Raw genomic sequence first — 54,456 nt, forward strand, 5'->3', positions numbered from 1 at the left:
CTTGCTGGTTGTGGAACGCTGCCGGCATCGATTGATGCCAATTTTTCAAATTGTCATCAATACGAGCCTTTGTCTAATTGCTAAAGCAATAAGACAAATTTGGCGGCTGACAACCACGCCCTCCATTCTGTCCGGAGTTCATTTAGTGCACTTCAACTTTTTTAGTGCTTAAGTCAATTTTAGTGGAGTTGAGCGGCTTACTTAGAATTGTCATCACAATTATTAAACAGTAGCACCAAAATAGGTCTGCTTGACAGTCTTCTGGTTTAATTCAGAAAGCTTGTCAAACAGGCCTATTAGTTTACTTTAATCTGTTTTTCTAAGTAGTGGTACTCAATTCTGTTAGTTTCATCTGGTGGTTGCTGGGCGATTGGCGTCAGCTGTGAAATTATTCTTAGCGATTTATCGCTTAGAATAAGCCTCGAATTTGAAACAATTTGGTTTGTAATTGGTTCAAATCGACGGCCACAGCGTTCCACGCCCACAAAATCGCCCAGCAACCACCACTCTAATTAAGGAGGACTTGGCACTATTTCATCTGCTTAGACTTAAAACCAATTCAGATTGAAATTATCAGCAACTATCTTGGCAGCTAGAAAATCTTGATTGAACCACTGGTCGTTTTGGCAGTAACCGTGATTTGCGGCCGTTCGCCAACTTGGCCACTTTGTTGTCGCTGCTGCCGTGGTGTTAAGAACGTGGCACCATAAGGTAAGTTAACCCGACCAGAGTTACTCGTGGTTTGGAAATGATAGGCACGATCAGTCGGCATCTTAATGATGACTGAACCACTAGTAGTGGTGACCGCCAAATCAGCATTGATTTGACTGAAAGATAAACTCAAATTGCCACTGCGACTTTCAAAATTACCGCTACCGACTAAACCTTGACCTTGAACATTGCCAGAGTGATCAGTCAAATTTAGTTGTTTAGCGGTTAGAAATTCGCTTTCCACATTACCGCTAGTGCAATCAACATTAATTTCATCGGCTTGCAAATGCGCAAAATGAATCTGGCCACTTTTTACTTTGCCACTGATCATGCTATTGTCACGAACGCCAGTGCTTTCAGTCAACTTAAGATTGCCAGAATTACTGATCAATTGAATTTGTTCAGCCTGCAAAAAAGCGCCTTGAATCGATCCTGATGTTGTTTGTAAATGGATTTGATTAAGTTGTAAATTGTGGCTAGTAATGGTGCCACTAGTTAGACTGGTTTCAAGAATATAAGCGCCAATTAAATCGTCAATTTGTAAGTTGCCATTTTTATTCTGGAGGTAGACAAAACCGGTGAATTGGGCGGGAATTAAAATTTCAATTCGTTCACGTAAAATTGCTAAAGGAATCCGTCGCGGTTGTTCAACTTTCAATTTATCGCCCACGATTTTACCAGTGGCATAGCCGGCTGGGCGGTCAGCGTTCATGTATTCGTTGATCACCAGTTTATCGCTAACCGCAGGCGCCAAAGTAATCTTGGCATAGCGATAATCAATAAAAATTTGATTTAATTGGTCGACTGGATAAGTGAGGCTGTTGACCAGTTTAGTGGCGAAGAACCGATCATAAAGGCGGTTAAGTTGATTATTATCAAAATGATCTTCATGTGGCTGGGTCGTAATCGTGGTCAATATTTGATCAAGATCGGTTAAAGTTGCGAGTGATGCGGCCACCGCTTGCTCAGGAGTTTCACCTTGCTTGATTCGATCTTGAGTGGCTTCATTTAAGTCAGCCAATAAGTCATTATATAGTTCCGCTGTTTCTGGCGTGGCATTGAACTTTGAAAAATGTTTTTTTAAAGTTTCTTCGATTTCTGGAAACATAAGGCAACCTCTTTCAATACTTAAATTTGGATGAGACGATAAAAAATAGCAATAGAATTATTCAAGAAGTCTTTTTCTTTAAGATAAGATTTGGGTATACTAGATTTAACTGCTAGTTGAGGAATCTCAGATTGATGGAGACTCGCCAATATTTTAGCATAAATTTGAAGCGCTGTCGTGGCGATAGCGCTAGGGGAGTTTAATGTTTTGCCAACACGTCGGGAAAAAGTTTTTTTAATTTTAGCAGTCGTTATGATGCTCATTTTATTTATTAGTTCCGCCATGACTTATCAGCAACAAACCATTGTGCCGGAGTTAAAACATTTCGATTGGCCTTGGTGGCACCGAATCTTAGATCAAATGAAATTTACGTACGCTGGAAAAACAATTAGTGTAGCGGCTCAAGGCTATGCCGGCATGACTGAATTTTTGTTGCGCAAGTTGGCTCATTTTGGTAGTTATTTCTTGTTGGCTGGCTTTGGCTATTTGGGCCTACTGTCAGTGATTCCAGTTTGGGGATTCCGCTTGCCTTTAACTTGGCTGGCGGCAACAGGTTATGCAGCGCTTGATGAATTTCATCAGTTACTTACCTCGGGCAGATCACCGATGATTCAAGATGTGATGCTGGATAGTTGCGGTGCGCTTGCCGGCTTGTTGTTGGCTTTATTGATTGCTTATTTACACCAACGGCAACAAGTAAAACGTTTTGGTGCGATTAGTCAATTTTCAATGCTTAGGCCAATTGGTCGCTAGAAGTTATTGCGTCAAGGTCGATATTCTGGTATGATAGACAAGGTTTTTATCTAGTTTTACCAAGTTTGTTAATGAAAGAAGGAGAAGCGAATGTCAGGACATTCCAAATGGCACAATATCCAAGGTCGTAAGAATGCACAAGATTCAAAACGTGGAAAGATTTTCCAGAAATTATCTCGGGAACTTTACATGGCCGCAAAGGGTGGTGATCCTGATCCCGCGAACAACCCTTCATTACGCTTGGTAATGGACAAGGCGCGGGCCGCTAATATGCCGAAAGACAATATTGAGCGGGCAATCAAGAAAGCCCAAGGTGGCGAAGGCGAAAGTTACGACGAAGTCACTTATGAAGGCTATGCACCAGGTGGTGTGGCTGTCTTAGTTGAAGGTTTGACTGATAACAAAAACCGGACTGCTTCTGATGTGCGAGTTGCTTTCACACGTAATGGTGGTAGTTTAGGTGCAACTGGTTCAGTTAGCTACATGTTTGATCGTCGTGGTTATTTCGCCATTGATCGTTCAACGACTGATGCTGACGAAGATCAAATGTTAGAAGACGTGATGGATGCCGGTGCTGATGACTTACAAACATCAGATGATGTTTACGAAATCTACACTGATCCGACTGATTTTGCCACTGTTCGTGATTCATTAGAAGCAAAGGGCTACAAGTTTGCTGAAGCTGAATTAACGATGGTCCCACAAAATACTACGCCAGTTCCCGAAGATAAAGTGGAACAATTCGAGCGGATGATTGATTTACTTGAAGATAACGATGACGTGCAAAATGTTTATCACGCTGGTGTTTTGCCAGATGATGAAGACTAAATTTAAAATTACTGAACGTCTGTCCTGAAAAGGTCAGGCGTTTTTTTGTGCCTAAAAACCCCAATTTAATTAAAATATTTTGTTCGCGACCGCGTAATTAACTTTAAGGAGGTGAGGAAGTGACGATTGCAGATGAAGTGGACACACTGTTGCAACAGGCACATGGACGTGGCGATCAAGATATCTTTTTTCAAGGCATTGCCCAAGGCTGGTTAGTATTTGGTCGTCGTGGTCAGGAACGCCACTTTATGACCCAATTGGATTTGTCCCCGGGTCGAGCAATTTTAAATTATTTTAAATATCAGGCGCAAATGGATTTAAGTGAGCAACGACGACCGCAAATCGGTGCTTGGCACTACCGAACAGAACAATTGGAACTTGATTTACGCTTGGCCAGTGTTGGTGATTTTCGTCATCAGGAAACCTTGGTGATCCGTTTATTAGCCCAGATTCCTACTAAGTATCAGTTTATTAATAGCCAACGTTTTACCACGTTGACTCATTTATTGGATCAGCGGGGCTTAATTCTATTTTCGGGGCCAACTGGTTCAGGGAAGACTACTTTAATGTATTATTTAGCTCAAAAATTGGCGGTTGAGCAAACGATTTTAACAATTGAAGACCCACCAGAAATGGTGGCGCCGGATTTTATTCAATTACAAGTCAACTCGCAAGCGCTGATGTCTTATCAGTCACTGTTGCAAATCAGCTTACGTTTGCGTCCTGACGTGTTAATTATTGGTGAGATTCGCGATGAGTTGTCAGCCCAAATGGCGGCTCAGGCGGCTTTAAGTGGCCATTTAGTTTTAGCCACAGTGCATGCTCGCACTAGTGGTGGTGTGATTCAACGATTACATGAATTGCAACTAAGTCAAGCCACCCTTCGCACTTGTTTAACTGCTTGCTGTTACCAACGGTTGCTACCACTGACTAGCCAACAACAATCTGCTGACAAGCAATCACCAATTAAACTAGCAGTTCATTTGGATTTGTTATTTGGTGCCACCTTGGCAACGACCATCGCGCAGCCAGCACAATCTTTGCAAAATTGGCGCGCCGATCTGCAAACGGCACAACAAGATGGCCTTATCAGCTCAGAAACTTTCCAGAAATTCCAATACGGCTAACCAATTATTACTTAAGCCGCCAGCCTTAGTCGACTTTTTAACGCTTTGTGGCCAATTATTGGCCAGTGGTTTTACCCAAAATGAAATTGTCTTGATTGCCAATGATCTAAAAGTATTTAATACTGAGCAAATTCAAATTGTTGAACAGCAATTACAAGCTGGTGCCAGTTTTGCGACCGCCTTAAAACCTTTGATTCAATCGCCAAACTTGATGGCCCAATTACAAATTGCTGAAGGCCAAGATGCGTTAAGTCGCTGCTGCCTAGAAAATGCTAATTTATTGGCAGAACAGCAGAAACAGCGCCGCCAGCTCCACGGTCTGCTCATTTATCCAATGATTTTATTCATATTGTTACTGGGCCTAACTGGTTTTGTGCGCTTCTTTTTACAACCACAATTAACGGATTTAAATGGCGGTCAGGCAGTGACACCAATTGCTGTTCAAATTGTGCGCGTTGGCGGGCTTATTTTAGTGACGTTAATACTCCTAGTGACGCTTTATTATGCGTGTTTACCTAAATTGGCTCGACTTCGTTGTCAGATTCGTTGGCCAATTTTAGGCCAATTATCGCGGCATTATTTAACTTACGTCATTTGTACTGACCTCGGTCATTTACGAAATAGTGGTCGGCCATTGGCAGAAATGCTAACCTTACTGCGCAATTTGCCAGGGCAATCCCTGCAAGCTAGTTTGGCCCGGCAAACACAAGAAAAATTGTTAGCTGGTCAATCCTTAAAGGCTATCCTGCAAGCCGAACCATTGTTGCCAGCAGAATTAAATTTACTTTTAGGTGCTCACGCGACTGCGGAAATACAGGCCGTTGAGTTACAAACCATTGCCCGACAAAACTATCAAAAATTGATTCAGGGTCTTGAACGCTTACTAGATCAAGTTCAACCGATTTTATTTATACTGATCGCATTATTCTTAGGCGGCACTTATTTACAAATATTATTGCCGATTTATCAAATTATGAAAGGATTTTAATCATGAAGCTGACCTACTTTAAACGACAACAACAACGAAAAGCTTTTACTTTAATTGAAATGAGTTTGGTGCTTTTAATTATTGCACTGTTATTACTGATTATGATTCCCAATATTGCCCAGCAAAAAAATAAGGCTAGCGCCCAAATCGACCAAGCCTTTATTAAAAATATGGAGACACAAACGACGTTGTACCAAACTTCGGAAACAGAAAATGCGAGTTGGGCGGCTTTAGAAAAGTCTGGCTATATCAGCAGTGATCAGCGCCAAAAAGCGGAGTCACTTAACTTAGTCATCAAGGGTGACGGTAGTATTGCTACTGGTAAATAAGGCTCGGCGTTGTGCTGGCTTCACGCTATTAGAAATGAGCTTGGTGCTACTGATCATCAGCAGCGGCTTATTTGTCTTGGGCACAGCGCACACTTGGCAGCCAGCAACACAACTAAGAGAAAAATTAGCCGTGCAACAATTCAGGAGATTGTATGAAAACGGGATGAATTATAGTCTCACGCATCAAACCGGTGTGGCCATTGCTGTGCACGATAGTCAAAAAGAAGTCTTAGTATCTGATACAGCTGAAAAATGGCACCAACAAATGCATTATCCCGACAGTCTGAAATTTACGAGTCAAGGTAGCACGAAAATCCAAATTTATGCCGGAAAAGTTAAAAAGCCCAAGACACTGACTTTTACTGGTAAATCTAAAGAATATGTGCTGACGACACAATTTTATTGGGGGCGATTACGTGCGAAATAGTCGTCAAATCCCGGCGTTCCTACTGCTAGAATCTTGTCTGAATCTGAATATCATGCTGGTACTTAGCTTATTGTTATCAGGAATGGTGCTGACAAATGAACATCAAATGCAACAAAATCGACAAACATATCAAGCATTGGTGGCTGAAAATAAACAACTTAAGTTGGAATGGGCTCAAAAGCAAATGGTGCCATAAGCAAGGTGGCTTTACTCTGTTAGAAACGGCGCTTGCCTTATTTATCGTTTGCTTGTCACTACAGCTGGCCTGTTGTCACATGGCGTTGGCCCAAAAAATGCAAGCCAAAGTGACGAAATCTGACCAAGTAGAAGTGCAATTAGCTTTAATTCAATTAGAACAATTCTTGCAGGATATGGTTGTTATAAAAATTGATCAAAATGGACAAGAGGTTTGGTTAGTTGATCAGCAGAAATCGGATAAGAAGTATAAATTGAAACTTCGCAAACGGCCTTATGAAGTTGTTGTCACTAATTTGGAAGATAAGGGCTATATGCTGTTGTGGTATCGCGTCAATACGGTGAAATTTTCCTACCAGGAACCGCTTTTAAAAATGACATTGTCCATGGCTAATGGCACCAAAATACAACACTATTTTCTAATGGCCCCGCAAGAACTGGTGGAGGAGTGATGAAACGAAAACGTGGTAGTTTAACCATCTTAACTTTAGTAATGCTAACGTTCAGCCTATTGTTAATTTATTTTGTCAATGATTACTACGCCCGCCAAAATTTTGATTATCAAAATTTGATCTATTATTATCAACAGCAAAACGTTAAATTAAAGCGCTTAATCAATGATGACCATTGAATTTTACTGCTGAGTAGTTTGGGAATGACGCTTGCATATCCGTACACTTATCGGTAAAATGGCTACTAGGTTCATCATTGATTGGAGTGACTGGATGGCAACGCATTTAAATGACATAAAAGGGATTTATCAACAAATTGATGAAGCTGTCAATCTTTTACAATCAGCGTTGAATACTGATTATCTAACAGCCTTAAGTGAGACTTTGGCGAATTTAGTTCAAAAAACAGTTCATGTTGAGAACGAGGCGCCAAATCATGAAACAGTGACAAAATTGCAGCAATTATATCGGGAAATCCAGTGGACTAAGCTAACTGCTGAACAACGGTTGTCTTTAGGACAATTGTTGGTTTTTCGGCGGCAACAAGTGGATAAACCACAAGCTAACTTTCAAGCTACACCCAGTGCAGTCGGTATTCTCATTAGCTTGGTGACAACGATTATTCTCGGTCGTGAACGCACCTCTTTACAGATTACTGATCCAGTTGTTGGTACAGGAAGTTTGTTATTAACTGTTGGTCAACAATTACGCCAAACTTATCCGGAATTAACATTGACTGGTTTGGACAATAATGATGAATTGTTGTCTTTAGCTGCTTCTTGGGCAGATTTTCTCGATGATAGTTTGACTTTAGTTCATCAGGATGCAATCACACCTTGGCTAACCGAGCAGAAACCAGATTTAGTCATTGCGGATTTACCAGTTGGCTATTATCCAGTGGATTCACGGGCTGCCGAATTTGAGCTCCACGCCAAAAGTGGCCATTCTTTTGCCCATTATTTATTATTAGAGCAAAGTATTGAGGCTTTACCAAATGATGGCTGGGGTATCTTCATGGTACCTGCCAATTTATTTGAAAGTACTGGTGCCGTGGAGTTATTGCATTGGTTAACCAAACATGCTTTCTTACAAATGTCGTTAAGCTTACCGACCACAGCTTTTCAAAATGGTGCGGCTGATAAGGCGATTATTGTGTTACAAAAACATGGTGGCCGTGCAAAACAAGCTAAGGAAGTACTAATTGCTAATGTACCTGATATGAATCAAATTGATGCAATGCGCCGTTTTTCTCAGCAAATGCAGCTTTGGGCAACGGAAAACTTATAGAGGAGATTGACAGATGGTTAAGATTTTAGCAGTAAACGCAGGTAGCTCAACTTTAAAATGGAAGCTTTTTGAAATGCCAGCTGAACAAGAAATTGCTTCAGGAATGGTTGACCGTTTGGGGTTACCAGGTTCAGTTTTTTCAGTTAAATTTAATGGTCAAAAAACAAAAGATAAAATCGACATTCCTGATCAAGAAACTGCAGTGGCAATGTTGTTGAAACGTTTGTCAGATTCAGGTATTATTTCTGATTTAAGCGAAATCAAGGGCGTTGGTCATCGGGTCGTTGCTGGTGGTGAATTCTTCAAGGAATCTGCCGAAGTAACCCCAGAAAATTTGCAAAAGATTGAAGAATTGGCTGACTATGCACCATTGCACAACCCTAATGAAGCAAAAGGGATTATTGCTTTTGAACATAAATTGCCACATGCTAAACAAGTTGCTGTCTTTGATACATCTTTCCATACCACCATGCCTAAAGAAAACTATTTATATAGTATTCCTCTGGATTATTACCATAAATATGGTGCTCGTAAATATGGCGCTCATGGGACTAGTCATCGTTACGTTTCTGCCCGGGCTGCTGAAATTCTCGGTGTGCCTTTAGCACAACAACGGATGATTACGATGCACTTAGGTAGCGGCGTTTCACTGACTGCCATTAAAGATGGCAAATCTTTTGATACTTCAATGGGCTTTACACCATTAGCTGGTGTGACTATGAGTACTCGTTCTGGCGATATTGATGCTTCACTAGTTGCTTTCTTAATGGAGAAATTAAACATTAGTGATCCTAACGAAATGGTCGACATCTTGAATAAGAAATCCGGGTTATTAGGCATTTCTGGTTTGTCACCTGATATGCGTGACTTGTTAGCTAGTCGCGACGAACGTCCAGAGTCTGATTTAGCAATTAAAGTTTTTGTCAATCGGATTGTGAAATACATTGGTTCTTACGTTGCTGAAATGGGCGGCGTTGACACCTTAGTGTTCACTGCTGGTATGGGTGAAGGTTCAATTCCAGTTCGGAAGATGATCGTTGATCAATTAGGTTTCATTGGCGCTAAGCTTGATGAGAAGGCTAATGAAGTTCAAGCCGTTGAACAAATTATTTCCGCTCCTGATTCCAAAGTTAAAATCATGATTGTGCCAACTAATGAAGAATTAATGATTGTTCGTGACGTGGTACGTTTGACTGGTTTAGCTTAAAATATTTTCAGAGTAAAAAGGGCAGCTAGCTCAGCTAATTGAGTTACTGCTCTTTTTGTTTTAGACTATAAGTAATGACTTAGAAACAGGTGTCGATTTTGTGGGGAGTGTTGTTGATGTCACCAACTTATTTATGGCTGGCGTTAGTCATTGTGTTGTTTGATTTGGTTGCGCTAATTACCAACCTGGGCAAATTAACTTACCATGCTCATTGGTCAGCCACTCGGTTGATCATTGGGGCTATCCTTAGTTTGGCCTTGCTTGCTTTAATTATTTCGATCCAGCAACGGCGAGATGTAGTTCAATTAATCATTTTAGGAACTTTTCTACTCACCGTGATTACGTGGATGTTGATTCGCAAGGGGGTGGGGCAAAAGTATGTGTTGCTTTCACTGAGTACGAATGGTTTAAAAGATTGGCGAGCAATTCGTGATTTTCGCATTACAAAGTTGAGCGAACAAACAAGTCAATTGGTTTTAATTGATTTTACGCAGCGTGAATATAAATTAACGATTAATCAGAGTGAGGCTACATTGACTGATTTTGTGCAGCAACACTTACCAAAAACAGATTTGCAATAGTTTAAACGCAGCATGTTAATGGCGCCAGTCCAGAACAGGTAGTTGTATTTTTGACTGGTGGTTTTATGATTTTAAAAAGTAGTGGAGGATTTAATTTGAATACCGAATATCGTGGCGTTGTTTTTTTCGACTTAGATGGCACTTTGCTCAATGAAAATTCCGTGGTTAGTCCAGCGGTCGGTCAAGCAGTCAAGCAATTGCGTCAGAATGGCTATTTACCAGTGATCAATACGGGGCGCTCGCCATTAGAAATTGTGGCAGCTCGTGAAGCCACGGGAATTGATACTTTTGTTTCGCTGAATGGCAGTTATATTGAGCACCGGCACCAATCGCTTTATCAAGGCAAGATTGAAACCGAAATTGTTCAACGAGTTGTGACGTTGGCTGATAAATTAGGGGATCAAGTCGCTTTTTATACGACTGATCAAATTAAAGCCAGTGCCCATAGTCAGGATTTGGCGGATGCGTATAATTTGATTCATACGCCAATTCCGGCAGTCGTACCTGATTTTTATTTACATCATGATATTTTGATGTTGCTGTTGTTAACAAGAACCAATGACCATTTTTATCATGAGCAATTACCAGAGTTGACTTATTATCGGAATAGTCCGTTTTCAATTGATACGGTGCGCAAGGGTAATTCTAAAATGCATGGTATCAAAACTTTAATGGCTAATTTGAATTTAGTTGGGTTGCCAACTTATGCCTTTGGTGATGGGCCTAATGATTTGCCAATGCTCAGTTATGTGGATCATCCAGTCGTCATGGCCAATGGCATTGCTGAGGCTAAGGCCCAGGCTGAATTTATTACGAAAAGTAATCGGGAAGATGGCATTGTGACCGGATTACAACATTTTGGCTTGATTAAGTAGTGCTGATAATGGCGAAAACAAAAAATGTCCGGCCATTAAAATTGTGTTTAGCTGTGGTTGTCACGGCTGCTTCTTTAGTATTAGCACAACGACGAATCCCGCTGCGGCGAGTAAAATAGTTGTTAGGTTATTTGTGCTAGCTGGGTAACCACTGCATTTTTGGCGGCTTCATGTTATAATATTAGAGTGCCGAATTTGGGGGTGTTCTGGATTCGACATGTGTATCTGTGCGCGAATTGCATTCCGTAGGTTACGTCTACGCTAAAACGTTACAGTTTATATAACTGCAAACAAACAAAATTCTTACGCAGTAGCTGCCTAAAAACCAGCTAGCGTGATCCTGCTGAATTTGCCTAAGGTTCAGATTCTGGGTCTCAAATTAATTAGGCTACACTTAATTACGCGGTCCGAATAATTAAGAAGAGCTTATCAGACTCGTTGTTGATGGTTAGCCAGGTGGTGCGGCGCGCATCAACGATTAAATTTTAAATAGTACTACTATGAATGTAGACGTTGGCGTGGCAGTATGCATGGACAGGGGTTCAATTCCCCTCACCTCCATACAGCTTTATACAATTGATAACAGGAATGGTACAAATGCTTACAGTAGTAAGTGTTTGTGCCATTTTTGTTTGGCAGGAATATCAATAATACATACAGAAAATGTGGCAAATGTGGCACGTATGTGGCAAGCCAAAGTCAATTTTATTCAAAAACTATTCAATTGCTTGGTTAATTATGTTGGAATAAATGACCTCGGCGTTGTTAATTCCGACGTTAGTAGGGTGAACATATTGTTTAGCAGTGAAGTTACTATCGGCGTGACCAAGGATCGCGGCCAAGTCAACCATATTGGCGCCAGCTTCACTTGCTAAAGTTGCCTTAGTGTGACGTAAACCGTGAATGGTGATACGTCTTATACCTTTAGCTTCGCATAGGTCAACCATCCAATCACGAGGCGTATTTTCGCTTAGGGGCATATCAGGATGGTTACGGTTAGTAAAGATTAATGTGTCGGGTGAGATAGCAGGGCGACCATACTCGTTCAGCCATTTGGCCTGATTAATGTGCCAATTATTTAGAGCAACTTTAGCGACCTCATCAAGAGCGATTGTACGGTTACCTGCTTTACTTTTAGTGCCGCCAATATAAACACCCTCTTCACCGCGCTTCTCTGCGTGAGCGATGATTATTTGGCCATTTTTAAAGTCAATATTCTTCCACCGCATAGCAATAGCCTCACCACGACGCATGCCAGTTGTTAAAACAAGAAATAGATACGCTCTAGCCATTGACCAATCATGATTGATACTCGTATCCTCGTTTGTAATTGAGTTTAACGCCTTGATAAAATCAATTAACTCAGTACGTTCATAATAATTTTTAGTAACGACTGGGATAAATTCTTTCTTCTTACGTGGGGGCTCAACACTATCAAACGGATTGCTAGGCATAAATTTCATCCGTACTGCAAATCTAAACATCATTTCGGCATAAGCTGTTACTTTGCGATAGCTGGACATTTTCTTAGCTAAGCTACTCATCCATTGTTGGCACGTTAATATTTCAATTTCTTTGATATACATTTTGCCAAATTTGGGCAAGATATGATTTCTAAATATTCGCTTAGTTTTTAAGGCGGTACTATCTTCCAAGTCACTAACATATATTGGCCACCAAAGATCATACACTTGTTGGACTGTGTAACCGCGTTTACGTTGGACTTGCTTTTCAACTGACTCTTTCTTTTTGTGAGTACCATGTTTTAACTCGTACTTAGCATCATCAAACGCGGTTTTGGCAGCCGTCTTTGTTTTAAAGCCATTGAGGGATGTGTCAATACGTTTACCTGTGTGTGGATCTAGACCAAGATAGCCCTTAACTTTCCAAAGAGATTTTCCATCTTGTGTTTTATAACTTTCTATTTTCATTTTATATTTCTCCTTTATTCTTGCTTGCACGCGCTGAATTTAGAGAAAATCAGGCATCACCTCCTTAAATTGTGTTAAAATTATGTATACAAATAGCGTAGCGTATTGCTATGCTGATTTGTCAGTTGACGTATCCCAAACTTTGGTCGGTGAGGGGATACGTCTTTTTTATTTGTAAAGATTTAGAATTGCTTTAGAAAATTTATGTGAGAGATACGGTGGCACAGCGTTACCAATTTGTTTAAAAGCACTGGTACGTGAAGTTTCAAAGTAGAAATTATCAGGAAAAGTTTGAATTCTGGCCGCCTCACGGACAGTAATGGAACGATTCTGCTTTACATCAGGATGAATATAATAGTGACCGTCTTTGCAAATATGAGCGACTAGTGTATGTGATACAGCATTACTGTCTAGTGCCTTATATCTGTCTAAGAATGAGTGCTTATTCTTATGAGTCTGGTACTTTTTATCCAATTCATTATAGTGTAAATTAATACCCTTATTTTTTGCGTCGGCAATTAACTTATAAATTTCCAAATCATTTGGTTGATTAGGACGAGCAATGTTTTGAGTTAGGGGAACTTCAGCAGTCTTTCGAATATTAGCTTGGACAAATTTACTTGGCTTTCTATTACTATATGAATTGACCTCTTGTCCACTATGCAATTCTGGAAGATCCTGGAATAGTTCTCCAACTGTATTAGGTGTTTCATGCAGTGTGTTGAGCTCTTTAAAGAACTCAGAAGGTTCAATAGACCCGTCTGTCCCAAAAATAATTAAACGTTCACGCTTTTGCGGTACACCGTATTTTGAAGAATCAATGATTTGCTTTTCAAGATGATAACCAGCTTCATTGAATTCACTAATCATTTTTGGAAGTAATGGTTCATCAAACTGATCTTTAAACGATAATAGGCCCTTAACGTTCTCGAAGATAAAGAATTTAGGGCGATATTTCTTCAAGAATTCAATGTAATAGCGATATAAATAGATACGTTCATCCGAATCTTTCTTACTTTTGTTACGAGCTCTACCAACAGTTGAATATGCCTGGCATGGTGGCCCACCAATAATACCATCAATGTTTTTGATATTATTTTTAGCAATTTCATCATCAATTGTTGAAAAAATACCTGCAATAGTATCAGAGTTTATTTCTTGGTTCAGTGTTTTATTTTGTTGATCTAAGGGGATGTTACTGAATAGTTGATCATGATTAATTTTCTTGGTCAAATATTGGCAGTATAAGTCTAGTTTATTATTATTCTTTAGATAATAGTAAGCATCGCGTAGTTTGAGCGTTTCTGCTGCTGCAATATCCATCTCAACGTGATTGAGAATGTTAAATTCATTTGTTCTAAATCCCTCAGTAAGCCCGCCGGCTCCCGAAAACAGATCGATTATGTTCATTGTGATTCACCTCTTAGACCAGGATATCAGGTTAGAAGATAAAAGTAAACTTTATCTTTTAGGGGAAGAACTCTCGCCTTTCAGCACATTAATGAAACCCTCCGATAACTCTAAAAAAAGAATGGTATTCTTTGCAAGGTCCTTAATACGACTCTCTGTTAATGATGCTGGATTATGTGCGCCAGAATGTCCTATTTTTAATTGATCCCCGAAAGTTATGCCATCACTCATTGGGATAAAAGCACGGAAAAAGTTATCTTTCCTATCACTGTTGGTTAGGCCCAGTTCGTTTGAAATTTTATTTTGTAGTTCTTTATCTCCCCTAACTTGACTGATTAGGCTATCAATAGCTTGAAAGCCACTTCCCAGACTTTTGTTTTGAAACTTGTTTGCTTCACTATTCTCCGGTCGAAGTCTTTCTTCAATTTCAACATCTGTAATTGACCTCATGGCCGCGCTAATTACATAATTAAAACTTGTGTCGTTTGAAACCCATAGGGCGTTTAGTTGCATCATGATGGTCCGAAAGAAGTCATTAGTTTCATTCGATTGAAGTTTAAAGTACTTACCGTTCTTCAAAGGGAAAAGCTCTGATTTTGAAGTTTTACCGTTTTTTTCAAAACGAAGTATAAAGGTATCAGACCAATTTCCTTTGGGGTATTTAACAACAATACATGTTGATTGAGGAACATCACGTTCAGATAATTGACCGTTTAACACCTCATTTCCTTCCGATTCATAAAAAGTAAAGTCGCTCGAGTCCAGTCTTTCACCTGAACTTGAATGTGACCTTTCTAAGTCAATATAGTCGAGTAGGTTAACTGATTTAAAACAAGGGATTGGTTTCGCAATTTTTGAACGCCTCAGTTTTATCTGGAAAGGCAATGTGTGACCACTTTCTGTTGGTTTAATTGAAGAAGTGAAGGATGGCCCATTGGTTTCTTTACTTGTCTTTTGAGCAATTTCTTTTGTGGATGTACCGACGTCAGGCTGTGTGGACATAACGGTCTTAGGTTTCAAAGCAATTTTTTCAAGTTTCGCTTTCACTTGTGATCGCTCTAAATTAACTTGGACTATAAATTCGTTAATAAGATTTTTAAATTCCTCAAAGGATTTTTTAGTCGTTTGTAAGCCCTCACGATTAGTTTTTTCTGTTAAATATTGACTTGAACTATTTGCAAGGACGATTTGTCCGGCAGATCGGGTATTTGATATTTTTTTTGAGTTATTTCGTGCTGCGTTCTCTAGTGCTAGCCAATCCTCGAGTCCGTAACCAAATAGTTTAAAGTTATTTCGGTAAATATTTATTCCTGCATCGTACGATAAAAAATCCTTGGTGATTTTACTAGGTGTAACAGAGCTGTTTTCGTATTGAAGTTGAAGATTGGACGGCTCATAAAAGTTAAATAATTTAAAGGTGATATCACCAATTTTGCGTAGCTCAGCTTGTTGCTTTTTAATATAATTTTTTATTTTGGAGAGAGTTTCATTGTAACCAATAATATCTGTCATTGTTTCTTTTTCGTCTAGTATTTTTGCGTATGCTAAATGTTTCAGGGTAAAAGACTGCTCATCCCAAGTTAGGTTAAATGTTGACTCAAGTGTTGCGTACCTCGTTGCTTCGCTAAAGCTCATAAGGTTAGTCGAATCTTTTTCGGAGTCAGGTGAAAGAATATTAATTTCAAAGTTTGTATCATCCAATAAAAGATTCGTTAGATTTTTTCTTAGCTCATCTATGTGGATAACCTCTGGTAGTATGTCTTTGATTGTCAAAATAGTACCGTTTTTTTTATTGCTACTAAACGTTAAGACATGAATATTGGCATTTTCAACACTGGTAGCGGTTTCTAATTCAGATTTTAGTAGTTTAAAGTGAGTTTCTATCCCAGTGGAAATGGTATGTACTTCGATGCTATTTCCTAGAGCAAATAAAGTGAAACGCCCGATTCCTTTACCACCGAGTAAACTAGGATTGTTAGTTTTAAAATTAGTTCCGGCCCTAAACCAAGTTTCACTAATGTCTTCTGGTTTAATTCCTTCACCATCATCTGAAATGGTAATCTGTTCAGGAAATTGCGATAAATCAATTGTGATTTCAGAGGCTTTAGCATCCTTAGCGTTTTTAATTTGTTCAGCAAAAACGATTGAAAGGTTCTCAGTTAGATTACTTCCTAAGAGTTCTGTCAGAACGTTAGGGGCCACTGAAAAGTTTCTTGTTGATATCTCTGGTGCCATTGTCTATTCCTCCAACCCAGACCCAAAGTCTGCTATAATATTTTTGTACTGAATTACTACCCAAAGACACTGTGCCCGCAGTGCCTTTTTATTTACATAAATATTTAGAGAATAACAATTCCGTGAATTTCAAATTCATCATCCTTAGTTATTTCAATTGGCTCATATTTTGGATTAAGTGAAATTAATTCGCACTTATTATCTTGACACCAAAATTTCTTTACATAAGCTTTTCCATTCAAGTAGCCTATAATAATTTGGCCACTGTAAGCCTCGGTAGCACTCTTTACAAAAATAATCTGCTGATCAGCAAAAAGTGGTTCCATTGAATCACCGTTAACTAATAAAGCATAGTCATGTGCTGGGACGTGGCCATGATAAGAAACAACATTATGCTCCTCATCCATTAAGACTTCACCGACGCCGGCACTAGCGGCACCATAGATAGTTACATCAGTATATGTATTACTATCTTCATTGATATGATCAACAAGATTAATTACACCATCTTGCTCCTTCAGCTGATTCTGAGCGTAAGTATAGACTTTGTGCTTACGATTCTGATCTAATTGCCTAATTATTAGAATGTGATCCGATTCTTCGGAAGATATTTCAGATGGTTTAACGTTTGATTGTTCTAGTTCTTGATTATTAATATCTGATGATGAATTATTATTGTTTGACCAACCCATTAAGAATTGCGGAGTGGTATGAAGAATTTTTGCTATTTCTGAAATAACTGAAATTGGAACTTTATCTATATCGCCATTTTCATAGCGAAAAATTGTTGATCGAGAGACGCCTAATTTATCGGCTATTAGGTCTGCACTAATATGAAGTACTTTGCGTCTCTGCTTAATTCTTTCTCCTACTGTGGTCATAAGATAACGCACCTCCAACAAAGTTAATTATAGTAATATAGTTGCAAAAATGCAACAAGAAAAGTAGCAATATTGCGATTTTTATATTGACAAGTAATTATGAATGTTGTAAATTGTATTTGTTGAGTCGCAATAATGCTACAAAATCAAGGAGATGATGAATTGGTTGACGTTGATAAATTGAAGAAAATAATTAACGAGCGATCATCACAGGAGATAGTTGCAAAAAAAATCGGTGTTGACCGAAGCACTTTTTATAGAAAGTTAAAAAAGGGTGGCAATTTCAAGGTGAGGGAAGTTCAGCAATTAGTCAGCGTAATTCCTTTGACTGATGATGAAGCAATTTCCATTTTTTTTAAACCTAAAGTCGCAAAAACGCTACTTAATAAAGGTGGTGAAAAGGGATGAATGAATTGCTTGCAACTATTAATAAAGCAATTGACTGCTACTTGATTGATTTACAAAGTAATAAAAAAACCTTTGCAGACGTAAGCAGAGAATTACATCAACAAAGGTTTGATCATAGCAAAAGTGATTTAGAGATTGCAGTTTTAAACGAGCTACAAATCAGAAATCAAGCTAACGCTATGAAGAAAATCATTTAGTTTCTATTCGAACAACGTTATTGCTTGAATAGATTGTTTTCGGATCATCATGAGTAAAGAAAAAGAAGTAATTTGCTAAGATTTCCGTAAACGCGGGGATAAGTCCTTCTTCCGCATGACGCCAAAGTTCAAACGGTCCGTTATAGCCGGTTGTTTTGGGAAAATTATAAAGGTATGCAGTTGCTTCTTGCTCAGTCATATCAACTGGTACCTTGTCATTTTTTCTGGGCCTAATACCAAACAACAATTCATTTTCATGTAACTCGATTTTTGATCCATCACTAAAGAATACTAATGTTTGCAATTTATTCACCTCCTTTTGGCTTGATTATCTCACTTGGAGGTTGAAAACAAAATAGTGGAAAGGTGGTGAATAGGGATGAATAAAGAACGAATAATACATTCAATTATTATTTCAATTTTTTGCGGAGTAGTAGGAGGAATAATTGGAGCCGCCGTCATACTTGTACCTTATTATTTTAGCTTCAAGTAGGCGGCTAACCAGCCAAGAGCAAATCCAACTATGGTTCCTATAATTCCAGAAATAACGGATGAGCTTAACGGAAACCAAAAATTATTTTTCTTGTCGATTTGCTTGGATTTTTGCTCTAGTTCTAATTCATTCTCACCATCGGCAGTTAAAAATATTCTTTTGATAGTTGTTCCATATTGACCGTTGGATGTTTCAATTTCTGTTTCTAGGTCAATTAATTTTAGGTCATAAAGCTTTCGTAATTGTTCATTGTTATTGAAATAATCATTGTTGATTGGGATGTTATGTTCTTTAACATCATTTAGTAGTTTTAGTTGAGTATCGGATAAGTTCATTGTGATCGCCCCTTTAATATAAGTATCTCACTTATAGATTGAGAGCGAAATACCAGAAAGGTGGTGAATAGGGATGAGCGATAAAAGGATGAGTATGTTTCTTAAAGATTATGTTATGGAACCAGTTGCAAATAAATCAATTGATGATGAGTTTAATTTTCCAGTCTCAGAACTAGGAATGGAAATTGTTGAATTGATTAATAAAAAAAAGCCCACATATGTAGCAGCATATGCAAGCTTGCAATGGGCCTATGATTGTTTGAAATATCAGTCTAATTTTGTACAAGTCCCAGATACTCGTATTCTTCCTTCACAAAATGAGGAAGAATAAAAGTTTTTCTCCCATTAAATAGAGAAAAAGCCAGATGAGTTGGCTTGTATGATTCATATTCCGAAATTGGTAATGGGTCGTTTCCATAGGCAACATTATTGTTTATGAAATTAACTCGAATAAATTCACTAAGAGCTTCTGCAGGGCTAAGATTAGTCCCTAACTCAAATTTATCATGTAATTCTTCGATTGTACTATAAAAAAGAATTGGTAAAGTTCCAAAAGTTTTAATTGAACCTACGTGATCTTTATTCGAGGCACTAAAGAAACTCAGCGTATTATCCGAATTTTCTCTAAAAAAATTAACGGTGAATTCGTTCTTACCATCAGAATACCATGGTGTTGCATCAATTTCGTTATGCTTAATTACAAATTCAATTAATTGCATTTGGGTAATGGATAGTTTCATTTTTATCACCTCCTTCAAAGCGATTATCTCACTTGGTGGTAAAAAACAAAATAGTTGAAAGAAATGAGAAACATGACTGAAGAAGCATTAAAAGAAATACGGTTAATTTTCCGTGATGAATTACTTCATGCGAATGCTCGCTGGCTTGATACCAAAGCAGCTATCGCATATGTGAATGGTGTTCGAGCCTTACAGCACTTACGTGAATCAGGATTATCTCATTCAAGAGTTGGCGGCAAGCTTCTATATGACCGTCAAGAAATAGATCGATTACTCGAAAAAATGAAAAAATAAAAAATGCTTGCACGCGTTGAAATTAGAGTAATCAGAATACGAGGAATGAAAATGTTAGTTCTTGATACAGTATCCGTATTATTTACAGCAATAATTGCAATCCCAGTCGGTTACATAATTGCAAAGATTGATTGGCACCATTTAAAAAAATATTTTGGTTAGGTGAATTATGAAGCACTTGGATTTAGCAACATTAGAAACAGTCATGGCATCAATTGATAACTTAGCAAAAACTCAGCGAATTAAAACGGACAGTGGTGCCTTAAAAGGCGTCTTAGCTGCTTGGGATGAAGTTGAAGGATTAGCTAATGAAGAAAAAGAATTGAGACGTCAAGAATACGCTAGATAAGTAAGGAGGAACTATTTATGAAGGCACAACAAAAATTATCATTATCAATTAATGGCGAGTATGTCAGTTTGATCTTGCCCGAATTACAAATGGCACTTTGGAATAAATTTCAATTACGAGTCAAGTTTGAAAATGGCAATTTTCCTAGTGATCCAGTTCAAAAGATTCAGCTCTTATTTATGGGCACAAGCGATCTTGCTAAAAAGGTCAAAGAATTCATTGAAACTGATTACGAATTGTATCACGAAGAAACTAATGAAAAGTAAAAAAATGACAAAAAAATAGCCGTTGCCAAGGCAACGACCATCCATAACTCTTCCAAGATTCAGTATACACCTGTTGTGGATTTGGTCAATAGAAAGCTTGTTCTGCAAGCTTTTTCTTTCGCCCCGGTAACGACTGATGCGAGCTTGTATTGGGTATTAACGTTAGCACGAAACTAAGGCAAGGAATTGAAATCATGTTATTTTACAGGGAAAAGAAGATTGATACTGGATCGTATAGAGAAGTGGATATCATACCGAGGACTTCAGCAGCAGAAGAAGTAGCCAAGCGTGGAACTCGTTCGAAGAAGAAAAAGGTTAGTCGTCCACAACAGCAATCTTTGAATGAGAAGAACTCTAAAAGATATTTGCTTGAGTTAGCTAATGGCAATTTTGGTGAAGGTGATTTGCATGTGACTTGCACTTATTCAGATGAATTTTTACCGAAGACTGTCAAAGATGCTGAACGTGAGATAAACAACTATTTACGTAGAATTTCCTACCGAAGAAAAAAGCTTGGTTTAGATCCATTGAAATATATTTTAGTAACTGAGTATAAGTTAAGCGATGAAGGTTTCACCAAACGAATTCATCATCACATCATTATGTCTGCTGGATTGAATCGGGATGAGGTTGAGTCGATTTGGTCAAAGCGTGGCCAAATGCTTGGTTTTGTAAATGCTGATCGAATTCAAACTGGTAAGGATGGTTTGGAAGCATTAACACGTTATCTAACAAAAGACCCACAAGGTAGAAAACGTTGGACTTCATCCAGAAATCTTGTTCGACCTGTTGAGCGAACAAATGATTACAAGTACCGAATTTCCAAAATTGAGAGTTTGGCCAAACAGGTAGATAAATCATGGCAGTATTTTGACGAAAAATATCCTAAGTATGAAATTACCAAGATTGAGTCAGTCTTTTACGAGGACACTGGCTGGCACATTTATTTGCGCATGTGGAAAAAAGAAAAACCGCGAGGAGATATTAATTAATGAAAATGGAAGATAAAGATAAGTTGGCTTATTTGAATGAAGACCAAAAAGTCTATTTGCGGCTAGTTAGAAAGTCATTACCAATGCATGATTTTGATATGCAGCGGACTTTGGTTTATTTGGCCAAACATGGGGATGTTATCAAACCGTTTGAGCGTGAGGCAACTAATAATTTATCAGGGTTTCAAAAGAATCAAGTTTTATGTGAGTTACTTTTGCCATATTAGGGGATGAGGAATTGATCAACAGTGTTGTTTTAATTGGACGACTGACTAAAGATATTGAACTGAAATATACGGTCAGTGGCATTGCAGTGGCGACTTTTATACTGGCCGTCAATCGTCAATTTACGAATGCCCAAGGTGAGCGTGAAGCTGACTTTATTCAGTGTGTTCTTTGGCGTAAGGCGGCGGAGAACTTTGCCAAATTTACACACAAGGGATCATTAGTAGGCATTAATGGCCGGTTTCAGACTAGAAATTATGAGAATAATCAGGGCAATCGTATTTATGTATCTGAAGTGATGGTTGAAAACTTCAGTTTATTAGAACCCAAAAATAGTAGTGCTAATAATCAACTAGCAAATCAGCAAAATAATGTGGCCAATTCGACCGATTCTACAAGTAATCAATTCAGAAATCCTTATCGGGATGAATCTGAGCAGGCCAATAAATCAGCCTCAAAAAGTGATACTGGAAATCTTTTTGAAAAGCAAGACGATCCATGGGCCGCTGGTTCTGAACCGATTGATATTTCTGATGATGATTTACCATTTTAGGGAGGTAGTAGACAAATGACATTACATGATAGTTGGAAAGGTGGTTTCACCTTAAATTTTAGTGGCGATTCAATGTTTGATGAGGAGTGGCTACTAGATGAGCGCAATAAAGAACCAGATGAATTACATTTTATGGGCTATGATGCCAATTTATATCCGTTACCGAATCTTTCTAAAATTCCATCACAGCATCGGCAAGAAGTAATTAATCAAGCATTATCTCGATTTAGAAAAGTGAATGCAGATGTTTGGTTAGACGATTGTCAAATCAAGAATAGGGTCAAGGAAAGTGCGATTGATGATTAAGACGGATAGAGTACCAGATATTACAGCCTCGCCCTATGAAGATGAAAATCTCTTTACCTATCAGGAAAAGCAATGTGATCGTTTTTGGTGGCAGATTTTAAGTAAAGAAATTCATTTTGCTGTTTATTATAAAATTAAAAATAAAGGGTCAATGATTCTGAAATATCGCTATACAAAGAGTCCGAGATATCATATGCTATTTCAGCTAACAAGCTATGACACCAATGAACTACCAATCAGTCATTTTGACATTACCAGAAGTATTCTTGATGGCAATCTTTTACACGAGTCTGAAGAGATTATGATGAGAATGCCTTATAGCGATAATTTCTTAACTTATTATGTAAAACTCTATTTACCGGAGGAAAATAAATGACAAAAATTGCTTGGCATTGTGCGACACAGAAAGACTTGACCGATTTGACAAAAAAATTAACTCAAAGGGACTTCATTATGTTTGGTGGTGTTCTACCTACTACATTAGTGATGGATAGAGAGTTCAAACTAGGAAAACGGACAATGAAGCTTCATACCGATATGGTAATCAATAATACTATGGGACTTGAGAATATTCTTTCCACAAGTCGCATGGATGAATGGGTGAAACATAAAGGTGATCCAGATTACGATTGCTATACAGTTGTCGAATTTGTGGCTGGAGATAATCCGGAAACATCACATTAAGGTCATATAGTTATTGTTTAAGTAAATAACATAAAAAAGCCCGCACTAGGCGGACTACTCAACAACTTATCAAAACTTATTATATCATGGGAGTGGTCTCTTGGAGCGAGTAATATTTAATCATATCGTAAGTATTTTACGTGACTATCCTTATATTGATAGTTATGTGAAAGACCGCGAGGATGAACTAATGCATCCTTGGAAGGAATCAGATAGGAATGTTGGCGGCGGGCGTTCTAATATTCCTGGTAAGCCAGTTGAAGCAATGGCAATTACGATTGCAGATGATCGCCGCTTATCGAACTTAGAAAGAAATAAAAAGATTGTAACAAGATGTTTGGAAAGTTCCGATAGTTCGACCCAAACAATCATTCATGAGTTGTATATTAAGCAGCACCCAACACTAACAATTCAAGGTGTGGCCAACAAAGTGAGCCTCTCATTATCGGCAGTAAAAAAACGGCGTGAGCATTTCTTTGAAGATGTTAGGCAACAATTAGGCTGGTAAGTAGAAGTGTCCAAATTGTATCCTAATTGGCTATAGTAAGGGACTATTATTGTATTGTTGATAGTTGAGACGTGAGTTGGTGTTTACAAACATCTTGGTTCGATTCCAAGACGCGTTTTAGCCATGCGATGACCTCCTTTAAAAAATAAATCTAATTGCCTTAGTTTTAACAGCGAGCGTGGCAAGTGACGGTAAAACTTCATCTCATTATTGGGATGAAGTTTTTTATACATAAAAAAGCTAGGCTTAAACACCTAGCTTTTCCTTTAATGCTTCAGTTAAAGTTGCACTGAAATTAATACCTTGCTTATTTCCTAGTTCATTTAAGTAATTCGGAATGGTCAAGGTTTTCTTTATCACACTGTTATCGTGGCGCCGTTGATAGTCTGATACGTTGACTCTAACAAAGCTGGCTGATTGATTAGTGTTAACAGCCGGAAGTGAGTCATCATCAGCTGGTAAATCGCTTTCTAGACTAAAAGTGCCGATATAATCTTCTGCCATTTCTAAAGCGTCAGCAACAGATTTACCCTCAGTCAAACCATCAAGAGCGGGAATGCTAACAGTATAGGGATAATTTTCATCATTATCTTTGGTTAATATTACGGCGTAAACAACGATCTTATCTTTGGTTTTCATAATAAAACTCCTTTTCAAAATAAGTTAGTGCAAAGATTGGATAACAAAGCAAGGGCTCATTTGAGCCCGTGCTTTTTGATTAGTGCTTTGGCAAGTGATTCTTTGATTTCAGGATGTCGGGGAATTTGTTCTTTAAGTTTTCCGTTTGTCCAAATATCATGATTACCACCGTGGTTTAACAAGTACCAACCAGCTTTTTTAAACTTCTTTTCCAACTTGAACCTTTGCATTTCTAACTCCTTTCCCTTACCACACTTATTATAATACACGTATTTAATACATATGTCAACGTATTTAATACGTATGATTAAACTTTTTTAGTTAGGAAGTGCTGCCTTGCCAAGGGTTCACAGATGTCGGGCAATGGGTTGCCATGTGATGGTTCAGTGGCCAGCTCATTATTGTCAGCAACATAAATCATTAGAAGTTAAGTTAGAACAACGTGACCGCAGTTTTTATAATCATGTCACGAGAAATAGAACTGTTAGTAAGCGTGAGCAGTATCAGTTTTATAAAACAAGACTGTGGCGCTCGTTGCGTCTGTCAATTCTTGCTAGGGACTTACACTTATGTCAGTACTGCAAAGCCATGGGAGTTATCACAGTGGGCAATACTGTGGACCATGTAGTGCCGTTTGAAGTTAAGACTGAATGGAAAGACAAAGAGGACAATTTGCTAACGTGTTGCCCTGATTGTCATAAATTTAAGACACGTTGGGAACAAAGTTACTATGGCACAGGCCAAGGCAATGCTATCAGGGATGTTGAGCCAGTGACCGACGTAAAACGGGTAGCAAGTATTATTTTTGGAATGAAATCAGCTAAAAATGATTTTGATACCCCCCCTCAAAGCTAATCTAAGGGGAGCCACACCGAGCTGTAGTCTCGTAAGTTTTGCCAATTTTGAATTTTTTTACCCCGGGGGGTGTTAGAAAATGAAGGGAGGTGGGTGCAATTGTAAAAAAGTCATTCAAAGACCAAGACAATGGGATGTTACCAAAACGCCCACCGTCTTATTTAGGAAAAATCGCGGCGGCAATGTGGCGGAAAGTTGTTCCCGTTTTAGAGAGTCAATCAGCAGTTCAGCGAATTGATGCCAACTTAGTGGAAACTTACTGCAGTGCGTATGAAATTTATCGTGAGTCTTATCAGTCTATCAAAGAAGATGGCATTCAAACTGAAATTTATGTCAGCCTGCAAAATAATAAAGGCGAAATTGTTGGTAGTGAATTTAGAGGTTACAAAAAGAATCCAGCTACTGGAATTTTTAACGATGCTAGCAAGCAATTGACTCTGATTGGGACTCAATTAGGATTGTCACCTAAGAGCCGCGCCGAATTAACTAATCTTAGAGGCGTAAAGACTAAGAATAGTTCGGGTAACGTTAAGCAAATGAATGCTGAAAAGGCTAAGTTCTTTGGTTAGGTGGTGAGATACGATAGATAAAATAGATTTAACTCAGTCAAAAGATGTTATTGGCGCTTTTAAGTCACAGGATTACAGTCAAATTTTAAAGAAATATGATGATCCAGGTACTCAATATGCTTTAAGCGTACTAATGGGCAAGCAAATTGCTGGTTATAAAATGCAACTGGCCTGTTTTCGTCACTTGCAAGACTTGCGCCGAGTTGAAAATAAACTTGATAATTTTAAATATGAGTATGACTTGAAAAAGGTCGATTCTATTTTAAACTTTGCTGCTGTTTGTCCTGATGTTGATGCTGGTGAGCCGTTACCTTTAATGCCATGGCAAAAGTTTATGCTGCTTCAAGTCATTGCTTGGCGGGATCAATACAACAATAAGCGATTTACCGAAGGCTATATTAGTGTTGGCCGTAAGCAAGGTAAAACATATTTGATGGCGATTATTAGTTCATACTCCTTTTTTGTTGAAGGATATGGGCTGTTTAATCAAGATTATTTATTGGCGTCTAATACCGCCGACCAAAGCACTAAATTATTTAGTTATGTTTCGTTTATGATGCAATATTTGATTGACACAAATGATTTCTTTGGCCAAATTGCACTTGATGAAAATATTGAGGTTCAAGCCAATCGTGTTATTGCTAAGAATCAAGTTAATAGGCTAGTAAAAATCTCCAATGAGTCTGGTAAGTATGATAGTTATCACTTTACGAATGCTATTTATGACGAATCTGGGGATGAAAAAGCTGGTAAATATACTTCAAGAATTATTACTGGTCAAGCTGATGTTAAAAATCATCAATTTTTAAAGATTTCAACTGCTTATGAGTTTCTAAATACAGAATTTTATAATGATATTAAGCGCAGCGTTGAGAATATGGAACGCGATTATGACCGTACTTCGGAAAATGAACTTTGTTTGGTTTGGAGTCAGGATAATGAAAATGAGGTTTATCAACCTGAAACTTGGGTTAAATCTAATCCATTAATGGATTTGCCGGGTAAAAAAGCAAAAAAGACGAGTGATCTGATCACACTTCGCGACACAATGATTAACAAGGGCAAGCTTAATGAGTTTCAAAATAAGAATATGAATATCTATTTGCAGGTAAATACGGATAGCTATTTGAAGTTGAATGATGTTGAGAAAGCAATAATCCCAAAATTTACGTTAGCAGCGCGTCCGGTTTATATCGGGTTTGACTATTCTTTATTTAGCGACAATACGGCCTTGGCCTTTTTATTCCCGTATCTTGACGGTGATAAAAGAAGATGGTTCATTTATCAACATTCCTTTATTCCATGGCAAAAGGCCGGTTCAATTGACGCTAAAGAGAAACAGGATGGTATTAATTATCGTGAATTGGAGAAGCAAGGCTATTGTTCGATTACACGGCACCCACAAGGAATTATTAATGGTGATCAGGTCTATAGCTGGTTAACTAATTTTGTTGAGGATAATCAACTGGACGTTTTGTGCTTCGGCTATGATGCCATGGGAGCAACCACATTTACAAAGCGCCTCGAGCAAAACACAGAATGGAATATTTTACCGGTTAAACAGCGGACTGGTGAGCTTAAAGATCCAACTAAGTTTCTACAAACCGGATTTATTGAGGGCTCGATAAAAAGATTTGACGATAAGATTATGGAAAAGGCCTTATTAAACGCCCAAATTTATGAAGATAAAGTTGGTATTCAAGTTGATAAGGCCAAGGCCACTCTAAAGATTGATGTTGTTGATGCCTTAATTGATGCATTATATCAGGGGATGTACCATTTTGAAGATTTTGCTGAAGTAAACGATCCGTCCAAACAGGTTGAGCGAATGTCAGCTGAGCAAGTAGCTGAATATATTAAGTCAGGAAAATTTGGGTTTGGAGGTGATTAAACTGGTGAAACAAGTAAATAAAGCAATAAAAGTGTTGGTGAGTTATCTGCCAACACTTTTATTTTTGGCCGGAATTTTGGCACTAGTCATTAGTGTATGGTTATGGAAACCGATTGTTGGTGGCCTTGCCTTGGGCGTTGCCTTAATTGTTTTAGGGTTAATGTGGGATCGTGCTGCTGACTTGAAGCAGAAAGGGGGTGATTAATGATGTTATTTCGCCCTGCTACGCGCCTTAATAGTTTGTCACTTGATAGTGGTGATGAAATTGACTTTACTGATCCACGAATTGTTGATTTTTTACATGCCAATGATTATACAAGTGCTGATGAAGCATTGAAGAATAGTGATTTGTATGCATTGGTGGCCAGAGTGTCAGCGGATGTGGCGACGTCACAATTTATGGCTAATATGCCACGTGCTCAGACACTTTTAGATAATCCGACACCAACGGCTAACAAACATGCTTTCTGGCAGTCAGTAGCTGCCCAATTGTTATTAGATGGCAATGCTTACGCTTATATGTGGCGGAATGTGAATGGTATTGTGGCGAGATTGGAATATTTAAGACCTTCTCAGGTATCAGCGTTTTTATTGGATGACGGTTCTGGACTAACCTACAACATTACATTTGATGAGCCCTCAATTGGTATTCTTAATAATGTGCCGCAAGGAGATGTCCTGCACTTTCGACTATTATCGACTAATGGTGGCAAAACTGGTCGAAGTCCACTACTTTCGTTACAAAATGAATTAAATATTAAGCACAATAGCAATAAATTGACGTTAGAAGCACTTGGTAAAGCAATCATGCCTAATGGTATTTTGCATATTAAGGGTATGGGTTTACTTGATAATAAACGAAAAATCGCTTTGTCCAAGGGATTTGAGAAACAAGCAAATGGTTCTAGTGGCCCAGTAGTCCTAGATGACCTTTCAACTTATGATCCACTAGAAATTAAATCTGATGTTTCCAGTCTATTGTCATCAACCGATTGGACTTCACGACAAATTGCTAAAGTTTATGGCATTCCTGACAGTTATTTAAATGGGCAAGGTGATCAGCAGTCAAGTATTGTCATGATTGGCGAATATTATGCCAACGCACTGCATCAATACACAGCTGCAGTTGAATCTGAATTAACTCAGAAATTGAATGTGACGGTTTCAATCGACTTGATGCCTGCAATTGACCAAGACTTAAGTTCATATGCAGCTACCGTCGGTGATGCGGCCTCTAAGAAAGTTATCACTACAGAGCAAGCCAATTTCATGCTACGAAAGAAAGGCTTCATTCCATCGGATGCGCCTGATTATGATCAAGGGCAACTTGCTAGTACAACTTTGAAAGGTGGTGATAATAAAGATGACAGTAATTAATATTAAAGGTGATGTAGTTGACAATTTAACTGGTCAAATCTATTCTTATTTACAAATTCCTGCGGTTTATCCAGCAACGGTTCAGCAAGGTTTGACTGATGCGAATGGGGATGACGTGACTTTACAAATTGCTAGTAATGGTGGTGATGTTTTCGCTGCCAGTGAAATTTATACGATGCTACGCCAGTATAGTGGCAAGGTTAATGTTGAAATTCAGGGTCTAGCGGCGTCAGCAGCTTCGGTAATTGCAATGGCCGGCGATAATATCAAAATGGCGCCGACAGCGTTATTGATGATTCATCGGGCTTGGTCAGTGTCACAAGGTAATACTGATGATATGCAACATGAAGCTGCAGTTCTCAACAAAATCGACCAATCAATTGTTGGTGTTTACGAAGCAAAAACGGGGATGGATGAACAGAAACTACTTGATTTGATGACTCAAGAAACTTGGTTAACAGCAGATGATGCAACCAAACAAGGATTTGCTGATGAAATCATGTTTGTTGATGAAAACAAACCCCAGGTGCTTAACAGTGTTAGCCCGGTTGCTAGTAAGAACGCTGTTAATAAATTATTAAATTTAATCAATAAAGCCAGTTCTTCGGAGAAGAATTCAACTCATAAACATGAGAAGAATCTTCAACAAAGTAAACTGGCTATTTTAATGTCAAAAAAGGAGTAATGAAATGAACAATATTAACAAAATTAATGATGCTTGGATTGCATCAGGACAAAAGGTATCTGATTTAAATGCCAAACTAAATGCCGCTGTTTTAGATGACAAATTTGACGAAAAAACATTCACGGAAATGAAGAACCAACGTGATCAAGAAAAGGCTCATCGTGACGCACTTAAAGACCAACTCGATGAAGCACGAGCTCAAGATGTTTTGGCAATGGATGATAAGGATAAAAAGCCACTGACGCCAGTTGAGAAAAATCTTAAAGATAAGTTTGTTTCTAACTTTAAGGCCATGATGCGTGGCGATGCTAAAGTTTTAAATTTAGCCACTTCTTCAACAGATGCTGAAGGCAATGCTATTGGTTTAGTCATTCCTTCAGATATTCAGACGGCTATTCACACTTTAGTTCGCCAAATGGCCAGTTTGGAACAATATGTAAACGTCGAAAACGTGACGACAGCAAACGGTTCTCGTGTGTATGAAAAAATGTCAACAATTACGCCACTTACTGCGCTTGATGACGAAGATGCTGAAATTAAGGATAATGATGATCCTAAATTACAGTTGGTTAAGTATGTTATTAAACGGTTCGCTGGGATCACAACGGCCACTAATTCGTTATTGAAAGATACAACTGAAAACATTCTAGCTTGGTTGGAAGGTTGGATTGCAAAAAAGGTAGTCGTTACTCGTAATAGCGAAATTACTAAGGTGCTTAATAATGCTCCCAAGAAGGCCTCAATCAAGAGCTTTGATGATGTGAAGGACTTGAACTTAAACGGCGTTGATCCTGCTATTGCCGCGACATCATTTTATTTAACAAATCAAACTGGTTACAGCATTTTGTCAAAGGTCAAAGATGCTATGGGTCGTTATATTATGCAGCCAACAATTGCAGATCCCACCATTAAGCAAATCGATGGTAAACAAGTACTGTGTATCGCCGATCGTTGGTTAGCCGATCCTGCTAAGGATACACACCCGCTTTACTTTGGTGATTTAAAGCAGGCTATTACATTGTTTGACCGGGAACAGATGTCAATTTTAGTAACTAATATTGGCGCCGGTGCGTTTGAAAAAGACCAAACAAAAGTTCGAGTAATTGATCGCTTTGACGTTCAACCAACCGATACTGATGCAGTTGCGGTTGGTTCGTTCAGCACTATTGCTGACCAAAAAGCTAATTTTGCTGCTGCAGCAGCTACTACGGACGCAACTACGACTGATACAACAAAAGCCTAGATTAAATAATAGTCGCTAATAAATAAACAATTCGCTAGGCGGGCGGCTATTAAGGAGGTGGTTGAGTGCCACAATATCTAAAGATTGATGGACTAAAAACATCTTTACGTATTGTTGATACTGGTGATGAAGTAATTGATAAAAGTGTTGATGATCGCTTGGCTAGCTGTTTGGGTGCTGCAGAAATCTATGTTCAACATTCAGTTGGGGAAGATGTTACTGATTTCTTCAATGATGATGGTGTTAAGGAACTATATGAGATTGCAGCATATGCCTTGGCCACTACCTACTATCAAAACCCAGCAACGATTACCACAGGCCAACAAACTAATGTTGATCCAGTAATGAACAGTATCATTGGCCAATTGCGTGGCGATTATGCTTTACGGAAGGATAGTGTTGCTGATGATGGTTCAATTAACCAACCCAGCACGTTTGGATAAACTGATTCATTTTGGCAAGCAAGATAGTTCAAAAATGAATCAGAATGGTATTCCTATTTTAGGCTTTGTTGAATCCTTTAAAGCATGGGGTGGTGTTTGGCAACTAACGACAACACAATTACTACAGATTTCAGGGATGAACCTTAGTGATAATCAAATTTTTGTGGTTCGACACCGTGAATCTTGGACAGATGTAATTGATGCCAAGATTGGAACTAAGGTATATCACGTCAAGAGTATTGTCCCTGATGTGGCTGATACACCCACTAGTTATGATCTGGTTACTTTGGAGAAGGTGATTAAGAATGGCTGATGAATTTGCTTCTTCAATTGAAGAATGGATGAATCAGGTTGATTTTGCTATAACTCTAACAAATGAGGATAAGGCAAAAATTACTGGTGCTGGTGCTGAAGCATTTACTGAGGTACTGAAAAAGAATACGCCAAGGTCAGACGTAAATTATAATGCTAAAGGTAAATCAGCAGGTCACGCCAATGCTAAACATGGAAACAGCCACAGAAAGAAGCAGCACTTGGCCGATTCGATTACTTACAAAAGTGGTCATACTGCTGATAACTTAGCAACTGGTGATACTGATGTTGGTTATAGCGAACACTATTACGATTTTTTGGCACGAATTATCAATAATGGTAAAAAGAAAATGTCGCCAAAAGAAATGGCCAATATGTATTACTCAGATAAGTCTCAGCAAGAGGCACAAAAACCAGTAGAAGAGGCCATGCTGAAAGCCTATAAAGAGGTGCGGGGTCAATGACAGCGGTAATGGATGCAACGAATTTACTGAAATCAGCGTCTGTCAATGATATTGATGGTGTTTATCCCAATTTATTGTCAGCTGATATTCAGGCCGATACTTCAAAAACAGTAATTCTAGTTACGGATGTTAATGAACGATACGGCAGCTTTGGTTCAAATCGCAGTACAACCAAGGATTCAACGATTGCACTCAATATTTTTTATGGCATTAACTCAAACGCAAGTAGAGACACAGTGGAAGAAACCATTGTGTCTCTTTTTGAAGACAATGACTGGCGAATTATTTATTCGCCTGGTCAGACAATCGATCCAGACACACAGCAAATTACCAAAATAATGCAATTTTCAAAGACGAAAGGACGTTAAAAAATGGAATTAAAAGGTTTAGCAGATTTTATCATTGGGCTTTATGGGCCAGACGGAACTTTATTAAAGGATAAAGACAAGGGATTAAGTGAAACGGGTCTTTATAAAGTTGATTTAAATAGTTCAAAAGGTGCAACACAGGCCAATATGACTGGATTAGCGCCAACAGTGACCAAGGTTTATGGTTCCAATGCAGTTGCAGAACAAAATATTGGGACACCAAGTCCTGCTATCGCTTTAGCAGCTAATGATATTCCACACACTATCTACGATAAAACAGTTGGACTGGAGAAGGATGAGGTTAATACAGGTTATGCTGCCAGACCCGGTCAAACTTCCATGGGTGGTGTTATTGTTCACTCACAAAGCGCCGATGGTACCGTGGATGCATATATGGCATTTCCACAAGGGACTATCACACCTGGCGAAATGAATTTGCAAACTAATACAGAAAACCCAGTTAGTGTTCATGATGCGCTAACACTTTCAACGCAGGCGCGGGGATCAGATAAGTTAATGTATCAAAAATTTTATTCGGATGAGCCCAATTTTGATTATGAAAAAATGCTGGCGTTTATTTTTCCAGGTTATGTTGCTAAAACAACATCTGAAGCAGCTCAAACTAGTGGCTCCAGTGAAGCAGCTGGCTCAACACCAAAAACTGATAGTACTACAGCATAGTTAGTGCTGAGAAGTGAATTCTAAGTAAATTTCAGACAGAACGATGAGTAACTAATCGTTTGGGTGGGTGTGGTGGCATGTCTAAAAGGAGATTTTTTAATGAATTACGCAAAAGTAGATGTAACACGAATCGGTATCAAAGAACCAATCTCAGTTCCACAGACAAAAGGGAATTTTCGTCGTTGTTTAGTTGCACTTCGTGACTTGGCACAGACAGACGTTGATCAAATCAAACGTGATCACGAAAGTAATTCAATTGAAGTTGATGATGATTCATTTGCGATTTCGATGCTTGATGAATTCCAAAAGCAGTTGGATCATCTTGATAATATGAGTGATTTTATTATTAAAATTTTGCATTTGAAGAAAAAAGATGTCGAAAAACTGGATGATTTAAGCGCCGATGAGATGGGCGAATTTGTGGGCGAAATTGCCAGTACTGTGATTGGGATTAATAGTCAGGAACCCACAGAAGCTGATTTAAAAAGTAACGCCTAGTCAATATGTTAATGAATTGAATGGTGCCATTGAAGATGCCGACTATTTGGAGCAGCAGGCGTTAGTTGATTTTGGTATTTTACCTGAGGATTTTGAAAAATCTGATCATATCAGAATGAATGAAATTCTGAGTGCAAAGCCTAAAGATAAACGTGCCGTTGATGCTTTTGAATTTATGAATTCATTAAGAAAGGGAGGAAGATAATAAATGGCAGGTAAAATTCCAGCTGGTGAATTTAATACTCGTGTAAGTCTTGATGGTGAGCAACCTGTCAAAACACTGAAGCAAATGCGTTCAGAGGTCTCCTCTTTGACAGCATCTTGGCGAGCCCAATCTGCTGAGCTAAAAACTGCAGGTGACATGGTTGGTTCTGCAAAAACAAAGTTTGAAGGTTTATCAAATGCAGTTTCTAAGCAGAAGGATTATGTTGCACGTTTAAAAAAAGAGCAGGATGCTTTAGACACTTCAACTAATAAAGGTGCCGAAGAGTCGGCAAAATTAGAAAAGCAGATTTCATCAGCAACCATTAAACTTTCTTCATTGACCACGCAGCAATCTAAGGCCAAAGATTCATTGAAGTATTATGAGTCCGGATTAGCTAGCGCCCAGACCGAATTACGCAGCATTAGTGAAACCTCACGTTCTTATGTGACTCGATTACAGGCTGAGGGTAAACAAACTGCTGCTAATAAGGCTGAAATGAGTGGCTTACGTGGCTCTTATGAAAAGATGTCATCAATTTATAAGATTCAGTCTGAGGAACTTGCTAAGATTGAACGCGAGTCCGGTAAAACGAGTGAAGCTTACTCAAAGCAGTCAGTTCGTGTTAATCAAACTGCCACTGATATGGCCAAAGCTAAAACTCGAATGTCTGAACTTGATAGCGAGATGCGAAAGGCTAATCCATCAGTTTTTGATAAGTTACGTTCGCATTTGAAGAGTGTTAATAGCGAAGCTGATAAGACGCCGGGACTTTTTAAGAAGATCGTTGCTGGTGGTGTTGTTAGTAATGCAATTACCAGTGGCTGGCAGGCATTATCTGGTAGCATCAAATCTACTGTTAAATCAGGGCTGGCATTGAATGAGGCCGGCGAAGAGCTTGGTAATACTTGGAAAAACATGGGTAAGTCCAGCAATGATATTGGTATTATGGGTGACCAACTTGGTTATTTACGGTCTCAAACAGGTGCAACTGGTATTGAAATTAATACTTTGCAGAAGACAGTTGATACTTTTACTGGTGGTGTTACTGAAAAGACAGTAGTTATTAGTGCCGGACTTGCTGGTATTGCGACGGCTAGTCATATTGGCGGCGAAGGTATGGACGGCTTGTCCAAATCTTTGGCCCGTGTATTAGCTTCTGGTAATTTAACGACTTCTGGCTTGGCCAAACTTGAAAAATTAGCCCCAACTTTAGGCGAGCAGTTATCAAAGGCAGCGGGCGTTAGTCAGACTGCTTTTAATGACATGGTTGCTAAGGGAAAGATTAACGCTAATGATTTAAAAGATTTACTGTATAAGATTGGTACTACCAGCAGCAAGACTTTTGATGAGTATGGCAAGACCTCTAAAGGTGCCATGGCTCAAATTCAAGGCGGCTGGACAACTTTAAAAGCAAATATGACTAAACCACTGTTGGATGTTAAGAATAGTGGGATGACCAATTTAGCTTCTTTGGTGAATAGCCCGGTACTTCAAAAAGCGGCCACTAGTTTAGGTGTTGGTGTCGCAAATATAGCAGCCAAAGGTGAAGCATTCTTAGCTTATATTGCCAAACATAAAAGTGATGTGACTGGTATTGCCGGCGATATTTTCAAAATTGGCAAAATTGCTGGTGAAGAAGTTTGGTCAATCTTTAAAGACGTAATCAAGGAAGCCGCCGGTTGGCTTGGTGTTGGTGGTAAAAATGCTAAGACCATGAAAGATCCTTTGGAGGCTATTCACGATGTTCTTGATGCGATTGTTAAGAATAAATCTGGCATTGAAACGACTACTAAAGTTGTGATGAGCCTTTTTGCAATTAAAAAGGCATTAGGTTTTGCTTCGGCTCTGAGTCATGTAACAGGCGGGCTAGAAAAGCTAGGTAGCTCCAAAATTGTTGGTGGAATTCTGAACCTTAACAAAAGCCTTGTCAATGGCAGCAAATTAGGTGGCGTCGGCCAATCAATCAAGTCGGCTGGTGGTTTAAAAGGTTTATCAACAGCTGGCAAAGTTAGTACTGGTCTGGCCGGGGCCGGAGTTGCCTTGGATGCCGGAATTGATATCTACTCAGCCATCAAAGAAAAAAATCCAACCAAGAAATTTGAAGATTTTGGCTCTGGTGCCGGTAAAGCAATTGGTGGTGGACTTGGCCTGTTTTTTGGCGGCCCGCTTGGTGCTGCTGTTGGTGCCAAAATTGGTGGTGTTATCGGTAAATGGGGCGGCTTAGGTACTAAAAAATTTATGGATGGCTGGAATAAAGCGGGTTCTAAGAAGAAACCGGATGACTGGCTTGAAGGAATTGGCTGGAACGCCCATAAGATGTCGACCAAAATTGGCAAGTGGTGGAATGATAACCAAAAAGCCAATGAGAAGGCCCAAAAGAAACAACAAAAGGCCCAAGATAAAGCTAACAAGGCTGCTCAAAAGAAATGGAATTCCTATTGGTCTAATGTTAGCAAGGGTTGGACTAAATTCTGGGGTAATGTTGGTAAGAATGATGATAAGTCAGTTGCTAAACGTAAAAAAGCCCAAGAAAAAGTCAATAAAACACTTCAAAAAAATTGGAATTCTTACTGGTCTAATGTTGGCAAAGGTTGGAACAAACATTGGAGTAGCGTCGGAAAAGCCAATGATAAGGCCTTTGCCAAACGGAAACGTGATCAAGCTGCGACTAATAAAGCTATCTCAAAGTCAATGAGTGCCTGGTGGTCAGGTATTCAAAAAAATTGGAATAGTTTTTGGTCTAGTGTCGGTAAAAAAGGTAGTTCGGGGATGAATTCACTTCATTCCACAATTACTAGGCGAAATAACCAGATAGGCAAGAGTTGGCGTGAGATGTGGTCAGGTCTTGCAAGTTGGTTCGGTGGTATTTGGTCAGGAATAAAGAAACATGCAAAGTCTGGTATGAATGGTGTAATTGATATTATCAATGGCGCAATTGGTGGTATCAACTTTGTTTGGGAGAAATTCACCGGTAAGAATGCTATAAAGAAATTACAAAGGCTATCAACTGGTGGTGTCGTTGGGTCAATGCAGAAAGTCATGTTAAATGATGGCGTTGGCTCCAATTGGAAAGAATTATTTGTCACGCCTAGTGGTCATGCTGGAATGTTTAAAGAGCGCAATAAGATTAGCTATTTGCCTAGGGGGACCCGTGTTTTCAACGGCGACGAAAGCAAGTCAATTATGTCATCAATCGGTATAGAACACTTTGCAAACGGTGGTGTTATTGGCGATATTGGCAACTTCTTTAAATCTGGTTGGGACAAACTAGAAATGGTTGGTAAGTGGCTGTCAGCACCACAAAAGTATGTTTCAAGCATGATCAATAATGCCGTTAATGGCGCCTTTGCAGATGTACAAATGTTTACTGACTTAGGAAGAGGTATTGGACATCAAATGATTGGTGGCGTTGCCGACTGGTTCAAGAAACAGTTAAAAGGTATAGAGGATAAACTCCAAGAATCATCTGCTGGCAGTGGGGCCGCCTATAGTCCTTCGTTAATCAAAAAGGCTGCGGCACAAATGCATGCAAATCCAACTGATGCTTATATTAAGATGCTTGGCCAAGTTATTATGAGTGAATCTGGTGGCAAAAGTGTTGTCCAGCAAATTCATGATGTGAACTCCGGCGGTAATGAAGCTAGAGGTATCTTGCAATACACACCACCAACCTTTGGCTATTATGCCGTCAAAGGTCATAAGAATATTATGAGTCCTTTTGATCAGTTACTCGCTTTTTTCAATAATTCTGACTGGAAGAATGCCATTGGTTGGACGACGATTTGGGGTAAGCGCAAGGTTGATTGGTTACATTCAGGGCCTCAAGGACACAGAAGATTTGCAAATGGTGGTTTTACTAATAAACCGGCTATATTTGGTGACCAGGGGCTTGAAGCAGCAATTCCAATGTCTGCCTTAAAGTCTAGTCGCGGCTATGAAATGCTTGGTAAGACAGCTGCTGCCATGGCTGCCCGCGACAATATTTCGGACAATTCAGAAAATAATAAAGAGTTAAATAACAAGTTGGATGATGTTATTTTGCTTATGAAACAAATGATAAAGGGACAGAATGAATTGCTTACTGCTTTGGTTGAAAAGAATTTGACGATTAATACTAAAACCTTAAATAAGGTAATGGCTCCAGAACAGTCATTTACTAATCGTCAACGTCAAGTCTTGGCTCAAAGGGGGATTGCAATTGACACAAGAATCTAATCAATATGGGTTTAGATTTAATGGCCATCATTCAAGTGAATTCTCAGTTTATGTTGTTTACGGCTCAGAAACTGAAGGCTATCCTGCCAAGACTAAGGATTTGGTAACATTACCAGGATCAAGTCAGGTTCTTGATTTGTCTAATCTATATGGTCCTGTTTACGGAGAAAGGACTAAATCTTTAACGCTGGTGCTTGCAGGTGAAGCATTACTTGGCCGTGAACAGATGACTCAAGCATGGACACGAGTGATTAACTGGTTAATGAAACCAGACCATAAGGTGGTTTATCAGAGTGATTTAATGCCTGAATATCATTATTTGGCCGAGGTACAGAATGCACCTTCATTAAGTGAAGTGAATGATGCCGGGCAGTTAACGATTGAATTTCAATGCTACTCTTTCCGAATCAAAAACAAACCTGAATTTGATGATATATGGGATGATTTCAACTTTGATACTGGTGTGGCACAAGAAACTCATTATATTGGTTCAACCTCAACTCCTGGTGTTTTAATTAATACTGGTGTTGCCGAAGTGCCGACTACCGTTAAAGCTAGCGAAGCAGTCACTTTAATTATCAATAGTGAACAATATGAACTACAAGTCGGTGACAATTCTTCAACAGAGTTAGTCCTAATGCCGGGTGAGAATGACATTACGATTAGGGGAAGCACTACTGCGAAGGTAGATTTCAGCTGGTATCAAGAGGTGATTTAATGTATCAAGTCTTTATTAAGCAATCGTGGAATGGTAAAGAACTATTAATTCATAGTGCGCATAATAATATGTTAAAAGTGGCTAATGGTGTTGTTACTCTGGATGTCGCTGCTATTCCATCTTTTACTTTTACTATTTACGCAAATAATCCTGGTTATGATCAGCTGCATTATTTAACGACATTTGTTAGAGTGTTTGATACAAGAAATCAAAGAAATATCTTTGAGGGCCGCATTTTAGTTCCCAGTGAGCCCTTGGAAAGCAATGGCCAAATTTATAAGGAATATACCTGCGAGGGCTACGAAGCATTTCTGCATGACAGCAGGCCTGATTTTGTAGATTTTACAAATCAAACACGAGCACAAATTCTTACCACGCTAATTAATAAGCATAATCAACAAATGAAGGATGGCGGTAATGATTTTAAATGCATTAAGCTGGGAAATATTGATTTGGGAAGTTCCGCCATCTCTTACCGATATACTGATGACAATGTTGATACCTTTGAAAATATTAGCAATCTAATTCTTGCTGATGGCTTTGAAATGGCGCTTCGGGTAGTCAATGGTGATTTATATCTTGATGCCGCTAAATCAATTGGTGGCAAAGGACAGCAAAAAATTGAATTAAAAAAGAATTTATTATCATTTACCAGAAGTATTGATCCTACTTCCTTGGTGACCGCATTTAAGCCGTTGGGGAATGTAATTGATACTAATGATGATAATACTGACAAAGGGACTGCCAGACTGACAATTGCATCAGTCAATAATGGCAGTCCTTTAATTCGTAACGAAAAATTGATTAGTGAATTTGGCTTAATAGTTGGTAGTAACACTTGGGATGATATTACAGATGCAAATTTATTAAAAAGTACTGGGATTAGTTACTTTAACGGTCTATCAGTGGCTAGTGTCACCACTCAAATACAAGCAGTTGATTTATCCCTCGTTGATCAGAGTAAAAAGCAAGACCCGTTATTGTGTGGTTGGTCTTATCGGACTGTAATTTCGGTAAAAGGGATTGATGCAGTTTTTCGAATCACTCAGCAAACTTTAAATCTTAATAATGTCGAGCAAAATACTATTACAATTGGTGATCGGGTTGTCGGTCAGGAGAGTTATGATGCTTTATTTGCTGCTGATGTAAAAGCAATGGCAGATATCAAAGCAAAAGTCGATTATCAGAACAAAAAATTAGCTGAAATGAAACAGTTGTCCACTGATTATCGAACTGCCAATGATAAACAGATTGCTTCGCTGCTTGAAAAAATCAAAGAGCTAGAATCAACAGGTGCCAGTTACTTTGAGGGCTCAATTATTGACGTCTCTGAATTTCAGGGTTCAATAAACTGGAATCAAGTTGTTAGTGGTGGCTTAGCACTAGGGATTATTAGAATTCAAGACGGTAGCGACTATCAGGATAAAACCTATCAAGTGAATGTACCAGGGGCTATTGCAGCAGGCGCTAATTATGCGGTTTATGCTTATTTTCACGCCTTGAATCCAAGCGATGCGGTAACTGAAGCAACGGATTTCTATAATCGAACCCAAAAAGTAATTACTGGAAATGTTCAACCGCGTTTCTATGCAATTGACGTTGAGGCGCCAACTGTCACTAACGGAACCATGAGGGATGCTGTTAATTCTTATATGAATGCACTGAACAATCTTGGCGTAAGTGATGCTAAGATTGTTCTTTACATTTCTAATAATTTATACAGCAGCTTCAATCTTGATGTTTCGCGAGCAGGGGCAGTTTGGCTGCCAACATACGGCGCCAATGATGGAAATATTCCAACTAATTACAAACCGAATTTTGCTTATGACCTTTGGCAGTATACCAGTGTTGGCAAAGTTTCTGGTATTAATGCCAATGTTGACATGAACACTAGCCCAAGCAGTCGCTTTAAAGAAAATTATCTAAAAAAGGGGTGAGATGATGGCAGAAGTAAGTGGAAAAACTGAGTATCAGGATCCAAGTTCAATACCAGAAAAACAAACTTTTTCACCTGATAATATTGATCCAATTGCTTTAGATATTGCACGTTTTATTAGAACAAAAATGTATGGTGCAGATGTCCGTGAATCGTTAGCGCGTTGGGTTGAAATTACCCAAGCTGTTTTGGATTACTATGGTGTCGATTCCATTAAGTTTAAAAATGACTTAATGGTTCAACAAAACAAAGTCACTCAGCGGCAAGATGATGTTACCAATCAATTTACTCAGATTCTAGCAAATATTACCTCGGACAGTGAACTGATAAATGCTAGAACCGACGTAACTGGCAAAAACTATCAAACGCTAAAAAAGCGATTAGATACTATGCAACTTGAAACAGCAATTTTGTTAGATGCTGAGGGAGTAACTGAAATCAGAACGCTGCAGCTAACTGGGTTAACTACCACAAGCACTCCGTATAAGTATGAACTAATTAGTACTGTAATCGGTGACAGCTTTAACAAAAATAATCGTGGATTGATTATCAAGAACTTGTCTAATATTAATTTTGAGAAAGTAAGTGATATTGCATGACAGAAATCGTTAAGGTAATGCAGACGGATACGACCGGTAATCAGACGCAAGTTTATCCACAAACTCATGTGGATGCAATTGTTGGGCTGGATGATGAAATTAAAAATCATATTACAGCACCGACAGCTGGAAATGACGGATTATCGGCCTATGAAATTGCAGTTAAAGATGGTTTTAGTGGAACAGAGGTTCAATGGTTAGCAAGCCTAAAAGGGACTAACGGTACGAATGCTACTACAACCAGTGCTGCTACTTCGGCTGCTAACGGCCTAATGAGCGCCGCTGACAAAAAGAAACTTGATTCTGTACCGGTAATTTCTTTTGTAAAGGTAAAGGATGTGTAATTGATGGCTAGTTATGTAGCAAATATGAAAGATGAGCAAAACAATATTATTTATCCAGTTGCGCGATATGATGATCTGATTAATCGCCCAGCAGCGCCAATTGATACTGGTTGGGTTGCATTGGCAATTACTAATGCTACTGGTAATCTATGGATTCGTAGAATTGGTAGTCGCGTAATCGTCAATGGTAAAATTCATTTCTCAAAGGATGCGATTCCAACATCTCCAGTAAATTTATGTACAACTATCCCAGACAATATGGTTTGGCACGACACTAACAAAACAGGGCGCTATAGCTTTTTCTCGGCATTTTCTCCGTTGACAGAAAATATGGCCCGGTTACAACTAAATGCTGCTACAATTGCAATTTTGAATTGTACGGCATCAGCAAATGATTATCAGATCGATATGGAATGGGAGGTAGATTAATAATGAAAATTCAATATGAAATTGATCCTAATGGCGCATTAACTGGGCATACTCGTTTAGTTAGTTTAGATACTGATTCCACAGAGAATTGGCATGATGGCTGGGTGAGTGACGGATTTAGTCAGCATAAATTTATTAATGGTAATTGGGTAGGCAGTGATGATGATTATGAAAAGCCTGTACCAGTATTAACTGATCAGGAAAAAGTCAATATCGCACTAACCAAGGAACTAGCTGATACTAAATTACAATTGGAAACCGCCAATAATGGTTTAATCGCCTTAAAAAAAGAAGTTGCTGAAATGAAAGGAGCGCAAGCATAATGGCTTATCTTTTAACTTATTACCAGATGAAGAAATTTAATGATGATGATATGAAGTTGTTCGTGACTATTGGCTGGATTACTCAAGAACAATATGATTCTGTTAAAGCCTAAATTATTAAGAATAAGCCAAGGGAGGAATGCAAATGCCACCGCACCAAATATTTGGCCTATCATGGGCTGAAATGCTTTCCATTCTTAGCATTCTTGGCATAATTTATGCTGGAATTAAGGGACTTTTAAGAAATTTTAGAAATACTATTATGGATCCGCTCAATCGGCAAATGAAGCAGCTATCAGATGCTATCAAAGAGCTATCAAAAAATTCTATTTCTGAACACCAAAAGTTGGAAAACCATTTGAATGCGCATGATATTCATTTTGCCAAGAATGATGAGGATATTAATCTTTTAAAACAAACAGTAGGTATCAAGAAAAGGAATAGGGATGAAACTAATGAAGAAAATTGATTGGGCATCAAGAATTAAGAATAAAACTTTTTGGCTGGCGTTAGTGCCGGCTATTTTATTGCTCGTTCAAACTGTTTTGACTCCATTTGGGTATAAGTGGGATTTTGGTGTATTAAATGCAGAATTAGCCGCAATTATTAACGCTGCTTTTGCAGTATTAACTATTTTAGGTGTTGTCAATGATCCAACTAGTTTGGGCTTTACTGATAAGGAGGGAAAGAATGAAGTTAAATAAAAAAGTTGTTACTATGATGACCGCTGCTGCAGTGGTTATTTTTATGTCTGCACCAATTAATCAGGTAGCAGCTGCCAAGGGTGATCATGGTGTTGATTGGTCAAAGTATCAGGGCTCACATGGTGTATATGGCTATCAGCAAGATAAATTCGTAATCAGCCAAGTTGGCGGCTATTACAATGGTCAGTTTATTGACCAACTGACCTACCAAACCCAAGTCAGTTCAGCAATTGCGGCCGGGAAGCGTGCTCACACCTATATTTATTCTCAATTCTCAGGTCGTGAACAGGCTGATGCAATGCTAAATTATTATCTACCAAAAATCCAGACGCCAAAGGGCTCAATTGTTGCTTTAGATGTTGAGAGTGGCCAACCAGACACTGATTCAGTTATTTATGCCCTGAATCGTATTAAGGCGGCTGGATATACTGCAGTATTATATGGCTACAAAAATTTCTTAGTTAGTCACATTAATTTGAGCACAGTAGCAGCACAATACCCGCTTTGGTTAGCCGAATATCCAGACTATAATGTTACACCTGACCCAAATTATAATTATTTTCCTAGTTATGATAATGTGGGTATTTTTCAATTCACTAGCACCTATATTGGTGGCGGTTTGGACGGCAATATTGATTTAACCGGCGTTACTGATAATGGCTATGGCGGTAATATTAAAACCAATTCAGGAAAAGTCGTTGTTAAACCAAATTCAACGACTTCTGCAATTAATGTGGGGCAATCTGCAAATAATACTGCTAAAGCAAACATCAAGTCGGGTGATACTGTAAAAGTTAACTTAACTGCCACTAAATGGGCTAACGGTGTTGGGATGCCAGCTTGGGTTCGCGGCAAGACGTATCAAGTTCAGCAAGTTAGTGGTAACAAAGTTTTACTTGCCGGCATCATGAGCTGGGCCAATAAATCTGACGTTGAGTTGTTGAGCGTTGGCAGCACAAGTACACCAGCAACTAACTCTGCAAATAGTTATACCGTGCAATATGGTGACAGTTGGTGGGCAATTGCTAATAAGTTTGGAATTAATATGTATTCGTTAGCGGCAGTCAACGGCAAAACCATTAACACAGTGATTTATCCTGGGCAGCGTTTAACTATCGGCTCAGCCACTGTAAGCTCTGCACGAACATACACTGTCAAATACGGAGATAGTTGGTGGCTGATTGGCTCTAAGCTTGGTATTAGCATGTATACACTAGCTGCCAAAAATGGTAAAACCATTAACTCAATGATCCATCCTAATCAAATATTGATGTATTAAAATAAGCCTACTTCCTAAATTGGAGGTAGGCTTATTTTTTATTTGAAATTGGATTACTTAGGGGATTATAGAGCTCTTTTTCAGTTATATGAATTCGATTTTTCATACTGATTGACCTGGAATATCCTTATTTTCATTTCCAATCAGTGGTGTTGACATTTTTACGAAAAAAAAGGTAATCTATTAACATTGCACCGCCTATGTAAACACCAAAAGTACGAGCTAATCCATTTAACAATTAAAGCCTATCTCATAGTTGAGGTAGGCTTTTTATTTGCAAACTCAATCTAACATCTCACTTAGACTTTGCAAATTTCGGCGATATTCTAAAAGTTTGCGTATATGTATGTGAGCGCCTGATTAACGCTCAGATTTTTGGTGGCCATCTTTTAGGGCAAGGGTGGCTGTTTTTATATGTAAAATATTCAGTGCGTGCAAGACTAATTTTTGGTCTGTTTTATGTGGCAAATATGTGGCACATAAATGACATTTTTTTCACTATCCTATTATATAGCGGGTTGCAGAATTTCCACCGACTCCCCTCACCTCCATAATAATAGTTTTATCCGTTTCGATTAAGACCATGAATGCTGATTTAATAACATTTATGGCCTTTTTGTTTTTATTAATTTTGATTGGTTTTTGAACCGATGTGTACAAGATGTGTACAAATTCAAAGTGCAGATAGCGCGTCAACAGTGGCTTTTACCTCGGTGTCTTCCAAACTCTTTAATAGATGAGTGTACACATTCTGAGTCATGGTAACATTACTATGACCTAACCGCCGAGAAATATAATTAATGTTGATGTGTTTGTAAATCAAGAACGAAACATGAGTGTGTCTTAAGCCGTGGAAAGTGATTGGGTCAGATATACCTAGCTCTTTTTCTAGTGCCTTGAGACTGCGATTTATTGACGAATTAGAGGGTACCTCGTGTCTGGCATTACGAAAAACCAAATTATACTTATCACGGTATCCCTGATACAGATAAACCTCAGACTGTTCTTTTTTTAACCGATGTAGCGCAATTAAAAGATTGTCGGAAACATCAATTATTCGAACGCTTGATTTATTTTTTGTTTTGGTGAATCCAGACCTAAATTGGTAATCCCAAGTCTTGTTAATATTGATTTGCTTATTCTTAAAATCGACATCTTTCCAAGTTAATCCAAGAATTTCGGAATATCTTGCGCCCGTCAGTGCACCGGTTGCAATCAGATAATAGGGGAAATGCTCAGAATAATTGGCAAACTCAGTTGTAGTGTTGATTAGCTTCTTAAAATCATTCAATTCTAAATACTTAATTTTACTTTCTGTCTGATCATCAGGTATGCTAACGCCATTGGTAAAATTGGAGTAAACAATCTGGTCATCAATTGCGTTATTGACCATGCTGCGAACGTAGCCATTAAGCTTGCTAATTGTATCTTTTGAGCGCCGTTTTGGAATACGGCGGTCCTTACCAGTAGAAAAGTCATTGATAAATTCTTGCCAATCGCTTTTGGTGATGGTCTTTAATTCCCGAAGTGGACCAAAGTATTTCATTAATTGGCCACGAATAATGGTATAGCGTTTTTCTGTTATTTCTGCATGCTTGCCAGCCTTAAATAATTCTATCCAGCGGTCCCAATAATCCATAAAAGTAATTGTGCTATTATCTAATGTCGCGCCGTGGGCATATTTAGTTTCAATTTCTAGGCTGGCATTTTCGGCTGACCGTTTTGTTTTAAAACCCGACTTACTTACATATTTACGCTTGCCGTCTTTATCGATATAACTAACTCGATATTGCCAAGACTTTCCACGTTTCATAATATTTGCCATAGCGTTTCCTCCAAATTATGTTAAAATTGAGTACAGAAAGAGCCTATACCCTATGTATAGTTTTTTTCGTGGTTGACGTATCCCAACTTTGCACGGTGGGGGATGCGTCTTTTTTTATTATCTAATTTTATACTGACCAGGACTTAGAGTTTTACTAATAGCAAATTCCTGACCATTTTCAAATCTGAAGGAAACAGTTATAGGTGCAACATCACTGTTACCAGCGGTGTGGGGCTTTTTTATGCCCAAGCGTATTCTTCTGATATTTTAACGCCATCAGTTAGGTCAAACATAAAGCCCTTGTGCCAAAATTTTTCGCCAAATGTTTTGCGAAAATAGTCAAAGGCTGACTCCAGAATCCATGGTTGCACATCCATCTCACGAGCAACATCATCCAGTGTCATAGAATCACCACCTAATGAGTTTACAACGTCATCCAGGGTAACAATGCGGCCACCAGCTATCATGCGAGCACGGCGCTCAGATTGAGCTGTTTGTGAGTCGTCATAATCCATTTGAATACCGACCGACGTTAGATAATGGCCATATTCTTCATTGATAATTGACACTTTTTCTTTTTGTGTCAGCTTGGGATTGATAAAAATATAATCCTCGCCATCTGTGTTTTTCCAGAGACCGTCAACACCAAATTCAGTAATTCTTTCCGTTTCAATAACAGAGATATGATCAGTCTCAATTTCTTCAACTAAGGTATCATATTCGTTCATAGACTATTCGTCGTCCTTTTTATTCTGAGCTTTGAACCCAGCAATTAGAGCGTTAGTCATTTCATCTAGCTGTTGGATTTGTTCCTTGGTCAATTGGCGAGTTCCTTCAGCATAGTGAGCCGCCATTGCATTTGTATGCATCTTTTTGCCTGCTATTTCGGGGTTGTCGGTGCGACCTAAAAGATAGTCGGTAGACACGTTAAAGTAATCAGCAACCTTAGTTAAATTTTGCCCGCTTGGAATTTTCTTTTTCCACGAATAAAGAGTATTCGTTCCTAATCCTATTTTTGTTTCTACTGCATTTACAGATAATCCTTGTTTGTCAGCCAATTTTTTTAGTCTATCAAAAGGCGTCATTAAAGCATTCCTCCTGATACAGAAACAGCATTTTAAATAAAAGTCTAAAACAGAGTTGACTTTTAAAACAAAGACTAATATACTGTTTTTGTAAGCTAATTTGATAGCTAATTAAACCATTAAAAAGTAAGCTATAAAACCGTTCCCCAACGTCCTTTTAGTTTAAAAGTGGCTTATTTAACTATGCTTTGATTTTAAATCAAAGACTAAAATAAGTCAACTATCTTTTAATTTGGCTGTCGTTTTAGCTTACATACATAAATAGCGAAAGGAGGTAATGAGATGAGTGAGGATTTAAGTGAACTTGAACTATTAAAAAAAGAAGTTAAACAGTTAAGAGCAACTGTCAACTTCTTAGTTGGATATATGAATGCAAAAGACCCTGATTTTACTTATCTTCCGAAGTTAAATCAACACCGAACATTTTAGCTAATTCTGCTACCTTTTCTAATTTAGAAAGATCACCAGTTGCGATAGCGTTCATAAGTAATTCAGCCCCCATTTTTTCTCCCAAATTATTTAAATCGTTGTTTGTATCTAACTGTGTTTCAGCAATAACTTTAATCATTTGTTCCAAACGTAATTGAAAATCATCGATGTCTGGTGCAGTAACTGTATATTCAAGAGCACGTATTCCTTTAATGTCGAACGGAATTTCCTTAATCGACTGGGTCAGTATTAAGTAGGGTTTTTTAGTTGAGAATCGATATCCAAGTTCAAACATGACATTGGGATTGGCGTTCGTGATATCAGCAATTACCAAATCCGAATTATCTAATTGTTCGAGAATGGAGTCACTAATATCAGTTACAGATTGGATCAAGTCAGCACGTAGAACATCGTAATCGAGCTTTTTTGCAACAGGATTAATAAAGGTATTCATAACAAAATCTGCATCACGACGTTCATTTGAATTTTTGTCACCAATTGGTGTTACAAAAAATATTTTCTTCATTAATTTTTCTCCCTTGATTTGATGAGTTAATTATCTCATGAGGAAAATTAAAAACAATACGAAAGGAGGAATAACATGCCAACAACATTACCCGGTCGAGAGTTGATCAAGAAATATATCGACCAAAATAGCATCAGCGTTGCCAGTCTGGGTCGCATGTATGGCGTCGGAAAGATGTACATGGGTGAAGTGTTATCGGGAAAGAAATCCGGGCCATCTGCCAATGCTTTGATTTTAAAGATTATTGATGACCTGAAAATTGTTGATAAATAAAAGGAGAAAAAACAATGATACATCACTATTTGACGAAATATGTAGATGAGCATGACCGATTTATTGCCGAATCTTGGATACAGTTTAATCTTTTTAAATGGTCATTCTGCTTTTCAAAGCGACAAATGATATTAAAAAAGCCGTCCGAAGACGACTAATTGGATTACTTCTTTTCCCAGCCATTGCCGGGTTCTGTGGTTGGTGGTAATCGGTCACCTTTACCAATGGTTGCATTGTGACCACCAGAGACTTTTCCGCCACGGGGACCAACTTCCGTATATTTGCCAGGGCTTTGATTATCAGTACCTGGCTTGATAGGTTTTGTCATTTAACCACTCCATTCTACTTTGAAATGTGTTTTAAGAACGACCGGCGAAGGCGTGTTCTTAATACGTCCTAATTATATAACTAACATAATTAAAACGCAACATGTTGCGCAATTGTACTTGATAATAAACTGTATGGTGTGCTTGGAGGTAATTAAATGTGGGATAAAGTGCAAGTGATTTTGAACGATAAAGATATGACAATTAATCAGTTGTCAAAGTTGATTGGCTATAAGAGCAACTCTATTTTGTACTCATTCAAGCACGGGAAAATTAAGAAGCCAAGTTTTGAATTGATGGAAAAAATAGCCGACGCCTTAGATGTCAGCTTGGACATATTTAGAGAGTAAAAGGAGGAAAAGTAATGAACGAATTAATTAAAACCATCAAAAAAGAGGATGGGACGATTGCAGTAAGCGGTCGAGATCTACACGAGTTTTTAAAAATCGCAACTGAATTCAAGAAATGGTTCGGTCGAATGACAGAATACGGATTTAATGAGAACCAGGATTATATAAGGGTAACCCAAAAATGTCCTACCCCTGGTGGAGTCCAAGATGTTACAGATTTTGTCATGACAATCGATATGGCGAAAGAAATTTCAATGATTCAACGAAATGAAAAAGGTAAGCGAGCACGTCAATATTTTATCGAAGTCGAAAAGAGATATAAGCAAGGTCAGATTGATATGACTGGCCTAAGTCCTGAAACGCGAATGGCAATGGCAACAGCTCAAGCATTGGCCAATCAAGAATTGAAACTCAAAAGTATGGATACAAAGCTAGATAGCATTGCGGATATCGTCGGCACGTCAACAATGGATTGGCGCAAATCAACTCAACATCTGATTAACCGCATTGTCCAAATTCAGGGCGGTGAAGTCGAGAATTGGAAGTCAGTCCGCAATGACATTTATGACGAAGTTGATCGTCGTGCCGGTTCATCGCTCAGCATTCGATTAACTAATCTCAAACGGCGAATGGCTGAAGAGGGCGTCACTAAATCTAAGCGAGATAAAACGACCAAGGTCGACGTGATCGGTAACGACAAGAAATTAATTGAAATCTATATGGCAGTGGTCAAAGATTTCGCAATCAAATACAGCATCTGGAAAGAGGAATACTAATGGCTAAGGATAAAGAAACAATTCGTAATGTGCTATATATGCTTGAAGAAATCCAAAAAATCGACCCAAACAAGGTTTATACAATCGAATATATCGACGCTCCATCTGAGCAAGTAACACCGTTGGGGCGCGCCAAAGATTTAGCGGAAACAGCCGTCGATATGCTTGGAAACAGTGAAGAATACGGCGACATTACTACTTATCCAACGGTTGATTAGGAGATGATCTAAATGCCATTAAACAAGATACACGTCACAATCAGCGACTTAGCAGTTTCACTGCCAGAAGGTTTCGAAATCATTGAAACTAAGCGTCGAGAAGAGCTTGAACGCAAAGCAGATATGGACGGTTGGTGGACGACAGCTGATGTGGTTGAACGATATAAGCGGGCACCAACTTGGTTCACTGATCACGTTTTAAAAGTTCCACGGTTCGAAAAAATCTTGCGCAACAACGTGGTCATCTATGCGGATACAGGTGGCAGTTATCTTTTTGAGCCAACAAGCTTTGCAAGGTTCATGCGAGATTATTTCCCGGAAATTTCGTCAAATCTAGAAAAACAGAAGGTGCGGTAGTGGATGTTTTAGTTTTTATGGCCGTGGTTTTCGGTGGTCTCTATGTATATGACGCCATCAAAACACATTCAGTGAAGAAGGCCGCTCATATGATGTTTGAGTTAGGAGATGAAACCAATGAAGCTAACCAAAATTGAAGAAGAGGTAATCAAGTTAATGCGCCAAGGTGCTGACGTTGAGTTATATCTTACTAATTGTGAAACAGAAACCGAAGCTAAAGAATTTGTAAAGCCGATTGCTGATTTGGTAAACGAAGATGTTCGGCGAATTCACGCAAAGTCTGATATTGTCGGTGATTACTTTAAAACTGGCGGAATCATATCAGATGAATCATATGGCTCGGTAAGTGTTATGGCTTTCCTGGTAAATCGAGATGACCGCCTATGACACAATCCTTAGAACGTTTGAACACGTTGCAAGACGTATACAACTGTCTCTGGAATTTATCTAAAACCAGTGGAATTAAGCGCAACTGCGATAAATATAAAGGTGTTTGCCTATCAATCGCTGAAGTCAGAGGCCTAATTGAAGAAGAAAGGCGGCGGTTGAGTGTTTACTCAGGATAATTTTTCAGCAGCAGAACGTCTCTGGGAACGTCAAGAAATGGAAATGGCTGAGAACGGTGAGTCAGGGCCTTTCCCGCTTGGTGATTATGATGAAGATTAGCCAACAAAAAAGCTAACTACGGTCGCACCCGAAGTTAGCCATGACAAAATTATGCAAGCTCATTGTAACAGATTGAGGTTAAAAAATGAAATTTATTAGAACAACAAATATGAGCCGCCTTGATTGGCTAAAGCTCAGGACTCAAGGAATTGGCGGTTCAGATGTTTCCGCAATTCTAGGAATGAATAATTGGCGGTCGCCGTATCAAGTATGGGCCGAGAAAACTGGCCGATTGATTCTCGATGACACGGAAGACAATGAGTTCATTCACTGGGGAAACATCATGGAACCAATCTTGGCCAAAGAATTCGAGGACCAAACAGGAAAGAAAGTGTTCCGGCCTAACAAAGAATTTATCCACCCTAAATATGATTTTCTCCGTGCCAATATTGACCGAGATATTGCCAAAGAACCGGGCTTTCTCGAAATTAAAACGGCTATGGAATACAAGTCATCAGAGTGGGATGGAGATGAAGTTCCAGTCCCTTATATCCTACAGGTCCAGCATTACATGAATGTTTTAAATCGCCCTTACGTTTACTTTTGCGCCTTGATTGGCGGACACAAAACGGTCATCAAAGAAGTTGAACGTGATCAGGAATTGATTGATACATTTACGCCGAAGCTTGTTGATTGGTGGCAAGAATATGTGGTCGCTGATAAAAAACCGCCAGTAGACGGAAGCAACTCCACGACTCAAACACTACGCGAGCTCTTTAAGACAGACGACGGTGAGACCATCAAATTAACGGAGTCGCTGAATGGCCAGCTCAGAATCAGAAAGCAATTAAAGCAATCTGGGGATGAGTTATCGAGCCAAGTATCGTTAATCGACAACCAGATTAGAGAAGCAATGGGGACGGCGAGTGAAGCTGAGAACGACAGCTTTAAAATCACTTATCGTGCCAACAAAAAAGGCACTCGAATTTTAAGAATAAAGGAGAAATAAAAATGGCAGTCAGCAAAGATATTACAAAGGCGATTAAAAATGAGCCACAAAAAGTAGATCCAAACACGCTAGGCATCAAATCGTTGATGGGTATGCCATCGATGAAATCTAAGTTTGAAAGTGTCCTCAAGGAAAAATCAAACGGCTTTATCACATCAGTTTTAAATTTGGTCAATAACGATACCTATTTGGCCCAAAGCAATGCGATGTCAATCGTCACATCTGCAATGGTAGCAGCAACTTTAGATTTGCCAATTGATAAAAATTTGGGATATGCATGGATTGTGCCATTTAAGGATAAGAGTCATGGTTTCCAGCAATATGCCCAATTCCAGATTGGCTACAAAGGCTATATTCAATTAGCCTTACGGACCGGCCTTTATAAGCACATCACCGCCACCGTGGTTTATGAGGGTGAAATCAAGAACTGGGATCGCCTCAAGGAGAGCTACGAGCGTGGAGAACGAACGAGTGACGAGGTGGTCGGTTATCTAGGCTATTTTGAGACAATCAACGGTTTCCAAAAAACGGTTTATTGGACAAAAGATGAGATGGAAGCTCACCGGGTCAAGTTTAACAAGGCTAAGAACAAGAACCAGTTGACAGGCGTTTGGGCGTCAAACTACGACGCGATGGCAATCAAAACCGTGCTGAGAAATATGCTAAGCAAGTGGGGGATTTTATCAATCGAAATGCAAAAAGCTCAAGGCGCTGACGGCCAAGTCATTGATGATGCTAATGATATTGACGACTCAGGAAACATCTTAAAAGATGTTACTCCAGAAGACGCTGCCACGGAACCAGAAGAATTAGATGAACCAACCGGAACTGCTACACCTGAGCAAATGGATTTCAGCGATGTTGATAAGCAGCTTGGCACGAAGTAGGCGATCACATGGATGATGAATTATACGTATGGTGCGAAATCTGCGGTAAGCACGATGCCATGTATATCGGCGAAGGCGACTTTTTATGTGATAGCACCGGTCAAGTTTATAACGCTTGGTAAGGAGTGATCTGATTGGCCAACCAAGACGGATTTATCAAATCCTATCGGAAGAATGTTGGTTCGCTTGCTTGGTCGAGTGGAGATTTATTTAAACTTTGGCATCTATGTTTATACAAGGCTAACTTTAAAAATCGAGTCATTACTTTTAACGGTCAGCAGATACCGTTGAACAGGGGTCAATTCGTCACAGGGCGCAATGCACTGCGGGATGAGATGAACGTCGGAGTTAAACCTGAACAGCAAGTGAACAGCAGTTTTGTATGGAGAGGGCTAAAGAAATTTGAAAAAGCCGAAATGTTGCACATCAACTCAACTCACCAATACAGCGTCGTGACGGTCTTAAACTGGGATACCTATCAGCAAAGTGAACAGCTACCGAACAGCTATCGGACAGCTACCGAACAGCAAACCGACACAGACAAGAACGTAAAGAATGATAAGAATGAAAAGAATATAACAACAACATCATTAAGCGAGAAAAATTTGAAATCAGTTTTCGATTTTTGGGAACAAAGTGGCTTTGGATTATTATCGCCAACCACGATGCAAAACTTTGAATATTGGGTTGATGACTTTACGAAATTGGGAGCCACTGAATCAGACTCTTTCCAGTTGCTCAAAAAAGCAATCCAGGTATCTGATCAGAATGGCGTTAAAAAGTACGCCTATGTAAATTCAATACTCAAGAATTGGCGAGAAAAAGGATTCAAGCAAGTAGCTGATGTGGATGCAGCGGAGGCTCAAAGAAATTCTCAAAAATCGAAGAATACTCGTCAGCCGACTGAGGCGGTTGGCAAGTATTTACAAGGTGATGATGATGACCTGCCATTTTAAGAGGTGGTGAATGAATGGATAGCGTTGAAGAGGCTCAAAAAGAGCTTGAATACAATCGAAAGATTAATGACGGAAAAACCAAAATTAAAAGTGATGTCGGTCGTGCAATGGAAGCAGCCATGAGAAGGCTGTTTGAACACTACGGCGCGAAATGTCCTGAATGTGGTGCGTTAATGTGGCGGCCAAAGCAAAGACATCCTGATGGCAGTCCAAGGCCTGGTGCTTGCGGAGTATGTGGCTATATGGAGCCGATTAACGGCAAGAGTGAAACAAAAGAGCAACGTGAGAAACGATTGAAGTTTCAGGCCGAGAAAAAGAGCACCAAAATTACGGCAATTGCCTATTATGGAGCTTACTCTTGCTTTGCTACAGAATTACCAC

Annotated in this window: 77 protein-coding genes and 1 other RNA gene (1 of these 78 only partly in view); 62 read left to right on the forward strand and 16 right to left on the reverse strand. The window is 38.9% G+C overall.

From position 1 onward, the window contains the following. Positions 1–296: 296 nt before the first annotated feature. Both EKM82_RS05280 and EKM82_RS05285 read right to left on the reverse strand, forming a co-directional pair. Positions 297–500, reverse strand: coding sequence for a hypothetical protein (locus tag EKM82_RS05280; protein WP_125767275.1), 204 nt, complete (start codon positions 498–500; stop codon positions 297–299). A gap of 92 nt (positions 501–592) precedes the next feature. Then, entirely contained in the window at positions 593–1,819 is a 1,227-nt protein-coding gene (locus EKM82_RS05285; RefSeq protein WP_125767276.1) for a DUF4097 family beta strand repeat-containing protein, read from the reverse strand. A 207-nt stretch (positions 1,820–2,026) separates the two neighbouring features. Here EKM82_RS05285 and EKM82_RS05290 point away from each other — a divergent pair, with 207 nt between their 5' ends. The 13 genes from EKM82_RS05290 (at position 2,027) to ssrA (ending at position 11,432) form a co-directional block, all read left to right on the forward strand. Next, positions 2,027–2,572, forward strand: a complete 546-nt coding sequence (locus tag EKM82_RS05290) for a VanZ family protein (protein WP_225419665.1) — start codon at positions 2,027–2,029, stop codon at positions 2,570–2,572. 90 nt (positions 2,573–2,662) lie between these two features. Further along, a complete protein-coding gene (locus tag EKM82_RS05295) occupies positions 2,663–3,400 on the forward strand; it encodes a YebC/PmpR family DNA-binding transcriptional regulator (protein WP_125767277.1) in 738 nt (245 codons plus the stop codon). Between the two features lie 119 nt (positions 3,401–3,519). Then, positions 3,520–4,527 (forward strand): competence type IV pilus ATPase ComGA, encoded by a 1,008-nt coding sequence (comGA, locus tag EKM82_RS05300; protein ID WP_125767278.1) that lies wholly within the window; start codon positions 3,520–3,522, stop codon positions 4,525–4,527. Continuing rightward, a complete protein-coding gene (locus EKM82_RS05305; RefSeq protein ID WP_125767279.1) occupies positions 4,481–5,515 on the forward strand; it encodes a type II secretion system F family protein in 1,035 nt (344 codons plus the stop codon). The genes comGA and EKM82_RS05305 overlap by 47 nt, the downstream gene beginning before the upstream one ends. Before the next feature lie 2 nt (positions 5,516–5,517). Further along, the gene (comGC, locus tag EKM82_RS05310; protein WP_125767280.1) at positions 5,518–5,844 is read left to right on the forward strand and encodes a competence type IV pilus major pilin ComGC; all 327 of its coding nucleotides are present in this window, start codon (positions 5,518–5,520) and stop codon (positions 5,842–5,844) included. After that, positions 5,828–6,271 (forward strand): type II secretion system protein, encoded by a 444-nt coding sequence (locus EKM82_RS05315; protein WP_164508124.1) that lies wholly within the window; start codon positions 5,828–5,830, stop codon positions 6,269–6,271. The genes comGC and EKM82_RS05315 overlap by 17 nt, the downstream gene beginning before the upstream one ends. Before the next feature lie 95 nt (positions 6,272–6,366). Next, positions 6,367–6,918: a competence type IV pilus minor pilin ComGF gene (locus EKM82_RS05320; protein WP_125767282.1), complete on the forward strand. Its 552-nt coding sequence runs from the start codon at positions 6,367–6,369 to the stop codon at positions 6,916–6,918. Next, positions 6,918–7,097, forward strand: a complete 180-nt coding sequence (locus EKM82_RS05325) for a hypothetical protein (protein WP_125767283.1) — start codon at positions 6,918–6,920, stop codon at positions 7,095–7,097. The genes EKM82_RS05320 and EKM82_RS05325 overlap by 1 nt, the downstream gene beginning before the upstream one ends. Positions 7,098–7,191: 94 nt before the next feature. Continuing rightward, positions 7,192–8,205 carry a class I SAM-dependent methyltransferase gene (locus EKM82_RS05330; protein ID WP_164508125.1) on the forward strand — a complete coding sequence of 338 codons (1,014 nt, stop codon included), beginning with the start codon at positions 7,192–7,194 and terminating at the stop codon, positions 8,203–8,205. Between the two features lie 13 nt (positions 8,206–8,218). Next, positions 8,219–9,412: an acetate/propionate family kinase gene (locus EKM82_RS05335; protein WP_125767285.1), complete on the forward strand. Its 1,194-nt coding sequence runs from the start codon at positions 8,219–8,221 to the stop codon at positions 9,410–9,412. 116 nt (positions 9,413–9,528) lie between these two features. Further along, the gene (locus EKM82_RS05340; protein WP_125767286.1) at positions 9,529–9,993 is read left to right on the forward strand and encodes a hypothetical protein; all 465 of its coding nucleotides are present in this window, start codon (positions 9,529–9,531) and stop codon (positions 9,991–9,993) included. A 95-nt stretch (positions 9,994–10,088) separates the two neighbouring features. Then, on the forward strand, positions 10,089–10,868 hold the full coding sequence (locus EKM82_RS05345) for a Cof-type HAD-IIB family hydrolase (RefSeq protein WP_225419666.1): 780 nt from the start codon (positions 10,089–10,091) through the stop codon (positions 10,866–10,868). A gap of 197 nt (positions 10,869–11,065) precedes the next feature. Beyond that, positions 11,066–11,432, forward strand: a transfer-messenger RNA (tmRNA) gene (gene ssrA / locus EKM82_RS05350). 152 nt (positions 11,433–11,584) lie between these two features. Here ssrA and EKM82_RS05355 read toward each other — a convergent pair. From EKM82_RS05355 to EKM82_RS05370, 4 genes are all read right to left on the reverse strand, one after another. Continuing rightward, positions 11,585–12,799 carry a tyrosine-type recombinase/integrase gene (locus EKM82_RS05355; protein WP_125767288.1) on the reverse strand — a complete coding sequence of 405 codons (1,215 nt, stop codon included), beginning with the start codon at positions 12,797–12,799 and terminating at the stop codon, positions 11,585–11,587. A gap of 168 nt (positions 12,800–12,967) precedes the next feature. Continuing rightward, positions 12,968–14,209, reverse strand: a complete 1,242-nt coding sequence (locus tag EKM82_RS05360; RefSeq protein ID WP_125767289.1) for a DNA cytosine methyltransferase — start codon at positions 14,207–14,209, stop codon at positions 12,968–12,970. Positions 14,210–14,260: 51 nt separating this feature from the next. Further along, positions 14,261–16,444 (reverse strand): ATP-binding protein, encoded by a 2,184-nt coding sequence (locus tag EKM82_RS05365; protein ID WP_125767290.1) that lies wholly within the window; start codon positions 16,442–16,444, stop codon positions 14,261–14,263. Between the two features lie 104 nt (positions 16,445–16,548). Continuing rightward, positions 16,549–17,325, reverse strand: a complete 777-nt coding sequence (locus tag EKM82_RS05370; protein ID WP_125767291.1) for a helix-turn-helix domain-containing protein — start codon at positions 17,323–17,325, stop codon at positions 16,549–16,551. A 135-nt stretch (positions 17,326–17,460) separates the two neighbouring features. Here EKM82_RS05370 and EKM82_RS05375 point away from each other — a divergent pair, with 135 nt between their 5' ends. Next, positions 17,461–17,733, forward strand: a complete 273-nt coding sequence (locus EKM82_RS05375; RefSeq protein ID WP_225419667.1) for an XRE family transcriptional regulator — start codon at positions 17,461–17,463, stop codon at positions 17,731–17,733. Then, positions 17,730–17,930, forward strand: coding sequence for a hypothetical protein (locus EKM82_RS05380; RefSeq protein ID WP_125767292.1), 201 nt, complete (start codon positions 17,730–17,732; stop codon positions 17,928–17,930). The genes EKM82_RS05375 and EKM82_RS05380 overlap by 4 nt, the downstream gene beginning before the upstream one ends. Here the strand turns inward: EKM82_RS05380 and EKM82_RS05385 are convergent. The 3 genes from EKM82_RS05385 to EKM82_RS05395 all read right to left on the reverse strand — a co-directional run bounded on the left by EKM82_RS05385 (position 17,923) and on the right by EKM82_RS05395 (position 19,498). Beyond that, positions 17,923–18,234: a hypothetical protein gene (locus EKM82_RS05385; protein ID WP_125767293.1), complete on the reverse strand. Its 312-nt coding sequence runs from the start codon at positions 18,232–18,234 to the stop codon at positions 17,923–17,925. The genes EKM82_RS05380 and EKM82_RS05385 overlap by 8 nt on opposite strands. A gap of 170 nt (positions 18,235–18,404) precedes the next feature. Further along, on the reverse strand, positions 18,405–18,758 hold the full coding sequence (locus EKM82_RS05390; protein WP_125767294.1) for a hypothetical protein: 354 nt from the start codon (positions 18,756–18,758) through the stop codon (positions 18,405–18,407). Positions 18,759–19,030: 272 nt separating this feature from the next. Then, positions 19,031–19,498, reverse strand: coding sequence for a hypothetical protein (locus EKM82_RS05395; protein WP_125767295.1), 468 nt, complete (start codon positions 19,496–19,498; stop codon positions 19,031–19,033). Between the two features lie 72 nt (positions 19,499–19,570). On the opposite strand from EKM82_RS05395, the gene EKM82_RS05400 reads away from it, so the two are divergent. From EKM82_RS05400 to EKM82_RS05445, 10 genes are all read left to right on the forward strand, one after another. Continuing rightward, positions 19,571–19,792, forward strand: a complete 222-nt coding sequence (locus EKM82_RS05400) for a hypothetical protein (protein WP_125767296.1) — start codon at positions 19,571–19,573, stop codon at positions 19,790–19,792. A 169-nt stretch (positions 19,793–19,961) separates the two neighbouring features. Next, positions 19,962–20,141 (forward strand): hypothetical protein, encoded by a 180-nt coding sequence (locus EKM82_RS05405; RefSeq protein ID WP_125767297.1) that lies wholly within the window; start codon positions 19,962–19,964, stop codon positions 20,139–20,141. A 17-nt stretch (positions 20,142–20,158) separates the two neighbouring features. After that, positions 20,159–20,407 (forward strand): hypothetical protein, encoded by a 249-nt coding sequence (locus tag EKM82_RS05410; protein ID WP_125767298.1) that lies wholly within the window; start codon positions 20,159–20,161, stop codon positions 20,405–20,407. Between the two features lie 149 nt (positions 20,408–20,556). Beyond that, positions 20,557–21,399, forward strand: a complete 843-nt coding sequence (locus EKM82_RS05415; protein WP_225419668.1) for a rolling circle replication-associated protein — start codon at positions 20,557–20,559, stop codon at positions 21,397–21,399. Beyond that, positions 21,399–21,626, forward strand: a complete 228-nt coding sequence (locus EKM82_RS05420) for a hypothetical protein (RefSeq protein WP_125767300.1) — start codon at positions 21,399–21,401, stop codon at positions 21,624–21,626. The genes EKM82_RS05415 and EKM82_RS05420 overlap by 1 nt, the downstream gene beginning before the upstream one ends. A gap of 11 nt (positions 21,627–21,637) precedes the next feature. Next, positions 21,638–22,177: a single-stranded DNA-binding protein gene (ssb, locus tag EKM82_RS05425; protein ID WP_125767301.1), complete on the forward strand. Its 540-nt coding sequence runs from the start codon at positions 21,638–21,640 to the stop codon at positions 22,175–22,177. Positions 22,178–22,192: 15 nt separating this feature from the next. Next, positions 22,193–22,483 (forward strand): hypothetical protein, encoded by a 291-nt coding sequence (locus tag EKM82_RS05430; protein ID WP_125767302.1) that lies wholly within the window; start codon positions 22,193–22,195, stop codon positions 22,481–22,483. After that, complete coding sequence (locus EKM82_RS05435; protein WP_125767303.1) at positions 22,476–22,859, forward strand: hypothetical protein; 384 nt, start codon at positions 22,476–22,478, stop codon at positions 22,857–22,859. Before EKM82_RS05430 ends, EKM82_RS05435 begins: the two co-directional genes overlap by 8 nt. Beyond that, positions 22,856–23,167, forward strand: coding sequence for a hypothetical protein (locus EKM82_RS05440; protein WP_125767304.1), 312 nt, complete (start codon positions 22,856–22,858; stop codon positions 23,165–23,167). Before EKM82_RS05435 ends, EKM82_RS05440 begins: the two co-directional genes overlap by 4 nt. A 100-nt stretch (positions 23,168–23,267) precedes the next feature. Further along, positions 23,268–23,675, forward strand: a complete 408-nt coding sequence (locus EKM82_RS05445) for a transcriptional regulator (RefSeq protein WP_125767305.1) — start codon at positions 23,268–23,270, stop codon at positions 23,673–23,675. Positions 23,676–23,921: 246 nt separating this feature from the next. Here EKM82_RS05445 and EKM82_RS05450 read toward each other — a convergent pair whose 3' ends face one another. Together EKM82_RS05450 and EKM82_RS05455 are read right to left on the reverse strand one after the other, a co-directional pair. Beyond that, entirely contained in the window at positions 23,922–24,314 is a 393-nt protein-coding gene (locus tag EKM82_RS05450; protein ID WP_125767306.1) for a type II toxin-antitoxin system HicB family antitoxin, read from the reverse strand. 56 nt (positions 24,315–24,370) lie between these two features. Next, the gene (locus EKM82_RS05455; protein WP_125767307.1) at positions 24,371–24,544 is read right to left on the reverse strand and encodes a type II toxin-antitoxin system HicA family toxin; all 174 of its coding nucleotides are present in this window, start codon (positions 24,542–24,544) and stop codon (positions 24,371–24,373) included. A 148-nt stretch (positions 24,545–24,692) separates the two neighbouring features. Here EKM82_RS05455 and EKM82_RS05460 point away from each other — a divergent pair, with 148 nt between their 5' ends. The 25 genes from EKM82_RS05460 to EKM82_RS05580 all read left to right on the forward strand — a co-directional run bounded on the left by EKM82_RS05460 (position 24,693) and on the right by EKM82_RS05580 (position 44,452). Further along, positions 24,693–25,169 (forward strand): HNH endonuclease, encoded by a 477-nt coding sequence (locus tag EKM82_RS05460; RefSeq protein WP_225419669.1) that lies wholly within the window; start codon positions 24,693–24,695, stop codon positions 25,167–25,169. A gap of 89 nt (positions 25,170–25,258) precedes the next feature. Next, positions 25,259–25,738, forward strand: a complete 480-nt coding sequence (locus tag EKM82_RS05465) for a phage terminase small subunit P27 family (RefSeq protein ID WP_125767309.1) — start codon at positions 25,259–25,261, stop codon at positions 25,736–25,738. Between the two features lie 133 nt (positions 25,739–25,871). Then, positions 25,872–27,629: a terminase TerL endonuclease subunit gene (locus tag EKM82_RS05470; RefSeq protein ID WP_225419670.1), complete on the forward strand. Its 1,758-nt coding sequence runs from the start codon at positions 25,872–25,874 to the stop codon at positions 27,627–27,629. Positions 27,630–27,633: 4 nt separating this feature from the next. Next, positions 27,634–27,834 carry a DUF1056 family protein gene (locus tag EKM82_RS05475; protein WP_164508126.1) on the forward strand — a complete coding sequence of 67 codons (201 nt, stop codon included), beginning with the start codon at positions 27,634–27,636 and terminating at the stop codon, positions 27,832–27,834. Continuing rightward, complete coding sequence (locus tag EKM82_RS05480; protein ID WP_125767312.1) at positions 27,834–29,006, forward strand: phage portal protein; 1,173 nt, start codon at positions 27,834–27,836, stop codon at positions 29,004–29,006. The genes EKM82_RS05475 and EKM82_RS05480 overlap by 1 nt, the downstream gene beginning before the upstream one ends. Beyond that, positions 28,993–29,691, forward strand: coding sequence for a head maturation protease, ClpP-related (locus tag EKM82_RS05485; protein ID WP_125767313.1), 699 nt, complete (start codon positions 28,993–28,995; stop codon positions 29,689–29,691). Before EKM82_RS05480 ends, EKM82_RS05485 begins: the two co-directional genes overlap by 14 nt. A 4-nt stretch (positions 29,692–29,695) precedes the next feature. After that, positions 29,696–30,934, forward strand: a complete 1,239-nt coding sequence (locus EKM82_RS05490) for a phage major capsid protein (RefSeq protein WP_125767314.1) — start codon at positions 29,696–29,698, stop codon at positions 30,932–30,934. Between the two features lie 65 nt (positions 30,935–30,999). Next, a complete protein-coding gene (locus EKM82_RS05495; protein WP_125767315.1) occupies positions 31,000–31,377 on the forward strand; it encodes a head-tail connector protein in 378 nt (125 codons plus the stop codon). After that, complete coding sequence (locus EKM82_RS05500; protein ID WP_225419673.1) at positions 31,340–31,690, forward strand: phage head closure protein; 351 nt, start codon at positions 31,340–31,342, stop codon at positions 31,688–31,690. The genes EKM82_RS05495 and EKM82_RS05500 overlap by 38 nt, the downstream gene beginning before the upstream one ends. Next, entirely contained in the window at positions 31,683–32,153 is a 471-nt protein-coding gene (locus EKM82_RS05505) for a phage tail protein (RefSeq protein ID WP_125767317.1), read from the forward strand. Before EKM82_RS05500 ends, EKM82_RS05505 begins: the two co-directional genes overlap by 8 nt. Next, positions 32,150–32,521 (forward strand): DUF806 family protein, encoded by a 372-nt coding sequence (locus EKM82_RS05510; protein ID WP_125767318.1) that lies wholly within the window; start codon positions 32,150–32,152, stop codon positions 32,519–32,521. Before EKM82_RS05505 ends, EKM82_RS05510 begins: the two co-directional genes overlap by 4 nt. Positions 32,522–32,524: 3 nt before the next feature. Continuing rightward, complete coding sequence (locus EKM82_RS05515) at positions 32,525–33,202, forward strand: phage tail protein (protein WP_125767319.1); 678 nt, start codon at positions 32,525–32,527, stop codon at positions 33,200–33,202. Between the two features lie 63 nt (positions 33,203–33,265). Then, positions 33,266–33,700 (forward strand): phage tail tube assembly chaperone, encoded by a 435-nt coding sequence (locus tag EKM82_RS05520; RefSeq protein ID WP_164508128.1) that lies wholly within the window; start codon positions 33,266–33,268, stop codon positions 33,698–33,700. A 16-nt stretch (positions 33,701–33,716) separates the two neighbouring features. Then, positions 33,717–33,905, forward strand: coding sequence for a hypothetical protein (locus EKM82_RS05525; protein ID WP_125767321.1), 189 nt, complete (start codon positions 33,717–33,719; stop codon positions 33,903–33,905). 3 nt (positions 33,906–33,908) lie between these two features. Further along, complete coding sequence (locus EKM82_RS05530) at positions 33,909–38,120, forward strand: tape measure protein (protein ID WP_125767322.1); 4,212 nt, start codon at positions 33,909–33,911, stop codon at positions 38,118–38,120. Continuing rightward, on the forward strand, positions 38,104–38,838 hold the full coding sequence (locus tag EKM82_RS05535; RefSeq protein ID WP_125767323.1) for a hypothetical protein: 735 nt from the start codon (positions 38,104–38,106) through the stop codon (positions 38,836–38,838). Before EKM82_RS05530 ends, EKM82_RS05535 begins: the two co-directional genes overlap by 17 nt. Beyond that, entirely contained in the window at positions 38,838–40,775 is a 1,938-nt protein-coding gene (locus EKM82_RS05540; RefSeq protein ID WP_125767324.1) for a phage tail spike protein, read from the forward strand. Before EKM82_RS05535 ends, EKM82_RS05540 begins: the two co-directional genes overlap by 1 nt. Positions 40,776–40,779: 4 nt before the next feature. Next, positions 40,780–41,373, forward strand: a complete 594-nt coding sequence (locus tag EKM82_RS05545; RefSeq protein ID WP_125767325.1) for a hypothetical protein — start codon at positions 40,780–40,782, stop codon at positions 41,371–41,373. After that, a complete protein-coding gene (locus EKM82_RS05550) occupies positions 41,370–41,717 on the forward strand; it encodes a collagen-like protein (protein ID WP_125767326.1) in 348 nt (115 codons plus the stop codon). Before EKM82_RS05545 ends, EKM82_RS05550 begins: the two co-directional genes overlap by 4 nt. A gap of 3 nt (positions 41,718–41,720) precedes the next feature. Further along, the gene (locus EKM82_RS05555) at positions 41,721–42,146 is read left to right on the forward strand and encodes a hypothetical protein (protein ID WP_125767327.1); all 426 of its coding nucleotides are present in this window, start codon (positions 41,721–41,723) and stop codon (positions 42,144–42,146) included. Between the two features lie 2 nt (positions 42,147–42,148). Beyond that, on the forward strand, positions 42,149–42,469 hold the full coding sequence (locus tag EKM82_RS05560) for a hypothetical protein (protein WP_125767328.1): 321 nt from the start codon (positions 42,149–42,151) through the stop codon (positions 42,467–42,469). Further along, a complete protein-coding gene (locus EKM82_RS05565; protein ID WP_125767329.1) occupies positions 42,469–42,582 on the forward strand; it encodes an XkdX family protein in 114 nt (37 codons plus the stop codon). Before EKM82_RS05560 ends, EKM82_RS05565 begins: the two co-directional genes overlap by 1 nt. 32 nt (positions 42,583–42,614) lie before the next feature. Then, positions 42,615–42,938, forward strand: coding sequence for a hypothetical protein (locus tag EKM82_RS05570; RefSeq protein ID WP_125767330.1), 324 nt, complete (start codon positions 42,615–42,617; stop codon positions 42,936–42,938). Next, positions 42,925–43,173, forward strand: coding sequence for a phage holin (locus tag EKM82_RS05575; RefSeq protein ID WP_125767331.1), 249 nt, complete (start codon positions 42,925–42,927; stop codon positions 43,171–43,173). Before EKM82_RS05570 ends, EKM82_RS05575 begins: the two co-directional genes overlap by 14 nt. Beyond that, positions 43,160–44,452, forward strand: a complete 1,293-nt coding sequence (locus tag EKM82_RS05580; protein WP_125767332.1) for a LysM peptidoglycan-binding domain-containing protein — start codon at positions 43,160–43,162, stop codon at positions 44,450–44,452. The genes EKM82_RS05575 and EKM82_RS05580 overlap by 14 nt, the downstream gene beginning before the upstream one ends. A 673-nt stretch (positions 44,453–45,125) precedes the next feature. Here EKM82_RS05580 and EKM82_RS05585 read toward each other — a convergent pair. The 3 genes from EKM82_RS05585 to EKM82_RS05595 form a co-directional block, all read right to left on the reverse strand. Beyond that, on the reverse strand, positions 45,126–46,277 hold the full coding sequence (locus EKM82_RS05585) for a site-specific integrase (protein ID WP_125767333.1): 1,152 nt from the start codon (positions 46,275–46,277) through the stop codon (positions 45,126–45,128). Positions 46,278–46,516: 239 nt separating this feature from the next. Continuing rightward, positions 46,517–47,005 (reverse strand): hypothetical protein, encoded by a 489-nt coding sequence (locus EKM82_RS05590; RefSeq protein ID WP_125767334.1) that lies wholly within the window; start codon positions 47,003–47,005, stop codon positions 46,517–46,519. A gap of 3 nt (positions 47,006–47,008) precedes the next feature. After that, positions 47,009–47,362: a helix-turn-helix domain-containing protein gene (locus EKM82_RS05595; RefSeq protein WP_125767335.1), complete on the reverse strand. Its 354-nt coding sequence runs from the start codon at positions 47,360–47,362 to the stop codon at positions 47,009–47,011. Positions 47,363–47,644: 282 nt separating this feature from the next. Here EKM82_RS05595 and EKM82_RS11370 point away from each other — a divergent pair, with 282 nt between their 5' ends. Then, entirely contained in the window at positions 47,645–47,791 is a 147-nt protein-coding gene (locus EKM82_RS11370; protein ID WP_164508129.1) for a hypothetical protein, read from the forward strand. Here EKM82_RS11370 and EKM82_RS05600 read toward each other — a convergent pair. Next, positions 47,751–48,317: a TIR domain-containing protein gene (locus EKM82_RS05600; protein WP_125767336.1), complete on the reverse strand. Its 567-nt coding sequence runs from the start codon at positions 48,315–48,317 to the stop codon at positions 47,751–47,753. The two genes, EKM82_RS11370 and EKM82_RS05600, sit on opposite strands and share 41 nt — an antisense overlap. A gap of 75 nt (positions 48,318–48,392) precedes the next feature. Here EKM82_RS05600 and EKM82_RS05605 point away from each other — a divergent pair, with 75 nt between their 5' ends. Further along, a complete protein-coding gene (locus EKM82_RS05605; RefSeq protein WP_125767337.1) occupies positions 48,393–48,590 on the forward strand; it encodes an XRE family transcriptional regulator in 198 nt (65 codons plus the stop codon). Between the two features lie 163 nt (positions 48,591–48,753). On the opposite strand, the gene EKM82_RS05610 is transcribed toward EKM82_RS05605, so the two are convergent. Next, entirely contained in the window at positions 48,754–48,918 is a 165-nt protein-coding gene (locus EKM82_RS05610; protein ID WP_125767338.1) for a YjzC family protein, read from the reverse strand. A 156-nt stretch (positions 48,919–49,074) separates the two neighbouring features. Between EKM82_RS05610 and EKM82_RS05615 the strand changes: the two genes are divergently transcribed. The 10 genes from EKM82_RS05615 to EKM82_RS05655 form a co-directional block, all read left to right on the forward strand. Continuing rightward, positions 49,075–49,266 (forward strand): helix-turn-helix domain-containing protein, encoded by a 192-nt coding sequence (locus EKM82_RS05615; protein WP_125767339.1) that lies wholly within the window; start codon positions 49,075–49,077, stop codon positions 49,264–49,266. 14 nt (positions 49,267–49,280) lie between these two features. Continuing rightward, complete coding sequence (locus tag EKM82_RS05620) at positions 49,281–50,042, forward strand: antA/AntB antirepressor family protein (protein ID WP_125767340.1); 762 nt, start codon at positions 49,281–49,283, stop codon at positions 50,040–50,042. Further along, positions 50,042–50,260 (forward strand): hypothetical protein, encoded by a 219-nt coding sequence (locus tag EKM82_RS05625; protein ID WP_125767341.1) that lies wholly within the window; start codon positions 50,042–50,044, stop codon positions 50,258–50,260. The genes EKM82_RS05620 and EKM82_RS05625 overlap by 1 nt, the downstream gene beginning before the upstream one ends. A gap of 12 nt (positions 50,261–50,272) precedes the next feature. Beyond that, positions 50,273–50,617, forward strand: a complete 345-nt coding sequence (locus tag EKM82_RS05630; protein ID WP_125651305.1) for a DUF771 domain-containing protein — start codon at positions 50,273–50,275, stop codon at positions 50,615–50,617. After that, the gene (locus EKM82_RS11375) at positions 50,617–50,754 is read left to right on the forward strand and encodes a hypothetical protein (protein ID WP_164508130.1); all 138 of its coding nucleotides are present in this window, start codon (positions 50,617–50,619) and stop codon (positions 50,752–50,754) included. Before EKM82_RS05630 ends, EKM82_RS11375 begins: the two co-directional genes overlap by 1 nt. Then, complete coding sequence (locus EKM82_RS05635; RefSeq protein WP_125767342.1) at positions 50,735–51,004, forward strand: hypothetical protein; 270 nt, start codon at positions 50,735–50,737, stop codon at positions 51,002–51,004. Before EKM82_RS11375 ends, EKM82_RS05635 begins: the two co-directional genes overlap by 20 nt. Before the next feature lie 364 nt (positions 51,005–51,368). Further along, positions 51,369–52,232 (forward strand): YqaJ viral recombinase family nuclease, encoded by an 864-nt coding sequence (locus EKM82_RS05640; protein ID WP_125767343.1) that lies wholly within the window; start codon positions 51,369–51,371, stop codon positions 52,230–52,232. 2 nt (positions 52,233–52,234) lie between these two features. Then, a complete protein-coding gene (locus tag EKM82_RS05645; protein WP_125767344.1) occupies positions 52,235–53,119 on the forward strand; it encodes a recombinase RecT in 885 nt (294 codons plus the stop codon). A 134-nt stretch (positions 53,120–53,253) separates the two neighbouring features. Beyond that, positions 53,254–54,075: a DnaD domain-containing protein gene (locus tag EKM82_RS11380; protein ID WP_164508131.1), complete on the forward strand. Its 822-nt coding sequence runs from the start codon at positions 53,254–53,256 to the stop codon at positions 54,073–54,075. A 14-nt stretch (positions 54,076–54,089) separates the two neighbouring features. Next, on the forward strand, positions 54,090–54,456 hold the 5' end (the start) of the coding sequence (locus tag EKM82_RS05655; protein WP_125767345.1) for a DnaA ATPase domain-containing protein. The gene runs 554 nt beyond the window's last position; 367 of the gene's 921 nt are visible here — the first part of the coding sequence; it begins with the start codon at positions 54,090–54,092; its stop codon lies beyond the right edge, outside the window.

It is taken from the genome of Lapidilactobacillus wuchangensis (assembly GCF_003946645.1).
Lineage (GTDB): Bacteria > Bacillota > Bacilli > Lactobacillales > Lactobacillaceae > Lapidilactobacillus > Lapidilactobacillus wuchangensis.

Coding starts and splice junctions, on each gene's coding strand:
- EKM82_RS05285 (WP_125767276.1), bottom strand. CDS start 1,819: ATGTTTCCAGAAATCGAAGAAACTTTAAAAAAACATTTTTCAAAGTTC.
- EKM82_RS05295 (WP_125767277.1), top strand. CDS start 2,663: ATGTCAGGACATTCCAAATGGCACAATATCCAAGGTCGTAAGAATGCA.
- EKM82_RS05305 (WP_125767279.1), top strand. CDS start 4,481: ATGGCCTTATCAGCTCAGAAACTTTCCAGAAATTCCAATACGGCTAAC.
- comGC (WP_125767280.1), top strand. CDS start 5,518: ATGAAGCTGACCTACTTTAAACGACAACAACAACGAAAAGCTTTTACT.
- EKM82_RS05320 (WP_125767282.1), top strand. CDS start 6,367: ATGAACATCAAATGCAACAAAATCGACAAACATATCAAGCATTGGTGG.
- EKM82_RS05325 (WP_125767283.1), top strand. CDS start 6,918: ATGAAACGAAAACGTGGTAGTTTAACCATCTTAACTTTAGTAATGCTA.
- EKM82_RS05330 (WP_164508125.1), top strand. CDS start 7,192: ATGGCAACGCATTTAAATGACATAAAAGGGATTTATCAACAAATTGAT.
- EKM82_RS05335 (WP_125767285.1), top strand. CDS start 8,219: ATGGTTAAGATTTTAGCAGTAAACGCAGGTAGCTCAACTTTAAAATGG.
- EKM82_RS05340 (WP_125767286.1), top strand. CDS start 9,529: ATGTCACCAACTTATTTATGGCTGGCGTTAGTCATTGTGTTGTTTGAT.
- EKM82_RS05355 (WP_125767288.1), bottom strand. CDS start 12,799: ATGAAAATAGAAAGTTATAAAACACAAGATGGAAAATCTCTTTGGAAA.
- EKM82_RS05360 (WP_125767289.1), bottom strand. CDS start 14,209: ATGAACATAATCGATCTGTTTTCGGGAGCCGGCGGGCTTACTGAGGGA.
- EKM82_RS05365 (WP_125767290.1), bottom strand. CDS start 16,444: ATGGCACCAGAGATATCAACAAGAAACTTTTCAGTGGCCCCTAACGTT.
- EKM82_RS05370 (WP_125767291.1), bottom strand. CDS start 17,325: ATGACCACAGTAGGAGAAAGAATTAAGCAGAGACGCAAAGTACTTCAT.
- EKM82_RS05375 (WP_225419667.1), top strand. CDS start 17,461: ATGCTACAAAATCAAGGAGATGATGAATTGGTTGACGTTGATAAATTG.
- EKM82_RS05380 (WP_125767292.1), top strand. CDS start 17,730: ATGAATGAATTGCTTGCAACTATTAATAAAGCAATTGACTGCTACTTG.
- EKM82_RS05390 (WP_125767294.1), bottom strand. CDS start 18,758: ATGAACTTATCCGATACTCAACTAAAACTACTAAATGATGTTAAAGAA.
- EKM82_RS05395 (WP_125767295.1), bottom strand. CDS start 19,498: ATGAAACTATCCATTACCCAAATGCAATTAATTGAATTTGTAATTAAG.
- EKM82_RS05400 (WP_125767296.1), top strand. CDS start 19,571: ATGACTGAAGAAGCATTAAAAGAAATACGGTTAATTTTCCGTGATGAA.
- EKM82_RS05405 (WP_125767297.1), top strand. CDS start 19,962: ATGAAGCACTTGGATTTAGCAACATTAGAAACAGTCATGGCATCAATT.
- EKM82_RS05410 (WP_125767298.1), top strand. CDS start 20,159: ATGAAGGCACAACAAAAATTATCATTATCAATTAATGGCGAGTATGTC.
- EKM82_RS05420 (WP_125767300.1), top strand. CDS start 21,399: ATGAAAATGGAAGATAAAGATAAGTTGGCTTATTTGAATGAAGACCAA.
- EKM82_RS05430 (WP_125767302.1), top strand. CDS start 22,193: ATGACATTACATGATAGTTGGAAAGGTGGTTTCACCTTAAATTTTAGT.
- EKM82_RS05435 (WP_125767303.1), top strand. CDS start 22,476: ATGATTAAGACGGATAGAGTACCAGATATTACAGCCTCGCCCTATGAA.
- EKM82_RS05440 (WP_125767304.1), top strand. CDS start 22,856: ATGACAAAAATTGCTTGGCATTGTGCGACACAGAAAGACTTGACCGAT.
- EKM82_RS05450 (WP_125767306.1), bottom strand. CDS start 24,314: ATGAAAACCAAAGATAAGATCGTTGTTTACGCCGTAATATTAACCAAA.
- EKM82_RS05455 (WP_125767307.1), bottom strand. CDS start 24,544: ATGCAAAGGTTCAAGTTGGAAAAGAAGTTTAAAAAAGCTGGTTGGTAC.
- EKM82_RS05460 (WP_225419669.1), top strand. CDS start 24,693: ATGGTTCAGTGGCCAGCTCATTATTGTCAGCAACATAAATCATTAGAA.
- EKM82_RS05470 (WP_225419670.1), top strand. CDS start 25,872: ATGGGCAAGCAAATTGCTGGTTATAAAATGCAACTGGCCTGTTTTCGT.
- EKM82_RS05480 (WP_125767312.1), top strand. CDS start 27,834: ATGATGTTATTTCGCCCTGCTACGCGCCTTAATAGTTTGTCACTTGAT.
- EKM82_RS05485 (WP_125767313.1), top strand. CDS start 28,993: ATGACAGTAATTAATATTAAAGGTGATGTAGTTGACAATTTAACTGGT.
- EKM82_RS05490 (WP_125767314.1), top strand. CDS start 29,696: ATGAACAATATTAACAAAATTAATGATGCTTGGATTGCATCAGGACAA.
- EKM82_RS05500 (WP_225419673.1), top strand. CDS start 31,340: ATGATGGTTCAATTAACCAACCCAGCACGTTTGGATAAACTGATTCAT.
- EKM82_RS05505 (WP_125767317.1), top strand. CDS start 31,683: ATGGCTGATGAATTTGCTTCTTCAATTGAAGAATGGATGAATCAGGTT.
- EKM82_RS05510 (WP_125767318.1), top strand. CDS start 32,150: ATGACAGCGGTAATGGATGCAACGAATTTACTGAAATCAGCGTCTGTC.
- EKM82_RS05515 (WP_125767319.1), top strand. CDS start 32,525: ATGGAATTAAAAGGTTTAGCAGATTTTATCATTGGGCTTTATGGGCCA.
- EKM82_RS05530 (WP_125767322.1), top strand. CDS start 33,909: ATGGCAGGTAAAATTCCAGCTGGTGAATTTAATACTCGTGTAAGTCTT.
- EKM82_RS05540 (WP_125767324.1), top strand. CDS start 38,838: ATGTATCAAGTCTTTATTAAGCAATCGTGGAATGGTAAAGAACTATTA.
- EKM82_RS05545 (WP_125767325.1), top strand. CDS start 40,780: ATGGCAGAAGTAAGTGGAAAAACTGAGTATCAGGATCCAAGTTCAATA.
- EKM82_RS05550 (WP_125767326.1), top strand. CDS start 41,370: ATGACAGAAATCGTTAAGGTAATGCAGACGGATACGACCGGTAATCAG.
- EKM82_RS05555 (WP_125767327.1), top strand. CDS start 41,721: ATGGCTAGTTATGTAGCAAATATGAAAGATGAGCAAAACAATATTATT.
- EKM82_RS05560 (WP_125767328.1), top strand. CDS start 42,149: ATGAAAATTCAATATGAAATTGATCCTAATGGCGCATTAACTGGGCAT.
- EKM82_RS05565 (WP_125767329.1), top strand. CDS start 42,469: ATGGCTTATCTTTTAACTTATTACCAGATGAAGAAATTTAATGATGAT.
- EKM82_RS05570 (WP_125767330.1), top strand. CDS start 42,615: ATGCCACCGCACCAAATATTTGGCCTATCATGGGCTGAAATGCTTTCC.
- EKM82_RS05575 (WP_125767331.1), top strand. CDS start 42,925: ATGAAGAAAATTGATTGGGCATCAAGAATTAAGAATAAAACTTTTTGG.
- EKM82_RS05580 (WP_125767332.1), top strand. CDS start 43,160: ATGAAGTTAAATAAAAAAGTTGTTACTATGATGACCGCTGCTGCAGTG.
- EKM82_RS05585 (WP_125767333.1), bottom strand. CDS start 46,277: ATGGCAAATATTATGAAACGTGGAAAGTCTTGGCAATATCGAGTTAGT.
- EKM82_RS05590 (WP_125767334.1), bottom strand. CDS start 47,005: ATGAACGAATATGATACCTTAGTTGAAGAAATTGAGACTGATCATATC.
- EKM82_RS05595 (WP_125767335.1), bottom strand. CDS start 47,362: ATGACGCCTTTTGATAGACTAAAAAAATTGGCTGACAAACAAGGATTA.
- EKM82_RS11370 (WP_164508129.1), top strand. CDS start 47,645: ATGAGTGAGGATTTAAGTGAACTTGAACTATTAAAAAAAGAAGTTAAA.
- EKM82_RS05600 (WP_125767336.1), bottom strand. CDS start 48,317: ATGAAGAAAATATTTTTTGTAACACCAATTGGTGACAAAAATTCAAAT.
- EKM82_RS05605 (WP_125767337.1), top strand. CDS start 48,393: ATGCCAACAACATTACCCGGTCGAGAGTTGATCAAGAAATATATCGAC.
- EKM82_RS05610 (WP_125767338.1), bottom strand. CDS start 48,918: ATGACAAAACCTATCAAGCCAGGTACTGATAATCAAAGCCCTGGCAAA.
- EKM82_RS05615 (WP_125767339.1), top strand. CDS start 49,075: ATGTGGGATAAAGTGCAAGTGATTTTGAACGATAAAGATATGACAATT.
- EKM82_RS05620 (WP_125767340.1), top strand. CDS start 49,281: ATGAACGAATTAATTAAAACCATCAAAAAAGAGGATGGGACGATTGCA.
- EKM82_RS05625 (WP_125767341.1), top strand. CDS start 50,042: ATGGCTAAGGATAAAGAAACAATTCGTAATGTGCTATATATGCTTGAA.
- EKM82_RS05630 (WP_125651305.1), top strand. CDS start 50,273: ATGCCATTAAACAAGATACACGTCACAATCAGCGACTTAGCAGTTTCA.
- EKM82_RS05635 (WP_125767342.1), top strand. CDS start 50,735: ATGAAGCTAACCAAAATTGAAGAAGAGGTAATCAAGTTAATGCGCCAA.
- EKM82_RS05640 (WP_125767343.1), top strand. CDS start 51,369: ATGAAATTTATTAGAACAACAAATATGAGCCGCCTTGATTGGCTAAAG.
- EKM82_RS05645 (WP_125767344.1), top strand. CDS start 52,235: ATGGCAGTCAGCAAAGATATTACAAAGGCGATTAAAAATGAGCCACAA.